A 57,671-nucleotide genomic window follows, 5' to 3' on the forward strand; every position below is an offset into this window, starting at 1 on the left:
TAAATGAATTTCAAGGATACATGTTTTAAAAACTTGTATTAATTCAAGGTTTGTTTCACTGTTCAGTTATCAATCTTCGCTTTGTTGTTGCTCTCAGCAGCAACTCGTTTATATTATCACGATGTCAGCTTTTTGTCAACAACTTTTTAATTATTTTTTCTTGACTTTCTTAGAAAATCAAGGGCTGATGCTCTCTCGAGTCAGCTTGTATATAGTATCAAGTGGATGGCTTTTTGTCAAGCACTTTTTACTAATTTCTTCAGCTGTTTTTGTAAGTTATTACTATCACTTTTTCAAGTGTTTCTCGCTCACGCGACAGCTTGTTTATAATAGCACCCAGCCCCTTATGTGTCAACAACTTTTTCGATATTTTTTTACTTTTTTCACAGAATGTTTTTCAGTGCATTTACAGCCTCATTTGTGGTTGCCCAACTAGTAGCAATTCGAATAACTGTATGGCTATCATCATACTTCTCCCAGAAGCCATAAGACACCTTTTCACCAAAGGATTTCAAGGCCTCATTCTCCATCACCACGAAGATCTGATTTGTAGGATTCTCCATGAAGAGGTGATATCCCTTAGCACGAAGATCCTCTCTTATTATAGAAGCCTGCTCAACAGCATGACGTCCCATCTCCATATATAGATCATCTGTAAACAACGCGCCGAACTGAACACCAAGGAGTCTGCCCTTTGCCAAAAGAGCACCGTGTTGTTTTATTTGTGTAATCATATGCTTAGGTGTATTTCCTTTTGTGAAAACAACCGCCTCTCCAAAGAGGGCACCAACCTTTGTTCCTCCTATATAAAATACATCTGCATAGGAAGCGATATCTGCCATTGTTAAATCATCCTGAGCCGCCAAGCCATAGGCAAGACGTGCTCCATCTATAAACAACGGAATATTATATTCCTTACATATAGAAGAAACAGCTTCAAGTTCACTACGAGAATATAGTGTTCCATACTCTGTTGGATAAGAGATATATACCATACCAGGATTAACCATATGCTCACAGCTGTCATCTGCGTAATGTGTCTCTAACATATCTTTTAGCTCAACGGGATCAATCTTACCCTCGTGAGCAGGTATAGTGATAACTTTGTGGCCGCTATACTCGATAGCACCTGCTTCATGACAGGCTACGTGACCAGTAGCTGCTGCAACAACGCCATCATAATTAGAAAGCATGGAATCAATTACCACCTGGTTAGTCTGTGTGCCTCCTACCAGAAAATAAATATCTGCACTTGGGCATTTAATATAATCACGAATCTTCTTCTTCGCCTCTTCGCAATATTTATCCTCACCATAACCTGGTGTTGAAACAAGATTCGATTCTATTAATGCTTCAAGAACTTTAGGGTGACAACCTTCTGCATAATCACATGAAAAATATAACATATCCTACCTCCTCTATAATCTCCAATTCTTACATTAACACTCCTATATAATCTTCGCTTAACTAGATGTATCGCTCAGAATATATAGAGATTGTTAATTAGAAGCTCAGTCTACATAATATCTTTTAAAAGAATATATACGTATATACGAAAAAAGGCAACCGCTTTCGCGATTGCCTTAACGCAGAGGGTGGGATTCGAACCCACGCGCCCTTGCGGACAAACGGTTTTCAAGACCGCCTCGTTATGACCACTTCGATACCTCTGCATCTGTATCTCTCGGACACGAATAGTATAATACCATCCGTCTACCCATATGTCAACAAAATATTTGAAGTTTTTTTATAAAATTTTGAATTCGGAATATTGCGACAATATCAGGTTTTTCCTAACTTTTATGGCATATATTTCAGAGCCTGAAAACCACTATATTTTACCCTGATTTTTAAGGATTGCTTCACCAAAAGCAATGTCCTCAGGAGTAGTTACTTTAATGTTCATATAAGAGCCTGGAATCATATGCACCTCATGATTAGTAGCGCGCTCCACAATCATAGCATCATCTGTAATAGATTTGTCAGCTGAAGCAATAACCTTATCGTAGGCTTCACGGATAAGATTGTATTCGAAACACTGAGGAGTCTGAACAATCCAGACGTTATTTCTATCCGGGGTATCAAGAACCTTTCTATGATCATCTGTAAGCTTGACTGTATCCTTTGTAGGCATGCCAACAACACATGACTCATAAAGCATAACTGCCGACATACATCTATGAATAACATCTATAGAAACAAAAGCTCTGGCACAGTCATGAATAAGTACATAGCCATCATTTATAGCCTGTAGACCTGCATAAACGGAGTTGTAGCGCTCTTCACCACCTTCTACAATGGCAACGCACTTTGTAATACCGTATCTCTCAACAATTTCCCTACGGCATTTTTCTACATCACCAGGAGCTACTACAAGAACAATCTGAGTAACCTTACTTTCCTGGAATGTACGTAAGCAATGTACCATAAGAGGTACATCACCCATCTTCATATATTGCTTTGGTATTTCCTGTTCCATTCGCTTGCCTGAGCCAGCGGCAAGAACTATTGCTGTGAATTTATTCATTATCTTTCACCTAACTTCAAATTTGGTATAGCATTAAGATCCCAGCCATCACGACGGCCTGCAAGATACTCGTAGTATGCTGCTGCACCAATCATAGCTGCGTTATCTGTACAAAGAATTGGGGATGGGTGATAGAATTCTACACCCTTCTCCTTACACATTTTTTCCATAGCTGCACGAAGAGTCTGGTTGGATGCAACACCTCCGGCTATTGCAAATTTGTCCATGCCAAATTCATCGATAGCAAGGGCTGCATGCTCACATAATGTGTCAATTACCGTCTGCTGGAAGGACGCAGCTACATCAGCCTCGTTTATAGTCTCGCCCTTCATCTGAGCACCGTTAATATAATTTAATACCTGAGATTTTAAACCACTGAAGGAGAAATCATATACTCCATCAGACACCTTAGGTCTAGTAAACTGAATAGCAAAAGGATCTCCCTCGTGGGCTGCCTTCTCAATCTTTGGTCCACCTGGGTAACCTAAGCCGATGGCACGGGCAACCTTATCAAAGGCTTCGCCTGCTGCATCATCTCTGGTGCGACCAAGAATTTCGTATTTACCATAATCTGCCACACGAACAAGATGTGTGTGACCACCTGAAACAACCAAGCAAAGGAATGGTGGCTTCAATTCTTTATTCTCGATGTAATTAGCGCTGATGTGGCCTTCGATGTGATGAACACCAATAAGAGGGAGCTGCTCCGCAAATGCGATAGCCTTTGCTTCAGCAACACCTACAAGAAGGGCGCCAACTAGCCCCGGACCATATGTAACCGCAATGGCGTCCATATCCTCCAGTCCCATGTCAGCCTCCTCAAGAGCCTGCTCTATAACCTGATTTATACGTTCTATATGTTTACGGGATGCAATCTCTGGAACAACACCGCCGTATAGTGTATGAAGTGGTATCTGTGTGGATATCACATTACTTCTAACATCTCTTCCGTTGATAACTACTGCTGCTGCAGTTTCATCGCAGGAGCTTTCAATTGCTAATATTTTAATTTCTTTAGTATCCATTTACTTTATCCTCTGAAGACAGCCTCCATGTAAGGATTTTCCAGTTACCGTTTTTGTCCTTCCTCAGACAAAAGTCCTCGTAGGTTCGATCGTAAGTGCTTCCCTCTCTCATAAAATAGTAGGTAGAAACAAAAGCGCACTCATATCCATTAACGGTTTTGTATTGAACTTCTTTAGAATCGCTGACCGTTGCAGACACAATAGTCCGCTTACGATTCTTGTAATCCTGTATTTCCAGATTCAGAGAAGCTATATATGTATCTCTAGGATTATATTTCAATAGCTCATCATCCATAAGGGCTCTGGCCTGGTCTGCCATTTTTTCTAATTGAGCCTGATCATAATCCTCTGCATAGTAGGCTGAAATAATTCGATTGTACCATTTTACTACTGCTCTAGGTGTGGCAGGATAATCATTCTTAAAATTCTTCGAAATGATAGTCTGCACTTCGGATAACTCTACATTTTCATCTGCTTTAGCCGTGGCATTACGGCGTGATAAGTAGGTATAGTAGCCCACAATTAGGCATGCCATACAGATAACCGCTATTCCTATTCGCAGTACCTTTTTCATATTACTCCTCCGCAAAATCCAATTCTAAGAACTTGCCATCTTCCCCGAGCTTAGCCTGTGGAAAAATATCACAGACAGCTTTCATATATCTTTTATGACCTGTCATGGATGGTGAGAAATGTGTAAGCCAAAGTTCGTTTACATTTGCATCCTTGGCAACCTGAGCCGCCTCATAGAAGGTCATATGCTTATTCTGTTTTGCTTTTGCTAATTTATCCTCCTCTGCATACATGCCCTCGCAGATAAGAAGATCAGCGTCCTTTGCCGCCTCCACAAGAGATTTGGTAGGACGGGTATCTGTACAATAGGTAACTTTTATACCCTTGCGGGCATCTCCCATTACCATTTCAGGAGTGAAAGTCTTTCCTTCGTGCTCCACTGTCTTGCCCTTTTGAAGTGGATTCCAAAGTGTAACAGGAAGTCCAAGAGATTTGGCTGCTTCTACATCAAATCGACCCTTTCTTGGAATATCTATCGTATATCCGTAGCAGAGAACATTATGGTTAACTCTGAATGCATGGATATGGTAGCCTAATAATTCGAAGCATTCATCTGCTTCTGTAATCTCGTGAAACTTAATCTCAAAGGGAAGCTCTGGAGCAATTACCCTGAGAGAATTAACCACCTTTTCAAGTCCCTTTGGGCCAACGATGGTAATTGGTTCTACTCTGTCTGAGTTGCCCATGGAAAGAAGCAATCCTGGCAGGCCGCTGATGTGATCAGCATGGTAATGTGTAATACATATAATTGAGATTGGGTTTGGAGAGAAGCCTGCTTCCCTTAGAGCAACCTGTGTGCCCTCTCCACAATCCACTAACAAGCCCTCTCCATTAAATCTAAATAAACATGAAGTGAGCCATCTATTAGGCAGCGGCATCATGCCTGCTGTGCCTAGTAAACAAACGTCTAACATTAAATAGTCCTTTCAAATTTCATGCAAATGGCATCTTCCACTGGATTGGAGTAGAAATACTTACGTACGCCAATTTCTTCGAAACCGAAGCTTTCATATAAGCGACGGGCTGGAGCGTTGCTGACACGAACCTCTAAGAAGATAGTGTCAACGCCACGTGCTTCAAGTTCCTCTATTGATTTGGCAAGAAGCTGACGGCCTAATCCCTGACCTCGATATTTTTCATCTACGACAATATCTGGAAGCTCTGACTCTGGCGGTGTGAGATAGTAAACGCTGAAGGCTGCTATCTGCCCATCATCTTCTGCCACCATTATAAAGGAGTGGTCTGAAGCAACCGCTTCTTCATAAGACTTCAAGGACCATGGACAGCTCATGGCTGCGTTTTCGATTTCTACTATCGATGGAAGGTCCTTTTCATTTGCAAATCTGTATGTAAAAGCCATTAAGCTTTTCCTTCCTTTTCCATACGCTCTCTTTCAGCCTGAGACAAACGAAGGTATTCTGGTCTGTGATCTGCTGCAATCTCACAATCTCCATTTGCATAGTAGATTGAACCGAGGCATGCCACTGCTGAAGCATGCTGACGATTGAGATGAGCTGGAGCGAATCTATATGGAACCTTAATAATTTCTTCAATCTTTTCTTTGAATACTGGAACTCCATCTCCAAGGAATGTGACTGGCTGACCAGCTTCATTTATCTTTTCTGCTATTTCAGCAAAATCAACTGCGCACTGAGCGTGTACTACTGTGAATTCACCGGACTGTTCGAACTTATAGAGGCCAGTGTATACCTGCCCACGTCTTGCATCTAAGATTGGGCAAATAATCCCATCATTTCCCCACATGTTATAAGCAAGGGCGTCTACTGTTGGCACTGACACAATTGGACAGCCAAGAGATAAACCCAATCCCTTTGCTGTGGCAGAAGCAATTCTAAGTCCTGTGAAAGAACCTGGACCCGCTGAAACTGCAATGGCATCTACTGAATTAAGATCCAGCTCTACCATCTTTTTGAGCTCATCAAGCATTGGAAGCAAGGTCTGTGAATGAGTCTTCTTGTAACCTGTGGTGTACTCGCCAATTAAATTATCATCTTCTACGATGGCAACTGAGGCAACCAGTCCTGAGCCATCTATTCCTAAAATCTTCATATTCTATATCTGTTCTACCGTAATTTTGCGATAGTCAAATCCCTTTTCTAAATCTTTTTCAATTGTAATCTGAGTGTAATGTTCTGGAAGAATATCTTCGATGAGGTTTGCCCACTCGATAAGTGAGACTCCATCGCCGTAAACATAATCCTCGTAACCAATCTCATCCATCTCTTCTACATCGCCTATACGATATACGTCGAAGTGATAGAAAGGCAATCTGCCTGTGTCATATACCTGCACAATAGTGAAGGTCGGACTGCAGATAGCTTCATCAATGTGAAGACCTGTGGCAAAGCCCTGAGTGAACACTGTCTTGCCAACACCCAAATCTCCAATAAGTGTAAATACCTGCCCTGGTGTAGCTGCTTCGCCAAGCTTTCTGCCAAGGGCATCTGTTTCTTCTGGTGAATTAGTTTCAAATATTTCTATCATTTTATTTGTATTTTGTAATCCTCTACGTGATTTTTAATATATTCAACAGCTGGCTCATACGCATCTCCAATATCCTCTTTAGGAATGATGTAAGCATTAACCCTGTTGCTGTAGATAAGAAGATATTTCTTCCAAGTAGCTACTTTGAACACATACTCCCATGGAAGCTCTGCTGGCTCCTCTGATGCTGGGGATGTGACAACAATGCCTGTATCCTTGAGCTGATATCTGATTGGGTGCTTGAACACCTCCTGCTGCATCTGAAGCTTGGCTCTTGTCTTCAAGGTGAAGGGCATATAAAAAATTATAATAGCCGCAAACAACACATAGGACATTCGCCAAAACACTGGTAGTGTATCAAATTTCAGCATTAATACAAGTAGTAAAAGTATTCCAAGTGCAAGGGACATAATACGCTGCCCCAAGGCGTGGTGCCAATTGAATTTGAATAAATCTTCTTCTTTAATTTGGGTTTCAAAGCTAATGTTATCCATAATGCACGTATTCTCCCTATTTTTCTATTAGTTTATCATATATTTGTGCATAAAAAAAGACGAGCCGAAACCCCTAACGACTCGTCAAAACCTTATCTCCTAAAAAGCAAACTCACTGTTACTTTTCTCGACTAAAGAAAGTATAGAATTACTAGTAATTAATGTCAACAGTTTGCCTCTTGGAGAGTATTATTTTGTAAAATTATGACAATTTCTGCCATCAATATCTGTGTATGATTACAACACTTAAACCTTTAAGCTTTCTTAGCCTTATTGAGCTTCATTGTGAGAGCGATTCTGCCCTTTTTCTCATCAACAGATAAAACCTCTACATCAACGATATCTCCGACTGAAACTACCTCAAGCGGATGCTTAATATAACGGTCTGTCATCTGAGAAATATGAACTAATCCATCCTGATGAACACCGATATCGATGAAGGCACCAAAATCGATTACATTACGAACAGTACCCTTAAGTTGCATGCCTGGTTTAAGATCTTTCATCTCAAGAACATCGCTCTTAAGGATAGGCTTTGGCATATCCTCACGAGGATCACGACCTGGCTTTTCAAGCTCTTTAACGATATCCTCCAAAGTCATCTCACCAACGCCAAGTTCTGTGGATAAAGCCTTAATATTAGAAATACTCTTGTGGATATCCTTAAGTGTTCCTGCTGCAATATCCTTTGTGTCGAAGCCAAGCTTCTCAAGAAGAGCCTTGGCTGCATCATAACTTTCTGGATGAACAGCTGTGGCATCAAGTGGATTCTTACCACCTGTGATACGCATGAAACCTGCGCACTGCTCAAATGCTTTTGGTCCAAGCTTTGGAACCTTCTTAAGCTCTGCACGTGAATTAAAACGACCATTTGTCTCACGATATTCAACAATGTTCTTTGCAAGAGTTTTGTTGATACCAGATACATACTCTAAAAGTGAAGCAGAGGCTGTATTAAGATCTACACCAACAGCGTTAACACAAGTCTCTACAACACCTGCAAGTGTCTCGTCAAGCTTCTTCTGATTCATGTCATGCTGATACTGGCCAACACCTACTGATTTTGGATCAATCTTTACAAGCTCAGCAAGTGGATCTTGGAGACGACGCGCCATAGATGTTGCACTACGCTGTCCTACATCGAAGTTTGGGAACTCCTCTGTGGCAAGCTTGCTGGCAGAATAAACAGAAGCACCTGCCTCATTAACGATAATGTACTCAACCTTCTCTGGAATCTCTTTAAGCATATCTACGATAATCTGCTCAGACTCACGGCTAGCAGTACCATTTCCAAGAGAGATAAGGGAAACGTTGTATTTCTTAATAAGGCCTTTGATAACCTTCTTTGTCTCCTCTACTTTGTTCTGAGGTGCAGTTGGATAAACAACAGTAGTATCGAGAACCTTTCCTGTTGCATCAACTACTGCAATCTTACAACCTGTTCTAAAAGCTGGGTCCCAACCCAGAACATTGCGACCAGCAATTGGAGGCTGCATGAGAAGCTGTGTAAGGTTCTTGCCAAATACCTTAATAGCTCCGTCTTCTGCCATCTCTGTAAGATTGTTTCTGATTTCATTTTCAATGGAAGGTGCAATTAGTCTTGTGTATGCATCCTCGATTGTATCGATGAGCGCCTGATTCGTATTTACGTTATCACGGCTGATAATTTTCTTCTGAAGGTAATTAAGAATATCCTCTACAGGAGATTCAATGCTAACCTTAAGAATCTTCTCTTTTTCACCACGATTGAGAGCAAGAATTCTATGACCTGGAAGCTTTGCGATAGCTTCATCATAATCATAGTAATTCTCATAAACAGATTCTGCTTCGGCATCCTTTGCCTTAGAAACGATACGACCATTCTTGAAAGTCTTTTCACGAATCCAGGTACGATAATCCGCATCATCAGAAATGCTTTCAGCGATTATATCGCAAGCTCCTGCGATAGCTTCCTCTGGTGTGTTTACTTCCTTCTCTGGATTGATGAACGCCTTTGCCTCGTCTGCAAGGGACTTATCTGTCATCTGAAGAATGATGATGTTTGCAAGTGGCTCCAAGCCCTTTTCCTTAGCGATAGTTGCACGAGTGCGGCGCTTTGGACGGTAAGGACGATATAAGTCATCTACAGCTACCTGTGTCTCTGCTTCAAGAATAGCTTTCTTAAGCTCCTCTGTAAGAAGTCCCTGCTCTTCGATAGAAGCAAGGCAAGTAGCTTTTTTATCTTCGAGGTTTCTTAAATATGTGAGGCGCTCTGCAAGTGCACGAAGCTGCTCATCATTAAGACCACCTGTAACTTCCTTTCTGTATCGTGAGATAAATGGAACAGTGTTGCCTTCATCTAATAATTTTATAGCAGCTTCAACCTGCTGTGGACGAACTTGAAGTTCAGTTGCTATCTTTTTAGTAATATCCATGATGTACTCCTATTTAAATATTTTTTTCACACGTGAAGAAAGATTACGTACGAGAATAGACGCTGACCAGGTGATGAAAATGCACGCTAAGAGCAACGCGAAAATTTCTCGATGGTTATATGCTTCTACTGATAAGTGTGAATAGAATAAAATCATTATTCTATGATGTAATAAAATTACATACCAGCTGATGCCGGAGATGTAAGTTATTATCGTATATACGGATTTTTCTGATGAGATTTCCACATCACGAAGTGCAACCAGCATAGTCATGCTTATTGCAAAGTAAATAAGTTCATTCTGCTCCTGTGTAAGCTTCATCCATTCGAAGGATGGAACGAAACCTATAAGGCAGAAGTAAATAAAGATAAGTGCCGATAAAATCGCACAAACTATTCTAAGCTTTGAATTAATCTTCTCGTCTCCAAGCTGTACCTGAAGAAGCATTCCAAGATAGAAATACACGATGATAAAAAGTGGATTCATCAACTGCGTAAATGGGAATGGATTGTAGATTAAAAGAGCAATTACATACCATACAAGCAATACTCCCAGTGTGATGAATTTGAATTTATTAAGTAGCTTGGCAAGAAGAGGGAATAGTGCATAGCAAACTACTATACATGACATAAACCACTCACCAATAAGGTAGAAGTCTGCCTTTATAAGCTGAGCCACTCCGTCTACACCAAGGATGGTAAATATAAATCTGCTGATTGGAAGATCGTGACCTACCACCTGATTATCCACCAAAAAGCAAACCACAAACATTATTGTGTAAGCTACATAAAATGGAATAAACAATCCCTTGAATCTTCTTAAATAATATTTCCCAAGTGGCAGCTCATCCTCATGATTATACATAAGGGCATAGCCTGAAATTACAAATAGGAAAAGGCTGGCTGGACGAGCCAAAATATTAAAGAAATAGTTATAGCCGTACATGGCACCATCTGTGCCCTGGGCTGTAACAATATACTCCACAAAGAAGTGGTAAAAGAATATAAAAATGACGCCGATATCGCGGAGGATATCAAGGCCTATGATTCGTTTTTTCATGTATACTCTCCTAGTTTTATTTTCTAGTTAAGTATATAAAAAAACAGCCGGCACCACAAGGTGCCAGCTGCTTCCTTTTATAATGTCTCTACATTTCTTGTTGCTACAACGTCTACGCCGGTTCCGCAAACATCCTTAACAACTACATCTCCGATATGTACTGGAGCTTTCATGACTGCTGCATCAATCTCCTTCATAACATCAGCGATTTTGTCCTTTGGAATGTTGGACTTTGTCTTAACTGAAACACGTGGCTTGTCGCCGCCTAAAATAACAGCTGTAGATGTAACTGTTCTCTCAGGATGTGTTACTTCGTTTTTAGCGTAATTCTCGCCGATTTTGCAAGTGTTACCTGTTACAGATAAAACCTCGCCATTTTCTAATTCTACTGTAATCTGGCAACCCATTGGGCAGCCGATACAAGTTAATTCTCTTTTTTCCATAATCTATCTGCCGCCTCCTTTTACTCTGCTTCAATCTTAACTGTGATTTTCTTTAATCCTGGCTTCTCAGCAAGCTTGTCCTTGAGAAGGATAACCTGTTCCATCTCGCCTGGTGCCATGATACGTTTCTTGTTGTGCATTACTCTCTCATCATCGAAGTAAACACTTACATATGAATCCTTGTAAACAGCACCAACACGGAAACGAACTGTGAGCTTGTCATCCATTCTGTCTACGTTAATTGTAGATGGAACTGTGTAACGAGCGCCTTCTGTTGCAACGATTTCGATATCAGCTGCACCATCAGTAAGCTCTCCCTTAACAAACTTGGCTGCGTTCTGGCCGGCTCTGTCTGCTTCCTCAGAAACGTAGTCAACAAGATCGTGTACATGAAGAACGTTACCACAAGCAAATACGCCAGGGATATTTGTCTCAAGAGACTCATTTACAACTGGGCCACTTGTGATTGGGCTCATCTCAACACCTGCTGTTCTTGAAAGCTCATTCTCTGGAATAAGGCCGCAAGAAAGAAGAAGGGTATCGCAAGTGTATCTTTCCTCTGTGCCAGGGATTGGCTTGCCCTTGTTATCAACTGCTGCAATTGTGACAGCTGTAAGGTGCTCCTTGCCCTCGATATCAACAACAGTGTGTGATAACTTAAGTGGAATACCAAAGTCATCAAGACACTGAACAATATTTCTCTTTAATCCGCCTGAGTATGGCATAAGCTCTGCTACAACCTTAACCTTAGCACCTTCAAGTGTCATACGACGTGCCATGATAAGTCCGATATCACCAGAACCGAGGATAACTACCTCTCGGCCTGGCATGTAGCCTTCGATATTTACAAGACGCTGAGCTGTACCTGCTGAGAAAATACCAGCTGGTCTATAGCCAGGAATGTTTAAAGCTCCTCTTGGACGCTCGCGGCATCCCATTGCAAGGATAACTGCGCCAGCCTTAATCTGGTACATACCATCCTCACGGCTCATAGCTGTAACAACTCTGTCGCCTGAAATATCCATTACCATTGTGTTGAGCTTGTATTCAATCTTAGCATCGAGAACCTTCTCGATGAAACGATAAGCATACTCTGGACCTGTAAGCTCCTCTTTAAAGGTGTGGAGACCGAAACCGTTGTGGATACACTGATTAAGGATACCACCAAGTTCTTTATCTCTCTCTAAAATAAGAATTTTATCTACACCAGCGTTTCTTGCTGCAACTGCAGCTGCAAGACCTGCTGGGCCACCGCCAACAATAACAATATCATAGTTCAACATTACTGCTCGCCTCCCTTCTGATTTTTGGTGCGCTCAATTACGATATTTGAACGTCCACCGCTCTTTGTGATTTCTTCATACTTAAGGCCGAGCTCTCTGTGAAGAATTTCCATTGTCTTTGGAGAACAGAAACCTGCCTGACATCTTCCCATTCCAGCACGTGTTCTTCTCTTAACTCCATCAAGAGAACGAGCACCAAGTGGTCTATGGATTGCATCAAGAATTTCTCCCTCTGAAATAGATTCGCAGCGGCAAATGATGTTACCATATGCTGGATTTTTCTTGATTAACTCATTTCTTTCTTCAACTGAAAGGTCTGCTGGGTTCATAACATCCTTACGTGTGCTAATCCAGTTAGCCTTTGGCTTGAGAGCCATCATATCTCTCAACATATTTCCTACCATCTCACCGATAGCTGGGCTTGATGTAAGACCTGGTGATTCTATAGCTGCACAGTCAATAAAGTGCTTAGCACCCTTAACCTCGCCAATGATAAACTCGTGACGAGCTTCGTGTGCACGAAGGCCTGCGAAGGATGTAATAACCTTTCTCATTGGAAGATTCTTTACGTGATCGTTTGCCTTTGCAATCAAATCGTTAATTCCATCTGCTGTGGTGTTGGTGCCTTCCTTATCCTCAATATCAATAGCTGTAGGACCAACGATAAGGTTGCCGTGAACTGTTGGAGAAACAAGAACACCTTTACCAAGATTTGTTGGCTGAGGGAAAATTGTGTGGCTAACATGTCCACCAACCTCTTTATCAAGGAGGCAATAATCACCTCGACGTGGGATGATTTCGATTTTGTCATCATCCTGAGATACCATATTGTGGATAACACCTGAGTAAACACCTGCAGCATTTACTACATATTTAGAAACATACTCACCATTGTTGGTGCGAATGTGCCATAATCCGTCTTCACCAGCTGTAATAGCTTCTACCTTTGTATTAAATCTAAAATCTACTCCGTTTACATTTGCGTTTTCTGCCATTGCAATGCAAAGCTTGAATGGGCAGATAATTCCGCCAGTTGGTGCATATAAAGCACCCTCAACATTATCTGAAAGGTTTGGCTCCATCTCGAGAGCCTCTTCGCGTGTAAGAATCTTTAATCCCTTTACGCCATTTTTAACACCTCTGTCATAGAGGTCCTGAAGTCCTGGAAGTGCTTCCTTGTGGATACAAACAACCATAGAACCATTTCTTTTGAACGGAATGTCCAAATCACGGCAAAGGTCGTCCATCATCTCATTTCCACGAACATTTAATTTAGCCATTAATGAACCGGCTGCAGCATCAAAACCTGCGTGAACAATTGCAGAATTTGCTTTTGATGTACCCTCACATACATCCTCACACTTTTCAAGAACACAGACGTTAGCTTCGAAACGTGAGAGTTCCCTTGCAATTGCGCTTCCTGAAACGCCTGCGCCTATGATTATGACATCATACAACATATTTTTTCTCCTTCTCAATAAAACTTATACAAAAAGGCGAGGGAAATAAACTACGTCCCCCGTAGTCTCATTATTCTCTCGCCTCATTAATACACTATTAAATTCTAATTAATATTTTAGCCAAACATCTGAGCAGCTGCAAGTGCATTGTAAAGAACTGATGCAACAATACCACCACAGATAGGTGCTACTGCTGGGATCCATCCATAGCTCCAGTTACCATCCTTCTTACCAAAGTTTGGTGCAAGGCAAAGGTAAGCAATACGAGGAGCTGTATCTCTTGCTGCGTTCATAGCGTATCCTGTAAGACCACCAAATGAAGCACCGCAAGCAACGATTACGCCATAAACAAGTACCCAAACTGTTCTGTCTGAGCCAGCTGGAATAAGTGCAAGTGTGAATACGAGCACGAATGTAGCTACGAACTCAGAAGCAAAGTTGAGAACCTGATTTGGAATAGAAGGTGCTGTACAGAAGCATCCACGTACTACTGCGTCATCAGCTGTTTCCTTAATGTGATCTCCATAAAGGAAGATAAGGATTGCTGCGCCTACGAAACCGCCAAGCATCTGTGCAACAATCTGTCCAGGTACTGTGCTCCAGTCACCTGTTCTGATAGCAAGACCGATTGTAACAGCAGGGTTGAACGCTGAAGGGCATCCTGTGAAGTTGCTCATTGCAAATGCAGGAACCATAACTGCCATTCCCCAACCGATGAGGATATGAACAGCTCCGCCGCCCTTGAAACCTGACTTGTTCAATGAAACGTTACAGCAAACACCATCTCCGAGTAATACAAGTAAAATAGTACCTATAAACTCGCCTACATAAACTGACATAAAAATTTCCCCCTTACTTAAAATATAATATTTATAAGCACCCAATAAATATAACATGCTCCCGCAGGCCACCTTCCATACTCGGGCAAGGGAACTCCCCTAAAGGGGCACCCTCCTTCCCCGGCATGGAGCCTTCCTGCTCGCGCTTGCCAACTTTCCGAAGGGTGCTTATTGTTCAATTTTTTAACGACTTATTCTTTAGCCCAACCACGTGTAGCTGCAACAGCCTTTGTCCAGCCCTTGAGAGCAGCTGTTCTGTCAGCGTTTGTCATCTCTGGCTTGAACTCGCGGTCAACTGACCAGTTCTTAATAACGTCTTCCTTGCTCTTCCAGTATCCAACTGCAAGACCTGCAAGGTAAGCAGCACCCATAGCTGTTGTCTCAACACAGCTTGGACGAAGAACGTCAGTGTTGATGATATCAGACTGGAACTGCATCAAGAAGTTGTTGTTTGATGCACCACCGTCAACCTTGAGAGCTGTAAGGTGCTTTCCAGAATCGAGCTCCATAGCATGAAGAACATCGTATGTCTGATAAGCAAGTGACTCAAGTGTTGCTCTGATAAGGTGATATTTATTTACACCACGTGTAAGACCTGTGATAGCTCCACGTGCGTATGGATCCCAGTAAGGAGCGCCGAGACCTGTGAAAGCAGGTACAACATAGCATCCGTTTGTATCCTTAACGCGAGTAGCGAAGTACTCTGAATCTGGTGAAGAATCTACAATCTTTAACTCGTCACGGAGCCACTGAATAGCAGCACCAGCAACGTATACAGAACCTTCAAGTGCGTATGTAACCTTTCCATCTAATCCCCAAGCGATGGTTGTAAGAAGGTCATTCTTAGAGAAGATTGGCTTCTCACCTGTGTTCATAAGCATGAAGCAACCTGTTCCGTATGTATTCTTTGCTTCACCCTCTTTGTAGCATGTCTGTCCGAAAAGAGCTGCCTGCTGATCACCAGCAGCACCAGCGATACGGATAGGACCACCGAAGAATTCTGGATCTGTCTCTCCATAGATGCAGCTTGAAGGCTTAGCTTCTGGAAGCATGCTCATAGGAATGTCAAGAATCTGGCAAAGCTCCTCATCCCACTCAAGAGTGTTGATGTTGAATAATAATGTACGTGAAGCATTTGAGTAATCTGTAACGTGTACTTTACCCTTTGTAAGCTTGTAGATTAACCAAGAATCTACAGTACCGAAGCAAAGCTCACCTTTCTCTGCTCTCTCACGAGCACCCTCTACATTATCAAGGATCCAACGGATCTTTGTTCCTGAGAAATATGGGTCAAACTTAAGACCTGTCTTCTGCTGGAACTTCTCAACGATACCAGGAATCTTTCCCTTCATCTGCTCAGCCCAGTCAGCTGTACGACGACACTGCCATACGATAGCGTGTGTGATAGGCTGTCCTGTTGCTCTATCCCAAACGATAACTGTCTCACGCTGGTTAGTGATACCGATTGCTGCGATATCCTCTGACTTAGCATTAACCTTTCTCATAGCCTCACGAGCTACAGAAAGCTGTGTCTGCCAAATTTCATTAGCATCATGCTCTACCCAGCCTGGCTGTGGGAAGTACTGTGTGAATTCCTTCTGTGCAACAGAGCACATCTCACCTTTCTCATTGAAAAGGATACATCTGTTACTAGTTGTTCCGGCATCGAGCGCCATTACGTATTTTGCCATTATTACTCCTCCTTCTTTTGCCTTGTGGCATTGGCTAATACTAAGGAGTGGCTGTTAACGAATCCCTTAAAGCTCCCATACCTCTTCATTCGTGGTAGATACGGCGAGCACCCCATTATTAAGTGCATTCATTACATCATCTTTGTCACCAATAAGTCCTCCTGCCAAAACAGGAACTCTGCTGGCTTTGTTAACTCTCTTGATAATCTTTGGTAAGACTATACCTGGGAGAATCTCGATGACATCTGGCTGAGATATTCCGTGCCGGTCTTGCTTTTCAATATTTACAAGAGCCATGCTGTCGATTACAAAATATCTGAGCACTGTATATAAGCCTAACTCCTTTGCCCTTCCGATAAGATTACCCTTGGTGGTAATTATTCCATCTGCCTGGGTGTTATTTTTGATGAAGTCTACTGAGATTTCTTTGGTGTTATTAAGACCTGTAATCAAATCTAAATGAACCATTGCGATTTTGTCTGCTGATTTTATTCTTTGCACGATACCTGGAATCGTACATACATCCCCATAAAGTATGAATATAATCTCGCATTCCGTTTTAATCGCTTTCTCAAGCCCCTTATCATCTTTTATGGCTGCGATAACTGGATTTGCTTCCAGCTTTTCGATGAAGTCTCTATGCATTGAAAATTTACTCCCTCTAATACCCTTATTGTTTTAGGCACAAAAAAAGAACATGCCTAAAGATACAAGAGCTCCAACTCTCGACACAGCCACATTCTCATCTTCTCACGGGCATTTATTAACTTTTATGTTTAAATGATACACGACATATGGGTAAAATTCAACATATATTTTTCACATAATTATCATTATCTGTTCATAATTGCTCAAAATTGTCATTGTTACTATATTAACAAACTGTAAATTATGTATAAATAGGCTTATTTTAAGGAAATAGTGTTTAGCGAAAATAGACAACTGTATTTGCGAGAAAGAATTTAAGTAAAATTAAAGCAAGTTTTGATAGTTGATACCAAAACTTGCTTTTTGTCTCAATGGGAAACCGTTTATTTCTGAACGTTTACTATAGCGTTGTATAAATCGTCATATTCTTCGAAGGCTGGATACTGTGGATAGTCCTTCTTGATTGCATCTGTTGTTCTAAATAAGAAGCCTGCCTTTGATGCTTCAATCATTGCGAGATCATTGAAGCTGTCGCCACTGGCAATAGTGTCAAAGCCACATGACTGCAATGCTCTTACTGTTGTAAGCTTACTCTTTTCGCAGCGCATCTTGTAGCCTGTGATTTCTCCATCATCTCCGACAATCAACTCGTTGCAGAAAATGGTAGGCATTCCAAGCTTTTCCATAAGAGGTCCAGCGAACTGTGAAAATGTATCGCTAATAATTATAACCTGTCCAAAGGCTCTGAGCTTATCCAAGAACTCCTTTGCACCTGGAAGTGGATCAATTGTAGCGATGGTGTCCTGAATCTCTTTAAGTCCAAGTCCATGCTCTTTTAAAATACCAATTCTATAATTCATGAGCTTGTCGTAATCAGGCTCATCTCTTGTTGTCTTTTTAAGCTCTGGGATCCCTGTTGCCTCGGCAAAAGCAATCCAAATCTCTGGAACCAGTACACCTTCTAAATCTAAGCAAGTAACATACATGTCTTATTCTCCTTATGCCAATCGAATTACTGAAATAATACCACCAAGCGCAGCCTTACGCTCGTTGAATTCACGCTCTGTCATCTCTGAAGTAATGAAACCCACTTCATCATCCAAGTCGAGATTTGAATATTCAACATTTTCAAAACCATTCTCAATATCTGACTGAGAAGCAGTGGTTCTAACAAAATATCTAAACTTCTCCTGAGTAGGATCTGAAAGCTGATACTTTTCATCAGTCCAGCCAAGCTTTATGTACTTATCAATATTCTTTGCGAGGAAAACCATATCTCCTACAACAGCTGATGCTGTAGGAAGGGCACCTGCGCCGGCGCCATAGTACATAGACTCGCCAAGCATATTTCCCTTTACAGAAACTGCATTCATAACTCCTGAGACATGATAAAGCATGTTCTCTGGCTTTACTAAATATGGTGCGACACGACATGCATATTTATCGCCAGCCTTCACGCTACGAGCGATAAGCTTAATGCTTCGTCCCATAGCCTTTGCATATTTAAAATCAGTAGCAGAAATCTTGCTGATTCCTTCTGTTGGAATATCATTGAAATCAACATTCTTTCCTGTGACAAGAGATGTAAGGATGGCAATCTTGCGGCAACTGTCGAAGCCTTCAACGTCTGCTGTAGGGTCCTTCTCAGCATAACCTAATGACTGTGCCTCTGCTAAAATCTCTGCATAGTCACTGCCAAACTGCTCCATGTTTGTAAGCATGTAGTTTGTAGTTCCATTGCAGATAGCATCGATTTCCTCTATAACATCACCAGTTAAGCAGGCGGTCAGGGTTCTAATGATAGGAATACCGCCACCTACAGCTGCTTCAAACACAAAGTTTACATTGTGCTTTTCTGCAATCTGCATCAGCTCAGCACCCTTATCGGCAACAAGTGCCTTGTTTGAGGTGGTAACTGATTTGCCAGCTTCCAACATTGCCTTCACAAAGGTAAATGCAGGCTCAACACCACCCATAGTCTCCACAACAATCTTAACCTCTTTGTCCTTGACTATTTCCTTATAGTCCTTAACAAAGCATTTCTCATGTGGATCTCCAGGGAAATCTCTTAGATCGAGAATATATTTAAGCTCAAGTGGCTCACCAATTCTCTCTGCCAAGACGTCTTTGTTTGTCTCAAGAACCTTTGCTACACCGGAACCAATTGTTCCGTATCCCATAATCGCTGCTTTCATCCTGTTGTCACTCCCTTGCTAAAATCTTTACATAATGAACACCATCAACGGCCTCTATCGCACTAACCAAATCAGAGAAATCCCCTGAATCTTCTAGTACATCCACCGATATAGTAAGGGTGGCAAAACCATTGACTGGAATACTTTGATGTATAGTCAAAATATTCACATGGAAGTGGGCCATCTCTTCCAAAACTCTGGATAGAATTCCTGGCTCATCCTCCAACTGGATAACCATATTAATTGTCTTTCCCTTTATATCCTCATGGAATGGGAAAATGTCATCCTTATACTTATAAAATGAGCTACGGCTTATGCCAACCTTTTCGGTAGCCTCCTGGACTGAATCGCATTTACCAGTATCAAGTAACTTTTTAGCGGCAACAACCTTTAGCAATACTTCTGGTACAGCTTTTTCTTTTAATACAAAATAGGTAGTCTTCTCTGCCATATCTCCTCCACAAGTGTCTTTTGTACAAATACATTTGTACACGCTTCAAAGATAATAACATTAAACACTACCTAAATTCAAGTACTTTATCATATTAAATTGTGAAAGTATTTTAAATACTTACGCATTCCAGATTTACTCTTTCAAAACTCCCGCAAGCCATCTCCCATCTCAGAACATTTGACTAGATGTCAAATAACCTGAGCGGGGCCCTCTTGCTCGCGCCTGCCAAGTCTTTCTATGGAATGCTTAATATCTAATCCGTATCTGATGTATTACGGTCTGGGCAACCTAATGATAACCATTTCAGGTACGCGTTCATGAACGGTGTGAGCTTTCCATCAAGGACTGCATCTGCATTTCCAGATTCTTCACCTGTACGAAGATCTTTGACCATGGTGTATGGCTGAAGGACGTAGGAACGAATTTGATTGCCCCAACCGATTTCTGAAACTTCGCCACGAATACCATTAGCTTTGGCTGCATTCTCCTCCTGCTTTAAAAGAAGAAGCTTTGTCTTTAACATCTGCATAGCCTTGTCTTTATTTTGGAACTGGCTTCGCTCGTTCTGACAGGTTACAACAATTCCTGTAGGGAAATGTGTGATTCTTATAGCCGAGCTTGTCTTGTTGATATGCTGGCCACCGGCACCTGAAGAACGATAGGTATCGATTCTGATGTCCTCGTCCTTAATCTCAACATCAACATCTTCTTCGATATCTGGCATTACATCACAGCTGGCAAAGGAAGTCTGTCGCTTGCCCTGTGCATTGAAAGGAGAAATACGCACCAAACGGTGGATACCTTTTTCTGATTTAAGATATCCATAGGCATTCTCACCATTCACCTGAAAGGTAACTGATTTGATTCCAGCTTCATCACCTTCCTGATAATCCAGCTCATCCACTGCATAGCCCATATCACCAGCCCAACGGCTGTACATTCTGTAAAGCATCTGTACCCAGTCACATGCCTCGACACCGCCTGCCCCTGAATGCAAAGTAACAATGGCACTATCGCCATCGTATTCTCCTGAAAGAAGTGTCTTCATTCTGAGAGTCTCTAAATCTGTCTCGAACTCTTCTATAAGAAGTGAAACAGTATCAACTATCTCCTGATCCTCTTCTTCATTTCCAAGCTCGATGTAATCTTCTATTTCTTTATATAAATCTTCAAGCTTATCTATGACTGCAACGTCATCCTTCATAGATTTAAGCTCTTTCATCTTGGCTGTAGATGTGGTAGCATCCGTCCAAAAATCTGGAGCCTCCATCTCGCGCTCAAGCTCTTCTATGCGAGCTTTCTTAGCTGCGACGTCAAAGTGAATCCCTCACTTCCGTCATAGAGTTTTTTTGCGACGTAAGTCGCTGCTTGAACTGATCAAGTTCTATCACGAAATCACCTCTTTCCTTATCTTAAGCTCGCTTGTTACGCTTACAATCCTGTGAATGCTCCGCTCATCTAACACGATTCGCTAAAGCATTTCACAGAGATTGTCAGCTACAAGCTATCTTATAATACTATTATTACTATTATTTTGCTAATACTTCTAAAGCTTTTTGAATCTGATTGTCTAGATCAACGGAATACTCGTCGTCTTCGCCACCCTGGAATTCGTATTCAAGCTCGATATCTGGAGCAATTCCTTTTCCATGGATGCACTCTCCGCTTGGAGTGTAATAAGTCTGAGTTGTAAGCTTTAAGGCTGAGCCATCGCTAAGTGGAATTGTAGACTGAACAATTCCCTTTCCAAAAGTATTTGTACCAATGATAGTTCCATACTCAAAGTCTCTGATGGCACCTGTAAAGATTTCTGCTGCTGAGGCTGTGTTACCATTTACAAGAACAACCATAGGAATATCCTTGGATGAACCCTCATCTGAAAGGAAATCTTCACGATGTCCAGCTTTATCCATTGTATAAACTACAGTACCCTTAGGGAGAAGATAATCAAGCATCTCAACTACTGAGTCAAGTAAACCGCCACCATTATTTCTCATATCGAAGACTACGGCTGTCATTCCCTGCTTTTCAAGATCCTTGTAAGCCTCGACAAAATCCTTGTAGGTATGCTCTGTAAATTGAGAAACTGCAATATATCCTACATTTCCCTCAAGCATCTGGTGTTCAACAGTAGGTGTAGCAATAGAAGCTCTAGTACATACAACTGTCTGCTCCTCACCATCTCTTGAAATCACAAGCTCAACATCTGTTCCTTCTTCGCCACGAATGTGCTGAACAAAGGAATCAAGCCCCTCATCTGTAGCAAGATAGCCATCAGCAGAAACAATATAATCGCCTTCCTTCAGTCCGGCTTTTTCAGCAGGTGTTTCCTTGTACACTTTTGTGATGGTTACAACACCAGTCTCTGCGTTCTTCTGAAGCAAAGCTCCGATTCCCGCATAATTTCCTGTAAGTGTAGTCATAAGGTCCTTGTACTCATCTGCTGTATAGTATTCTGAATATGGATCATCAAGACTCTCTACAACACCCTTGTAAACACCGTTTACAAGCTTATCATTATCTACATCCTGATAATAATAAGTTTCTATTATAGAAAGAATTGTGCTGAACTTTGAATCGCCAGATTTACCAGACTGCAAAGACTCAAGTACCTCTTCAGAGGATTCGTCCTTAAAGGAAATCTTCGAACCAATCACACTGATCCCTACAATAACCGTAGCGATACAACCTATCAGTAAGCAAATAAATCCCACCAAAAAGTAAGGCCATTTTTTAGCCTTCTTCTCTGTTTTTTCTTCGTAGTAGTAATTTACCACCCCTGGATCTACGACCTGCTTGTTCTGTTCATTCTGTTCTTCGTACATTATTATTCCTCCATTATATATAGGAGTGCCTCAGCATCCGCCAAGGCACTCCCTAAAACTAAACATTTTATACTAAACTCTTAAATGCTTGTGCAAAGTTACACGAGAACCGAACCAGCCGATTCCAATACCAAGAATAAGAGAAACCGGAACCAAAGTTCTAAAGATTTCTTCTACTGGTATGAAAGTAACCATATTACTGAGGAAATTGAATTCTGAACTAGCATACTCAATTACCTTTTCATATATGAAGAAAAGAAGCACCAATGGAATAATCGAACCAATCAAACCAATGAAAACACCTTCAACTACGAATGGCGCTCTGACGAAAGCATCCTTCGCACCAATAAGCTTCATAATTGCAATCTCTTCTCTTCTAACAGAGATACCAACCATAACTGTGTTGCTGATAAGGAAAACTGATACAGCAAGAAGTATGATGACAATGGCCATCGAAACGATTGTAATCGCTCTGTTGATATCTGTAAGCGTCTTTGCAGCAACTTCTGATTGATTTACCTGACGAACTCCATCAAGACCCTGAAGGAAGGAAACCAATGTAGGCTGCATTGAAACATCATTAAGATAAATCTCATAGTTTGCAGAATTAGCAAGTGGATTATCATCTGCAAAACCGGCAGCAAGCTGTTCATTGCCGCCAAAATATTCTTCCTGATAATCTGCCCAGGCTTGCTCGGCAGAAATATAATTGAAACTCTTTACCTCAACTCGCTTCTTAATCTCGTTTCCGATTTCATCTATACGAGACTGAGGAAGTCCTTCATCAAAGAAAACTGTAACTGCGACACCTTCCTCTGCAGTTCTCACCATAGACTGGAAGTTCGTTCCCAAAGCAAAGAAAATTCCAAAAAGAAAAATACATGCTGTCATGGTAGCTATTGAAGCAAGAGAGAACATCTTATTTCTCCAAATGTTCTTTAATCCCTGTCCAATGTTATAGATGTGAGTGCTAATCTTCATAGTCGTCACCTCCCACATCACTAACTACAACACCTTTTTTGATGGTGATGACGCGCTTATTCATAGCTCTGACGATTTCCATATTGTGAGTTACCACAACAACTGTGGTGCCTCTCTGATTAATCTCATCGAGAAGTCGCATGATTTCCCATGTATTATCACTATCGAGATTTCCGGTAGGCTCGTCTGCCAAAATAATCTTTGGCTCATTAACAAGAGCTCGAGCGATAGCTACACGCTGCTGCTCTCCACCTGAAAGCTGGCTTGGCTTTGACTTATATTTAGCTGCAAGTCCAACAAGTGAAAGTATTGTTGGAACCTTTTTCTTTATTTCTCTATTTGAACACTCAACTACCTTCATGGCAAATGCTACGTTCTCGTAAACATTTCTATCTGGAAGGAGTCGGAAGTTTTGGAATACTACACCAACATTCCTACGATACATAGGAACCTTTTTGTGAGTAACCTTTTTTAAATCCTGACCGTTAATGTAAATCTTGCCCTTTGTAGGCTCCAATTCTTTCAATAATAATCTGATAAGAGTAGACTTACCAGAACCACTATCTCCAACAACAAAAACAAATTCGCCTGGATCAATGTGAATAGTTACATCCTCGAGGGCAGGTTTGCCAGCCTCATAGGACTTACTAACATGATCTAATCGTATCAATTTTTTACCTCATTTCCATAACAATTACTATATTAGAACTTTTCGCTCTCCATATACTTCATATATTTTACTACCATTAATGCAATCTTGAAAGTAATGGCATCCTCGAATACGCGCAAATCAAGTCCTGTACTCTTCTCGAGCTTATCTAGTCTGTAAACAAGGGTATTTCTATGAATATAAAGCTGTCGTGATGTCTCAGATACATTTAAGCTGTTCTCAAAGAACTTGCTGATGGTTGTGAGAGTCTCCTCATCAAAATCATCAGGAGATTTGTTTTCAAAAATCTCTGAGATAAACATTCTACAAAGAGGAATAGGAAGCTGATAAATAAGTCGTCCGATTCCAAGCTGTGAGTATGCAATAACATTCTGGTCATTAAAGAAAATCTTGCCAACGTCCATAGCCATAGAAGCTTCTTTATAGGAACGTGAAACCTCTTTAATCTCACCAACAACTGTTCCGTAAGATACTCTAACCTTCTTTGTATCCTTATCATGGAAAGCATCGATAATAACCGCAGCTATCTTATCGATTTCAGCATTAGAATCATTCTCGCCCAATTCCTTAACAACGATGATGTTTCTCTCATCAACAGCTGTAACGAAATCCTTATTCTTGCCACCAAAGACAGAGCGAACTCTATCAAGCTCATCACCATCTTTTTCTGGGCCCACTTCAACAATCATAACTACTCTACGAGCATTTATATCAACATGAAGCTTCTTTGAACGATTATAGATATCTACCAAAAGGAGATTATCTAATAATAAATTCTTGATGAAATTATCCTTGTCAAAGCGCTCTTTATAAGCAATCATGAGCTCCTGTATCTGAAAAGCAGCAATCTTTCCAATTGTAGAAGACTCCTCACTATCACCCATTGCAAGTACAACAAACTCCAGCTGTTGATCGTCAAAGACCTTAAAGAAATGGCAACCTAACGCAACCTGACTTTCAGCCTCAGATGCCGCAAAAACAGCTACTGCATCAGAATACTGTGCAGTATCCCCAAATGTAGCTGCGCACATAACACCATCAGAATCCATAACGGCCAAGTCTATTTTTGTTAGCTGATGAAGTCCTTCTAGTGTATTTTGCATAATTTGATTCGAAATCATATCGAATACCTCCTGAGTATATATGCAATATCAACAATGTAAAACTCCCGTTTTGCATACAAATTCACATAACCTATCCATATTCTAATATAAATTACCAATAATGTGAATAGAAATATTATGATTATTTATGCAAATTTACAATTTTTACTATATATTTTTTATTGTGAGGTTTTACAAAAGTGTACAACAGAAGTTAAATTGTCAGATAATACTCAGATAAATCTGATAGAAGTTATTCTCTTCTAAAGTCAAGACTTTTAAGCAATTTCACAAGTTTTGTTGATTTAGGACAAAACAAATGTTTAGTGTCTTTGTGGATAACTTTTCAAACTAGTTCACAAATAATGTGGATAAAGTGGATAAGTCGTTAACAAGTCCGTTTTTTCATTTTGATTGTTTGAATTTTTGTTGATAAAATGTTGCATTTACACACAATGGAATATTATATGTATTTTTAACATTCAATTCTTTTGTGCAATATTATCTAAAATTTCTCCGGAATAGCAAATATAATTCTCTGACAATTCTACAAGTTTTTAGAATATATAACCATAATAAAAGGCATCACCTGGGTGATGCCTAAATATTTTAATTTCTAGATATTTAGAAGATTCTTCTGATAGCTAAAATCTTCTTATAGTTTACATTTGAGTATGTAATACCAGTTCTCTTATTTGATGCATGAAGAAGAGTACCGTTACCAGCGTAAATACCTACGTGACCTGAGTAACATACGATATCTCCTGGCTGCATATCATCATAAGATACCCCATATCCAACGCTACGCATTGAGCTTGATGAATGTGGAAGGCTTACACCAAATGCTGAATAACAACTCATTACGAAACCTGAGCAGTCAGTACCATTTGTAAGTGATGATCCACCATATACATATGGATTACCAACAAACTGTGATCCGTAATTAACAACTGATCCACCGCCTGAACCAGATGGTGCTGAATAGCTCTTTCCTGATGAAGACGATGAAGATGATGAAGACTTAGATGAAGATTTTGCTGCAGCTGCAGTAGCTTTCTTAGCTGCTTCCTCTGCTGCCTTTCTCTCTGCCTCTTCCTTTGCTAAACGAGCCTGCTCTGCTGCCTTAGATTCTGCAACTGTGAAGTCTGTAGAAATATCAACATAATCTGTGCTGACATATCCTTCACCTTCATTACATGTAACCTTAACCCAACCGCTATCAATATCTGACTCGTCGATAACTACAAGGTCATCTCCGATAGGAAGTAAATCAATAACTGCTGAATCAGTAGATGCTGACTCTCTAACGTGAAGTGTTGTAGTAGTAACTGTAGCAAGACGCTTTGAAACCTGCTTTGCAAGCTCTTCATTATTTTGTACTACATATTCACTCTTTACATAACCTGTTACATCACCAGAAGTGATAAGTAACCATGTACCATCTTCTGCTTCTACAGTATCTGAAACTGTAGCTGCTGAATTATTATAAAGCTTTCCAACGTACTCGCTCTCAGCTGAAGCTGTTTCGCGAATATATACGTAATTATCAACCTGTGCGATAGCTATGTTAGCATATGGATTCTCTGCTGCGGCAACCGCATCAGCTCCGTTATCTGCTAACTGTGTATCTGCTGCTATAACTGTTGCATTTGCAAGCATATCATTAACTGTAAGCTGTGCTCCTGCAAAAGCAGTATAATTAGTAGTCTCTAAAACGCCTGTAGCACTTGATAGTGCGCTAACACCCGATGTAGCACTAGCTGCATCTGAGGTAAGTGATATACTAGAAACAACGACGCAAGCAGCAATGGTGTAGCTAACGGCTCTTGTCAAATTTAATTTCATTTTCGTAAGAAATCCTCCAATATGTTACAACTTTATTACAACTTTGAACATTATATAATCTGTTTCCTATCCTGTCAAGTGAAGAATTTTCGAACTAATGCTCAACTTTATTGACATGTGTGTCTTTGTAATATTTTGTGATTATAAATAACGCTCTATAGAAGCAATAGAATTTGCTCCATCTGCAGTGGCTGTAATAACCTGCCTTAACTGCTTTGTTCTAACATCTCCGGCGGCATAAATTCCTTTAATGGATGTGGCACAGGTCTCATCTGCAATGATATATCCTGCATCATCCTGAGCTGGTAACCCCTCAATCGCCCCAGTATTTGGAACATTACCAACTGCAATAAACACACCATCAAGATTAATCTGCTGAACTTCATCAGTGTTTTTATTCTTTACACTAACAGCCTCAACCTTATCCTGTCCGATTATTTCCTCTACTGTAGAATCGAAAATAATCTGAATCTTGTCTGTAGCTTCTACCTGCTCCTGAAGAACTACTGCTCCTCGGAATTCATCTCTACGATGTATCAGGTATACCTTCTGACAAAATCTTGCAAGATAAAGAGCATCCTCCAAGGCAACGTCACCACCGCCAACTACAGCAACCACCTTATCTTTGAAAAAGGCACCGTCGCAGGTAGCACAATATGAAACTCCCATTCCTGAAAGCTCCTCCTCGCCTGGACAGCCAAGCTTCTTATTAGAAGCACCTGTAGCAATGACAACGGTTTTAGTCTCAAAGGTAGCTTTCTTAGTGATAAGCTCTTTTGTGTCGCCCTTATCTATAATAGAAGTAACTCTTCCTCGTGCGAACTCAACATTAAGCTTTTCACAGTGTGCTCTCATGGCTTCTGCCAAACCTTCACCTGAGACACCTGGCATTCCTGGATAATTATCAATCTCGTAAGTGCTAAGTATTTGTCCACCGCTGATAGAACTGGTATCTAAGACAAGAATGTTTCTTCCCGCTCTCTTGCCATAGATAGCCGCCGCAAGACCAGCTGGTCCTGCGCCAATAACAACTATGTCATAAATCATAACTTATTCTCCAAAATCCTAATTTTTAGTGGCAATAGCCTCTGCCTCTAAAAGAACATCTTTTGGGATTCTGGCAACTTCGATGCACGAACGTGCTGGGAATGGCTCTGGGAAGTACTTAGCGTACACCTCATTAATTGCTGCGAAGTCTTCCATGTTCTTGATGAACACAGTAGTCTTAACAACATTAGCCATAGATGTGCCTGCTGACTCTAAAAGAGCAGACATACTTTTGAATACTCTGTCGGCCTGAGCAGCTGCACCTTCTGGAATCACTCCTGTAGCTGGATCAACAGGAATAATACCGGATGTGTAGACCATACCATTCACTTCAATAGCCTGTGAATATGGGCCAATAGCTGCCGGAGCCTTTTCGGTAGAAATTACATTTTTCATACCAATATCCTCCTTTTCCTCTCCCCTTTTTTAACCGCTGATATTACTGGTTACATTATACCACGTAATTTAGTCGACGGCACGACGAATTTTGCCATCTGTTAAAGTTATTTTTCTTTCCTTATAAAGACGTCCTACTGCACGCTTAAAGGCAGCCTTTGAAAGACCAGTCTCTCTCTTGATAACTTCTGGAGAAGCCTTTTCTGAGAATGGTAATACTCCTGCGTAGCTGTCAATAAGCTCAAGAAGTGCCTCGGCATCATCCTCCATCTGGACATATGCCTTGTCTCTGATAGTGACATCACATTTACCATCTTCTTTGATTCCAGTGATGCGAACCATGATAACGTCACCGATACGATATTTTGAAACATCTTCATGACGAGGAATCATAGATGAATATTTGTCCTCAAGGGCAACGAAAGTACCAAAGTCATGACCGAACTCATAAATACGAGCCTCAACCTCATCGCCTACCTGATATGGTGGCTTTTTAGAAAGGAGCTCATAAATGCCCTTCATGCTGGCGCAAAGTCTCTCACTCTTATCAATGTATACTCTGACAAGAATCTCATCACCTTCTGATGGCTGACGTGTCATTTCTTTAAATGGAAGAAATAAATCTTTTTCAAGACCCCAATCCAAAAAGGCGCCCACCTTATTAACCTGGCTGACTGAAAGCACGCCGTACTGTCCAAGTGTTAACTTAGGCATATTGGTAGTGGCAATAAGTCTGTCCTTTGAATCCTTATATACGAAGGCAGTAACCTCATCTCCTATGCCAGATTCTTCTGGAACCTGCTTCTTAGGAAGAAGAACTCTATCTGTTCCGTCGGAAAGATATACTCCGAACTCTACCTTCTTTTCTATTTTAAGCTTCTGTATTTCTCCTAGCTTCATTATTTGTACTCCACAATTGTATAAATTTCATCGTCCTTTTTTAGAACGACCTGGTAACCTTGTTCTAATTCTACCAAATAAACCTGTAATTCATCAAATAGCAATGCTGCCTTTTTATAATTAACAGTGATGGTAGAGAAATCCTCCCTTGGAAGGAATCGTCTTGTCACATCTATATAGTAGGAATTATTCATGTGACTATTTGTATCAAGATGGAACTCACTGACAACAAATGTGCCCACCTGCTCACCTTCCGATGAGATTTTTAATTTGCTTCTATTGAAATCAAATTCTGGTCTGTCTGGATCTTCTGGATAAGCCTCAATCATTTTATCTGTAAGACGAGCTGGACGCTGACTCTCCAAATCCATTAATACCCAAAGCGAATCTGCATAAACCAGCAATTCGCCCTCTTCACTTTCTATAGTGTAGATACGTCTTGCCAGCATCCCCTTAACCTGATATGGATAAGTCTTAATAACAATCTTCTCCATATATTTAGGCATTCTGTTTATATGAATTTCGTATGCAGTGACAAACCAACCCATGTGATTAGGAGCAAGATAAAATACTCCAACTCCTACATCATCAGAATGAAAGCAACTGCAATCCTGCATGTAATTTACCAAATCAAAATAAGTAAGATTAAGATTAGCATCAACCTCGCTGTAACTTACTCTGCTATTATACTGATACATATCTACTCCTTTAGATACAAAAAAGACCTAAGCACTTTCGCTTAGGTCTTCGAAGCTGGCCCACAAGGATTCGAACCTTGAAATGACGGAGTCAGAGTCCGTTGCCTTACCATTTGGCGATGGGCCATTACTATTCGTTTCCGCTGTGTTTTTGTTTCTTTACCGCGTCAACGAATGCTATTATAGGACATAAATTTTAAAAGTGCAAGTACTTTTTTCAACTTTTTTTAAAATTTTAAAATTTGACCATCCAGTATGTCATATCGAATCTCGTCATCCCACGTAATTACGGCGTTTCCGGCAGTTTTGTCTGCAACAATTGTATTTAAATTTTCTACCATTTCTGATGGTGCAACGGATGAAATTACAACATCAGCTCCAAAATCCGTATTTAAAATTGGAAGATTTTTTTCTCTGAGAACATACTCAATTTTTCCATAGCCATTATAGTCAGTGGCAATGGAACATTCTCTTCCTGTTTTTGGAGAAAGAAGCTGACAATTTGCCAAGCCTTCCTGAACAGCTGCCTGATACGCACGGACAAGTCCGCCTGTACCAAGTAGTACTCCTCCAAAATAACGTGTAACAACCACAACACAATTATGGATATTCTCTCTGAGTAAAACATCAAGCATAGGACGACCTGCAGTCTGAGCTGGCTCGCCGTCATCATTACATCTTGTTATTTCATTATTCTGTCCAATCACAAAAGCAGAACAGTTGTGTCTGGCATCCCAGAATTCTTTCTTCTTTCCATTAATAAACTGTACAGCCTCTTCCTCGGAAGTAACTGGAGCTATATGGGCAATGAATCGAGATTTCTTTTCTTCTATCTCGCCTGTGCCACCTTTGTAAACTATTCTAAATTCCTTATCTGCCATGTCCCTTCCTTCCAATGCTTAGTTCTCTTTATTATAATCAAATTTTTTGCTATAATGAAGTCTAAATTTGGAGGTAAATATGAATTACGGAAAAGAAAATGCAGCTAAGCAATCCGCTCAGCTTACAGGACGAGGCAAGCGTAAACGCCATAGTGCCGGACTTGCTGTTATTCGTATCGCATTGATATGTATAGTTTCTGTAGTAATTGCATGCGGTGTTATTGCTTATCTCTATGCAAAAAATCTTATTGACCAGTTGCCAGATGTATCTACAATCGACATCTCACCTACTGGATATATGAGTACAGTTTATGATTCAAATGGAAATGAAATTGAGACTCTTGCTTCCACAGGTGCCAATAGAACTTATGTCAAACTAGATCAAATTCCTGAGCATTTACAACATGCTTTTGTTGCAATTGAGGATTCTCGTTTCTATGAACATAATGGAATTGACCCACAGGGTATTGTTAGAGCGGCTGTAACAGGCATAGCTAATGGCTTCCATTTTTCACAGGGTGCCAGCACAATCACTCAGCAGCTACTAAAAAATAACTATTTTACAACCTGGACTTCTGAACACACAAAAATAGACAGCATAAACCGAAAGATTCAGGAACAATACTTAGCAGTACAGCTTGAAAAAATCGTTAAGAAATCTGTTATCTTAGAGAACTATCTTAACAGTATAAATCTTGGGCAAAATACTTTAGGTGTTGAATCAGCTGCTGAAAGATATTTCAATAAATCTGTATCCGATTTGACACTTTCCGAAAGTGCAGTTATTGCAGGTATTACTCAGAACCCTTCAAGATATAACCCTATTACACATCCTGAAGAAAATGCAAAACGCCGTAAAAAAGTTCTCGGTGACATGCTAAATCAGGGTTACATTACTAATTCCGAATATGAAGCTGCTTTAGCTGATGATGTTTATGACAGAATTCAGGTTCTTAATACTGAATTATCATCATCTTCTACTTCATATTTTGTAGATGCTCTTACAGATGAAATTGTTACTGATTTAGAAGAAAAACTTGGATACTCTGAGTCTGAGGCATATTCATTATTATACTCAGGCGGTCTTTCAATTTATTCTACTCAGGATTCAAATATACAGAACATTGTAGAGGAAGAAATCAATAATACCGATAACTACAACAAGCTTGAAAAGGTTTCATTCTCTTACAGACTGACTATAACCAAAGCTGATGGTTCTACAAAGAATTATTCAGATATTACAATGCTTTCTTATTATCAGGCTGCAAAGAACAATAGTAATTACAATCTTGAGTTCGAATCAGAGGAAGCGGCAGCAGAAGCTATCGAAGCCTATAAAGCTGCTATTATGGAAGAAGGCGATGAAGTAGCCGGTGAATCAATCACTTACACACTTCAGCCTCAGGCAGCGATGACTATCATTAATCAATCCACTGGAGAAGTGGTTGCCATGGTTGGTGGACGCGGTGATAAAACAGCCGCTAAAACTTTGAATCGTGCTACAGGTATCAAGAGACAGCCTGGTTCTACTTTCAAGGTAATTGCCTGCTACGCAGCAGCACTTGATGCCGGTGGAATGACTCTTGCATCTGTTGAAAACGATATGCCTACTACCTATAGAAATGGTAAACCAGTTAAGAATTATAATAACTCTTACCTTGGATGGACCAACATCCGTACAGCGATTACCAATTCAATTAATGTAGTTACTATAGAAGTAATGGCAGATATTGGAACAAGTCTAGGCTTCCAATATGCAAAGGATTTAGGAATTACCACTCTTATTGACGGCGATAACAATCAGGCCCTTGCCTTAGGTGGTATCACTGATGGTGTTACAAATGTTGATTTGACATCTGCATATGCAACCATCGCAAATGGCGGCGAATACAACAAACCAATCTTCTACACTACAGTAGTTGATCATCAGGGAAATATAATTCTTGATAACAGAGAAAACACTCCTAAGAGAGTATTAAAAGAAACAACAGCATGGCTTCTTACAAGCGCTATGCAGGATGTTATGACTGCTGGAACTGGTAAGGTTGCCAACTTCGAAGGAATGGCTGTAGCAGGTAAATCTGGTACTACCACAAAGAATAAAGATACAGTATTTGCTGGTTTCACACCATACTATACAGGCGTTATCTGGGGCGGTTTTGATGACAATACACCTCAGAGCTACACTACTTATTCAAAGGTTATTTGGAAGGCTGTAATGAGCAGAATTCATAAGGAATTGCCCTACAAGAGCTTCACACAGCCATCAGGCATTGTAACAGCCACCGTATGTAAGAAATCCGGAAAGATTGCAGTACCAGGTGTATGTGATTGCGATCCTCGAGGTTCACAGGTTTACACCGAATACTTTGAGGAAGGCACAGAGCCTACAGAATACTGTGATAAGCATTATCTTGGTAATGTATGTACAGAATCTCACATGTTCGCAACATCAGGATGTCCACATTACTCAGGTGTATTCATAATTGGAGCAGGTGCCGGTTCACAGGATGAACCATTCGGCGTTGATCCAGCCACCTTCGGACAGTATTGTCCATATCATGGTGGCGAGCCATTACCTAACTCAGGTTCCTTCGGCGGAAGCGCCACAGGCACCACAGAGACCACCTCTGACGGAGTTAAGATTCAGGTTATAGGCGGAGAGTAAGCTTCGCTTTGGCAACCAAAAAAGAGCTTCAAATGAAGCTCTTTTTTTATATGCTTATTATTAAACTTCAAAGATCATATCGCCGTAGCTTGGCATTGGCCATACATCTTTGTCTACAATCATTTCAAGTGCATCTACTGGACGACGGAGGTCTTCCATAGCCTTTACAACATCTGAGTGGTAGAAGTTAGCTTTCTCACAGCTAGATGCCTTCATAGTATATGCTTTCTCGTTAGTTTCCTTAAGAGTGATAAGAGCATCCTTTGCCTCGCGAAGGTAATTAGATACCTTAAGAAGGAGCTCCTTCTGTGTGCTTACATCAGCCTCTGGACATGCATCTGTGATGGTGCCAATAGAAAGCCCAAGCTCTGTAGCATAGCTGATAACAGCTGGAATAATCTGCTTAGAAGCCATATCTATCATTGTACGAGCTTCGATGTTGATTGATTTAATATACTGCTCATATTCGATTTCTGCACGTGATTCAAGCTCTACCTTAGAGAATACTCCAAACTTCTCAAACATTGAAACAGTTGCATCTGTAGTAAGAGCTGGAATTGCTTCTACAAGGGAATTAATGCTAGGTAAGCCTCTCTTCTCTGCTTCTGCAATCCATTCCTCACCATATCCATTACCATTGAATACGATTCGCTGATGTTCTGTAGCAAGATCTTTAATCATATCATGAACAGCAGCATCAAAATCCTTTTCCTTTTCAAGAACATCACATGCCTCACAGAGAGCCTCTGCCATAATTGTATTTAAGACAACGTTTGGCTCACCTACGGAATCCTGTGAACCTGGCATTCTAAACTCGAATTTATTTCCTGTGAAGGCAAATGGTGATGTACGGTTTCTGTCAGTAGCGTCCTTTCTAAAATCAGGAAGAGTCTTAACACCTGTAGCAAGCTTCTCACCCTTCTTTGACTTTGTAGCTGTACCTGTGGAAATAAGCTGAGTAAGTACATCCTCAAGCTGCTCTCCAAGATATATAGAGATGATAACTGGAGGTGCCTCATTGCCTCCGAGACGCTGGTCATTACCAACATCTGCTGCAGACTCACGAAGAAGATCTGCATGCTTATCTACTGCCTTTAACACAAGGCAAAGAACAAGGAGGAACTGGATATTCTCATGTGGTGACTTACCTGGCTCAAAAAGGTTGATACCATCATCTGTTACAAGTGACCAGTTATTGTGCTTGCCTGAGCCGTTAACGCCGTTAAATGGCTTTTCATGAAGAAGGCACTGAAGGCCATGGCGGTTAGCCACCTTTCTAAGTGTCTCCATAATAATCTGGTTGTGATCAACAGCAACATTACACTGTGCATAGATAGGTGCAAGCTCATGCTGAGCTGGTGCAACCTCGTTGTGCTGTGTCTTTGAAGAAACACCAAGCTTCCAAAGCTCAATGTTTACATCGCGCATATATGCCTCAATACGCTCTGGAATAGAACCGAAGTAATGGTCGTCCATCTCCTGTCCCTTAGGCGGCATAGCGCCAAATAATGTACGTCCTGTGTACATTAAATCCTTGCGTGCAAGATACATTTCACGATCGATAAGGAAATATTCCTGCTCTGCACCAACTGATGGAGTAACACGCTGTGATGTGGTGTTACCAAATAATCTAAGAAGTCGAATTGCCTGCTCCGAAAGAATCTCCATTGAACGAAGAAGTGGAGTCTTCTGATCAAGTGCTTCGCCAGTATATGAGCAGAAAGCTGTAGGAATGCAAAGTGTAGCTCCAGCTGCATCCTGTCTTACGAAGGCAGGAGAAGTTGGATCCCAAGCAGTGTATCCTCTAGCCTCAAATGTGGCACGTAAACCACCTGAAGGGAAGGATGATGCATCTGGTTCACCCTTAATCAATTCCTTACCTGAAAAGCTCATGAGAACCTTTCCTGATGGTAGTGGAGCAGAAATGAAGGAATCATGTTTTTCTGCTGTAATACCAGTAAGTGGTTGGAACCAATGTGTATAGTGAGTCGCACCCTTCTCAATTGCCCATTCTTTCATCTCATGAGCAATTACATCTGCTGTCTCTAAATCAAGTTCTTTCCCCTCTGAGATAGTCTGCTTAAGCTTCTGATATGTCTTCTTTGGAAGGCGTTCCTGCATAACTGTATCGTTAAAAACGTTTTCTCCAAAGATGTCAGCCACATTAAAATATTGTTCCATTCTATATGTATCCTTTCACACAAAATAATAGAAAAGACAATCAGCATATAAAATATACCGATTGCCTTTTCCAAAGCTCATACTAGAGCCAAATAATCATAATGAATTAAGCCTTTCCTACTGAACCGAAAAGCTCCATCTTTTCTTTAACTGTAGCCTTGATAGCGTCTGTACCAGGAGCAAGAAGCTTACGTGGGTCAAATCCCTTACCCTCAAGATCCTTACCAGCCTCTACATACTTACGTGTAGCATCAGCGAATGAAAGCTGGCACTCTGTGTTAACGTTGATCTTAGAAACGCCAAGCTCGATTGCCTTCTTAATCATATCAGCTGGGATACCTGTACCACCGTGAAGAACGAGTGGCATAGCACCTGTCTTCTGCTGGATAGCATCAAGTGTCTCGAATGAAAGACCAGCCCAGTTCTCTGGGTACTTGCCGTGGATGTTACCAATACCAGCTGCAAGCATATCAACGCCAAGGTCAGCGATTGTCTTGCACTCTTCTGGATCAGCACACTCGCCCATACCTACAACACCGTCTTCCTCACCACCGATTGAACCAACTTCGCACTCGATAGAAAGACCAAGCTCATGAGCTACGTGAACGAGCTCTGTAGACTTAGCAAGGTTCTCCTCGAATGGATAGTGTGAACCATCAAACATGATAGAAGTGAAGCCAGCCTTAATGCACTTGTAGCATCCTTCGTATGTACCGTGATCAAGGTGAAGTGCTACAGGAACTGTGATTCCGAGCTCCTCGTCCATAGCCTTAACCATAGCTGCAACTGTCTTGAAGCCTGTCATGTACTTGCCAGCACCCTCAGAAACACCAAGAATTACAGGTGAGTTGAGCTCCTGTGCTGTAAGAAGAATGGCCTTTGTCCACTCAAGATTGTTAATGTTGAACTGACCAACTGCATAGTGGCCTGCTTTTGCCTTATCAAGCATTTCTTTTGCAGAAACTAACATAAAATTATTCCTCCATATTTTCGTTTTAGGCTTTTTAACCCTATCTAAACGAAATTTTAGCATAAGCTAAATTTCTATTCAATAGCAATTTCCACAGCGTGGCTCTCATCCTTTATGACAACCACGTCATGTTTTCCACCAAACTCTCCATCGAGAGTCCATGGAACTACATCAGAACTTAGAAATTTGATCTCCTCAGACTGGAAAGCATAAACCATATCTGAATCTGGAATGATACCAGTCATAAAACCGAGAATCTCATTAAGCTCAATAGGATTACGAGGCATTTTTATGAGGGTAACCTCAAATACACCATCATTTAAACCGATGTCACCACGGATAATACCCTGGAATCCTCCCACGGATTTTGAATTGGTAATCATTCCAAAAATGAACTCGTCATAAATGACATTTCCATCATATTCAACCTGCATCCTGAAAGATGGTATATCTCTGAGCTGCTTCGCTCCTTCTATAATATATGCTGCATGTCCTAGAATATTTTTCATGTCCTGTGGTGTAGCATAAGAAACCTCTGTAAAAAGACCAAATGCAGCCACATAAACGAATGAATCTGAATTAAAACGGCCTATATCGCATGGAAACAGGTTGTCAGAAACACTCATACGCGCTGCATTTAACATGTTCTTATCTATACCGAGAGAGTTTCCGAAATCGTTAGTAGAGCCTGCAGGAATGTATCCTATAGGCTTTCTCTGTTCTAATGGTAGCTTCATCATACCGGTAACAACCTCGTCCAAGGTACCATCACCACCAGAGCATACGATTCTATCGAAATTCTCTGCCTGTGCAATTGTTTGATCTGTAGCGTCACCACCAGCCTGAGTGATATGAACACTCACCTGATAGCCAGCCTTAATCATAATATCCAGGATGTCAGCCAGATGTTCTTTTATTTGCCCCTTGCCTGAGCGAGGGTTTGCTATAAATAATAATCTTTTTGACATATGTCCCTCTTAAGTATTACTTTATTTTGTAAGAAAATCAGAAAGCTCTGCTACTGCCTTTTCTTCATCATCTCCTGCTGCATCAATTACAACGTGCGAGCCAGAAGCTAATACCAAACTCATCATACCCATAATGCTCTTTGCATTGACCTTTTTCTCATCCATTTCAAAATAAATAGAACTAGAGAATCTATTTGCTAACTGAACTAAATGGGCTATAGGTGTAGCTTCCATTGAATTTGACATCTGAATAGTAACTTCTTTTTGCATGACGTCCTCCTGAATTTCTAATAAAACCTAATGCTGACTAATTATAATTCCTTTGCTATTGCAGCCAGCTTCTTAAACCGATGGTTAACTCCTGACTTTCCGATTGGTGGATCCAATAACTGCCCTAAATCAGCCAATGGCGTGTCTGGATATGCCAGTCTGATATTGGCTATTTCCTGCAACTGAACTGGTAAGTTTTCTAAACCCAGCTTTTCATTTATCAGATTAATTTCTTCAATCTGACGTACTGCCGCATTTACTGTCTTGCCAATATTTGCTGTTTCACAGTTTACCTTTCGGTTAATGGTGCCTCTTACTTCCTTTACAACCCTGATATTTTCCAAATCCATAACAGAATGCGCTGCCTCCATAACGCGGAGAATCTCTACAATCTGTGCACCATCTTTAATGTAAACAACATGTTTACCAGTGCGCTTAACAATTTTCGCCTCAACATCAAAGGCCTTCATGGCTTTCTGTAAAAGCTTAGCCTGCTGAGGAATGTTGCACACTATCTCAAAATGGTACCCCTTGTTAGGATCTGATATTGAACCCGCAACTAAAAATGCGCCTCTGATGAATGCTCTCTTACAACAGGTCTGCTGAATGACTATATCATCAACAATCTGTCCATCCTCAGAAAGTTTAAGCATTTTTTGCGTCTCAAAAAAAACATCGTCAGAAATAACGATGACATCTTTCCCTATATTACATACATTTTTTAATAAAGTAAAGACTTTTCTATTTAAATGGTCTTCTGTTTTTTTTCTGAAGCTGTCGAGCCCTTGTAACATAAAGACTCCAGCAAGCTCAGCGACGACACAATGTCGACTTTTTGGAACAACCAAAATAAGTTCTTCTTTTACATCTTTTGAAAATGACAATTATTTCCCTCTCAAAGCATCTTTTCCAATGTCTCGATGCTCAATTTTAAGTCCGTAAGACTCATCTCCATTTAATGCTTCAAAAATTTCATCTGCAAGACATACAGAACGGTGCTTGCCGCCTGTGCATCCCACCGCAATTACAAGCTGATTCTTTCCTTCATTAATATAGTTTGGAATCAGGAATTTGATAAGGTCTGTTGTCTTCTCTAGGAAGATTTTAGCCTCATCATATTTTAATACGAAATCCTTTATAGGCTGGTCGTTACCAGTAAAAGGACGAAGCTCTGTGTCATAATATGGATTTGGTAAGAAACGTACATCAAACACTAAATCCGCATCCTCTGGAATTCCATATTTAAATCCGAAGGATATTATTGTAACAAACAGGCTCTTGTATTCTGCGTCATCAACAAATATCTTCTCCAGCTCTGCCTTAAGCTCTCTGGTAAGAAGATGTGTTGTATCAATAACGTAATCTGCATCCTCTCTAAGGAAGCCAATGGACTCTCTCTCCTCTTTGATTCCTGCTGCAATTCTTTCACGACCTGAAAGTGGATGATTTCGTCTTGTCTCCTTATATCTTTTTATAAGGACATCATCCTCAGCATCGAGAAATAGTATCTTAAATTGCTTCTGATCATTGTCCATTTCCTGCAGGATATCAGGCAAAAGCTTCATCGCATTGCCACTACGTACATCAATTCCGACTACAATATTTTTATCAAAGGAGCCATTGTCAGCCAATTCCACTACACTCTTCAGTAATTGTACAGGCAAATTATCCATGCAATAATATCCCATATCCTCGAACATTTTAAACGCTGTGCTTTTACCTGCACCGGACATTCCAGTAAGAATTAGTAGCTTCAATTGACGTTCCTCCCGATAATTCTAACCTCTGGAGTAAGGTGTACTCCAAATTTTTCATATACCTTTTCGTCCACATCCTTCATAAGCTTTAATACATCTGAAGCTGTGGCATCTGATTTATTAACTACAAAGCCGCAGTGCTTCTCAGAAACCTGCGCACCTCCTACAGTATAGCCTCTAAGACCTGTATCATCAATAAGTTTTCCTGCAAAATATCCTTCAGGGCGCTTAAAAGTTGAACCCGCGCTAGGGAAATTAAGCGGCTGTTTCTCAATGCGTTTCTGGCGGATATCATCTATGGTTGCTTTTATATCTGCTACATTTCCAACCGTAAGCTGAAGCTTTGCACCAAGTACAATTCCAGGATTCTCCATAAGAGCTGAATGTCTATAGGATAAATCCAGCTTATCTACAGATACATCTTCCACCTGTCCGTCGGCTTTTAAAATCTGAACCGATGTAAGAACATCTTTCATTTCTCCACCGTAAGCGCCTGCATTCATATACACAGCACCCCCGATAGACCCTGGTATACCTGAAGCGAACTCAAGGCCTGTAAGTCCAGCATCTGCAGCACGATTAGCCACTGAGGAAAGCATAGCTCCTGCTTCTGCATAAATCTCGCCTTTTGCATCGTCAATAATTATTTCTGAGGAGCTCTTGCCCATAGAAATAACCACACCTTCGATTCCATCATCAGAAACAAGAAGGTTACTTCCATTTCCAATTACCATAAATGGTACATCAGACTCTTTTAAGAAAGCAATAAGAGGAACCACCTGAGAAACAGATGGCTCCACATAAATATCCGCAGGACCGCCAATCCTGAAGGTAGTGTGCTTCTTCATTGGTTCATCAAGAAGGAACTCTACCTCAGGAAAACGCTTCTGCAGTTCATTATAAAAATCTTTTTTAGAAAAACTATTATGCATACTTAATAAATGCCTCGTATCCTAATAAAGCTTCGTATAAATCTACCTTTGAAATAATCTCACATGGTGCATGCATAGAAAGAACTGCAACACCTGAATCAATTACCTGCATGTTGTAGTTGCCCATGATATAAGCGATTGTTCCGCCGCCACCCTGGTCTACTTTACCAAGCTCTGCTGTCTGCCAGCATACCTTGTCCTTATCCATGATTGCTCTAACCTCTCCAACATACTCTGCTGAAGCATCGTTTGAACCACTCTTTCCTCTTGCACCTGTGTACTTGTTAAATACAAGACCACGTCCAAGATAAGCTGAGTTATTCTTCTCAAATGCTGATGCATAGTTTGGATCGAAAGCTGCAGATACATCTGAAGAAAGTACCTTGCAGTTTGTAAGAGCTCTTCTAAGCTTAAGCTCTGAATAATCACCCATAAGGTTGAAGATTTCTGCAAGTGTGTTCTCGAAAAACTTAGACTGCATACCTGTTGCACCAACAGAACCAATCTCCTCCTTATCAACAAGAAGTGCACAAGCTGTCTTTGGAAGCTTCTTTGTTGTGTTGAGAAGAGCCATGAAGGATGGGTAAGCACATACTCTGTCATCGTGACCATATCCTAAAATCATAGAACGGTCGAAGCCAAAATCTCTTGCCTCACCAGCTGGAACAACTTCGATTTCTGCTGAAATGAAGTCTTCCTCTTCTACATCATACTTATCCTTGAGAAGCTTAAGGATGTTCTTCTTAACAGACTCCTTTTCCTTCTCACCCTTTTTATCAAAACCTGGAATGCTTCCTACGATAAGGTTGAGGTCTTCACCTTCTACAACCTTAGCACCCTTCTTGTCCATCTGATCTGCTGCAAGGTGGATAAGAAGATCTGAGATACCAAATACAGGATCTCCAGCGTCCTCACCAACGTTAACTTTAACAACCTCTCCTGTCTTCTTAACAAGAACACCGTGAAGAGCAAGTGGAATAGTAACCCACTGATATTTCTTGATACCACCATAGTAGTGTGTATCTAACATAGCAATATCTGAATCCTCGTATAATGGATTCTGCTTTAAATCCATTCTTGGGCTATCGATATGTGCACCAAGGATATTAAGACCGTTCTCAAGAGACTCAGAACCGATGTTAAATACAGCCATCATCTTGCCCTTGTTTACAGCATAAACCTTGTCGCCAGCCTTAAGCTTTGTATTCTTTGCAATGGCATCCTCAAGATTAATATATCCTGCTGCCTCTGCCTTCTCTACGAAGAAATCAATACATTCTCTTTCTGTCTTGCACTGTGAAAGGAACTTTCTGTAATCCTCTCCAAATGCCATTACCTTTTTCAAATCTTTTTCTGAAGTATACTTACTCCAAGCGTTAGTACGTTCCATTTCTTAAAAATAACTCCTACTTCTAATAAATATTTCTTAATATATCTCAATCACCCTTTAAAGGGCAATTGTTTTTTTTACTGCTCACCTGCAATATTGTTCTGAACTCTGCGGTAAAGCTCTTCTGCTGCATTATAGCCCATCTTCTTCTGACGATGGTTAACAGCTGCTGCCTCGCAGATAATTGCAAGATTTCGACCTGGTCTGATTGGAAGCGAATGACATGTAACATCAATACCAAGGATATTCATGTACTCATCTGTCATGCCAAGACGGTCATATTCCTTTTCCTTGCTCCAATCCTCAAGCTTAATTACAAGGTCGATTCTCTGCTCATCCTTAACAGCCTCAACACCGTAAAGAGATTTAACATCAATGATACCAATACCTCTAAGCTCGATTAAGTACTGAGTGATAGATGGTGCACGACCATATAATCTCTCGTTGTTAGGGCGACGAATCTCAACAACATCATCAGATACAAGTCTGTGACCACGTCTGATAAGCTCAAGAGCTGCCTCTGACTTACCGATACCAGACTCACCTGTGATAAGAAGGCCCTCGCCGTATACATCAACCAATACTCCGTGGATAGTGGTGTATGGAGCAAAGTCCTTGTTCAATGAGAAGATAAGTGCTGACATGAATTCTGATGTAGCACGGTCTGTTCCTAAAATAGGTACATTTGCCTTAACAGCCTCCTTTAAAAGAACGTCTGCTGGCTTCTCTCCTCTACAGAAGATGATACAAGGAATGTCGTATGAGAAAAGCTGTGTAAAGCTCTCGATCTTTTCCTCGTCAGTCTTCTTTGATATATATGCAGCCTCAACATTACCGATAACCTGAATACGGCTTGGCTCGAAATGCTCATAGAATCCGTGAAGCTGAAGAGCTGGTCTGTTGACGTCGGAGCAAGTAACCTTTACCTCCTCCAAGTTTAATTCAGGTGTGTAATTTGTAAGATTAAATCTTTCCTGGACAGTAGCTACTGTAACATATTTGTTTGCTGCCATAAAATTCCCTCCATTATAAATGCTTATCGCTTAGTATATGATATATCATTTTCTAATTAATTCATAGGGTGAAAGTAATTGAATACGTTGGCAGCTGCCTCCTGATTCATTCCATCTGTGGCAGCCAACTCTTCAAGGGTAGCTTCTGCCATTTTCTCAGCTGACACAAATCTCTTCATGAGAGCTTTTCTTCGCTTTGGGCCAATTCCCGGAATATCATCCAAGAAGCTGTGAACCTGCCCCTTGCTGCGGAGGCTTCTGTGATACTCAATGGCAAATCTGTGTGCCTCATCCTGAAGCCTTGTGATAAGCTTAAAGCCCTCTGAATGAGTGTCTATAGGCAATTCCTGATCTCTGAAATATAGCCCTCTGGTTCTGTGATGGTCGTCCTTTACCATGCCGGCGACAGGAATATGAAGTCCTAATTCAGCAAGCACCTGCTCTGCTATGTGCACCTGTCCCTTACCACCATCCATCATGATTACATCTGGATACTTGGTGAAACTGTCCTCGATCACTCCGCCATTCTCTTCTAATTCCTCTAATCCGTGCGAAAAACGGCGATTAAGGACTTCGTACATGGAAGCGTAATCATTTGGGCCCTCCACAGTTTTTATCTTGAATTTGCGGTAATCTGAGCGTTTAGGCTTACCTTTCTCAAAGACTACCATTGAACCTACTGACTGGAAGCCAGATATATTGGAAATATCAAAAGCCTCCATTCGGCTGGCATTTGGAAGACCAAGTAGCGTTGATATTTCTTTCATGGCACCAATAGTGCGGCCCTCTTCCTTTTTGATTTTCTCTCTGTCCTGATCAAGAACCATCTGAGCATTCTTGGCTGCCAGCTCCACAAGCTTTTCCTTAGCTCCTCGCTTAGGAGTTCTAAGATATACTCTGGCTCCCTTTTTATTGGTCAGCCATGTTTCAATCAACTCGGCTTCTTCCAAATCATACTGAACATAAATTTCTCTTGGAACGAATGGCGTTCCTGTATAGTAATCCTCAAGGAAATACTGCAATAATTCCTCATCTGTGTCATCCACTCTGACATTAATGAAGAAATGCTCACGGCCAATCATCTTGCCACCGCGGATAAAGAATACCTGAACAACAGCATCCTCTGTGGCTTTTGCCATAGCAATAATATCCCTATCCTCGCCATCAAGCTGTGTAGCCTTCTGTCTTCCTGCACATGCCTTGACAGATTCAATTAAATCACGATAAAGTGCTGCTTTTTCGAAATCCATTTCCTCTGAAGCGGCATACATTTTTGCTTCTAAATCCTTCAGAGTATCGTAATAATCTCCGTTAAGAAATTCGATCACTTTGTCTACGTTTTTACGATATTCATCCTTATCAACATTTCCCTGACAAGGGCCTAAGCACTGACCAATGTGATAATTCAAGCATGGTCTGTTCTTCCCAAAATTCTCAGGAAGCTTTTGCGCGCAAGTGCGTATCTTATATAATTTCTGAACTAAATCAATTGTGTCGTGAACTGCTCCCGCCGATGTGAATGGGCCAAAGAATTTGCTTCCATTCTTTTTGAGCTTACGGGAAAATAGAACCCTCGGATAAGCCTCTGTGAGGGTAACTTCGATGTAAGGATAGGTCTTATCGTCTCGAAGCATTGTGTTGTATTTCGGACGATATTCCTTTATTAGATTGCACTCTAAAATGAGGGCTTCCATCTCGGAATCAGTAACGATGAATTCAAAATAATCAATATTCTGAACCATCTGCTTTTTCTTAAGGCCCTCATCGTGACTAGGCTGAAAGTATTGACGGACTCTATTGCGCAAAGACAGCGCCTTGCCTACATAGATAATCTCATCATTTTTCCCATGCATTAGATAAACTCCCGGTTGGTCCGGGAGTTTACTTAAGTCTTGTTCTGTTACCATAAATTACTCATCAAAAATACTATCTGTAACTACGTTATTAGGATCATCTTCAAAGATGCTCTTAAACTGTGATGTTTCTTCCTTCTCTTTTTCTGCATCTGGATCAGGAATACCCTTAATCTCTCTGAAAATCTTCATGAATTCCTTACCAGTAATTGTCTCGTTTTCAAAGAGATACTCAGAAATCTTATCAAGGCTTTCCATGTTATCTGAGAGAAGCTCCTTAGCCTTTGCATAGGCATCGGTAATCATCTTGAGAACTTCATCATCAATCTGAGCTGCAGTATTCTCACCGCAGATAAGAGATGCACGGCCATCCAGGTACTGGCTCTCAACTGTAGCTAGTCCCATCATGCCAAACTTCTCTGACATACCAAAACGAGTAACCATCGCTCTGGCAATCTTGGTAGCCTGCTCGATATCATTTGCTGCGCCTGATGTAAATGAACCAAACTTGATATCCTCAGCTGCTCTACCACCCATGTATGTAACAATCTTTGCAATGAGCTCGTCCTTTGTCTCAAGGAACTTCTCCTCCTCTGGAGTCTGAAGTGTGTAACCAAGAGCACCCATAGTACGTGGTACGATTGTAATCTTCTGAACTGGCTCAGCATCCTTCTGGAGTGCTGATACAAGTGCATGACCAACCTCGTGATAAGATACGATTCTACGTTCCTTCTCACTCATTGCTCTATCCTTCTTCTCCTTGCCACCTACAGCAACAAGCTCGAAGGCCTCAAATAAGTCTTTCTGATTAACGAACTTTCTCTTGTCCTTAACTGCAAGGATTGCAGCCTCGTTGATAATGTTAGCCAAATCTGAACCAACAAGTCCAACGGATGCAAGAGCAAGTGCATCCAAATCAACTGATTCGTCCATCTTAACATCCTTGGCATGAACCTTAAGGATTTCAAGACGTCCCTTCTGATCTGGACGGTCTACGATAATACGTCTGTCAAAACGTCCTGGACGAAGTAATGCTTTATCAAGTACCTCTGGACGGTTTGTAGCTGCAAGGATAAGAAGACCCTTGTTAGAATCAAATCCATCCATTTCTGAAAGGAGCTGATTAAGTGTCTGCTCACGCTCATCATTACCACCGCCATAATGAGCATCACGGCTCTTACCGATGGCATCAATCTCATCGATAAATACGATACAAGGTGCTACCTTCTGCGCCTCCTTGAAAAGATCACGCACACGTGATGCACCTACACCAACGAACATCTCTACGAAATCAGAACCTGCAAGTGAGAAGAATGGAACTCCCGCCTCACCAGCAACTGCCTTTGCAAGAAGAGTCTTACCTGTTCCAGGAGGGCCAACAAGAAGTGCACCCTTTGGAAGCTTGGCACCGATTTCTGTATATTTCTTAGGATTGTGGAGGAAATCAACCATTTCCTGAACTGATTCCTTAGCCTCATCCTGTCCAGCAACATCCTTGAAGGTGATGCCTGTAGCTTTTTCCATGTTATAAAGCTTGGCATTTGACTTGCCAACACCCATTGGGCCTGCACCCATTTTCTTCATAAGGTAGCCAAGGATTACCCAAAGCAATACCAATGGAAGAATAAAGGATAAGATATTGTAGATGATAGCTGCTGTGGAATCAGCAATTGTACCATCGATTTCAACATTATGCTTTTTTAAAAGTGGAAGAAGCTCATCATCCTTAATATAGGCTGTGTATAAGCTTGCCTTTGCGCTCTGGCCTGTAGCCTCGTAAAGCTGCTGAAGCTTTGCTGCATCTTCCTCTGAAACGCCGTAGGTCTCGCCCTTTTTAAGCTCAATGTTAATAACATCATCCTTAAAAGTGACGCTATCTACCTTATCGTCCTCAACCAGTGTCAAGAACTCTGTGTAAGTGATTTCCTGATTACCACCGGAACTTGAGCCCTTATACATCATGCTTGTAAAGAAAAGCGCTATAAGTACAAGAATTCCTAATGTATAAAAAGGCTGACGATTATTCTTTTTATCCCCACCATTTTGGTTGTTATTATTTTCGTTCACATCTGCCTCCGTGTCGTAATTAAATTTTGTACGATATTAATTTATCATATCTTGTGGCAAAAGTATCGAATTTAATACTTTTTTAATAGAATTAAAATAAAAAGCCCCCAGTTTAGACATAAACTGGAGGTCTCTAAGTCTTATTATCTTATTTCGAAAGGATTTCTGTATCATTAGTAAACTCTGTACCTGATACTTCTTCAAATTTATGAAGAAGATCTTCAATTGTAAGGTTCTTCTTTTCCTCACCGCTGATGTTGAGGATTACTCGACCTTCATTCATCATGATAAGTCGATTTCCGTAATTAATAGCATCACGCATGTTGTGTGTGACCATCATTGCTGTAAGGCCATGCTCTTTAATAAGCATATCAGTGATTTCAAGAACCTTTGATGCAGTTTTTGGATCAAGAGCTGCGGTGTGCTCATCAAGAAGTAGCACCTTTGGCTTTTGAAGTGTAGCCATCAAGAGTGTAAGAGCCTGACGCTGTCCGCCTGAAAGAAGTCCTACCTTTGCTGTAAGTCTATCCTCAAGGCCTAAGTCTAATTCCTTAAGCATTTCATGATAACGAGCACGCTCTGCACGTGTAACGCCCCAGCCAAGGCCTCTGCCTTTTCCACGGCGGGCTGCAAGAGCCATATTCTCGTCAATCTGCATGTTGGCTGCAGTTCCTGTCATTGGATCCTGGAAAACTCTTCCAAGATATTTTGCACGCTTATGTTCTGGAAGTCCTGTAACATCAATTCCATCAATAGTGATGCTTCCGCCATCTACAGGCCAAACGCCTGCAACTGCATTAAGGAATGTAGATTTTCCTGCACCATTACCACCGATTACAGTACAGAACTCTCCCTCCTCAAGATTAAGTGTGGCACCAGCCAATGCTATCTTTTCATTTATAGTGCCAGGATTGAAGGTCTTTTGTAAGTTAAAAGCATTAAGCATTTCCTTTACCTCCTCTTCTGGCAGCCTTTCTGAATGAGCTGTTCGCCTTATTTTTTAAATATGGTACTGCAAGGAATACCGCAACGATAATTGCTGTAAAGAGCTTCATATCGTTCGCTGGCATCTTGAGCCAAAGTACAATTGCAATAAATAAATAGTAGAGAATTCCACCAACAATAACGAATGCAAGCGTCAGTGCAAAATTAGACTTCTTTCTAAACAGCGCTGTACACAAAACGTCACCAATGATGATTGATGCAAGTCCGATAACGATAGCACCACGTCCCATGTTTACGTCAGCATTTCCGTTAAACTGTGCAAAAAGCGCTCCAGCGAATGCAACTAATGCATTCGAAATGATAAGTCCCAATGCTTTCATTACATTAACATTAATTCCCTGCGCCTTTGCCATGGCTGGATTTGTTCCTGTTGCTCGAAGAGCTGAACCCATCTCTGTACCGAAGAACCAGTACATGAGAGCAATGATAAAGGCAGCCATTACAATTACTGTAATAAGCGCGTCTGTCTTGTATCGAAGTGATACTGCTAAATTATATTTATCTACAGAAATAGGAGTGTTAGGCTGATTGTTAGCTATGCGAAGATTGATAGAATACAATGCAAGCTGTGTTAATATTCCCGCCAAAATATCCGGTATTCCAAGTACTGTATGAAGCACTCCGGTGATAAGACCTGCTGCTGCGCCTGCGATAAAGGCAAGCACAAGTGCAAGTACCCATGAGTGACCTGAAAGAATTACCATAGCAGCTACTGCGCCGCCCGTTGCAAATGAGCCATCCACTGACAAATCCGCAAAATTTAATAATTTGAATGTGATGAAGATACCAAGTGCCATAATTCCATAGATGATACCCTGAGCTACGGTACCTGGCATTCCTGCTATTAATGTTTCAATTCCCATTTTAAACTCCAAAGAGCAAGGCCAAAACTTCTGGCCTTGCCCGTATTAATAAATTTTATATTTTTAATACTTCTCTTTATTCCATTTCAATTTCTACATAGTCATCTGGAATTTCGATGCCAAGCTTATCAGCGATATTCTTGTTATATTCCTTTGTAAACTCTGTAGCATACTCAATATCATATGTGGCTGGATCTTTTCCGTTTGCTAAAATCTCGTAAGCCATGAGACCTGCATTATATCCGATGTCATAATATGAAATTGAAAGTGTAGCAATACCACAACCTTTACAGATTCCCTCCTCACCTGCGATGATAGGAATACCTGCTGTCAAAGCTACATTATTGATTGTCTCTGCTGCGTTTGCTGCTACGTTGTCTGTAGGAACATATAAAACGTCGCTTGAACCACATGCTGACTGTACAACTGTTGCAACGTCTGCAGAATCAGCAAAAGTGTAATCTGTTACGTTGTAACCGTACTCCTCTAAGTACTTTGTGATTTCCTTTGCCTGATATAAAGAGTTTTTCTCACCTGAGCAATAGATAAGACCAACTTCTTTTGCGTCTGGGAAAAGTGCATTTAACATCTCTGCCTGGCCATCAAGTGGTGCAAGATCAGATGTACCTGTTACGTTTACTCCAGTAGCGCCGCTCCAATTCTCGATATCAAGTGCTGAAGCATAATCTGTGATAGATGTGGCTACGATTGGAATAGAATTTGTAGCTGTAGCTGCAGCCTGTAACGCTGGTGTAGCATTTGCCATTATCAAATCTACATTATCAGATACAAAGGTATTGGCAATTGTAGCGCATGTAGCGTTATCTCCTGATGCGTTCTCGATTGTGACTGTTACCTTGTCACCTAACTTCTCAACTAAAGCATCCTGGAAGCCCTGAGTAGCTGCATCTAAAGCTGGATGCTGAACAAGCTGAATAACCCCTACATTATAAGTCTTTGAATCGTCTGTCGAATCAGCTGCTGCCTCTGTAGCAGCTTCTGCTGATGCGCTCTCAGCTTCTTTCTGAGCAGCAGAATCAGTTCCACAGGCCACCAAAGAAAGTGTCATTGTCATTACTGCAATCAGACTAACAATCTTCTTCATATTTTTCTCCTCCTTAGTATTCAATGTGTACACTTTAGCACTTTTAACGGCTAAAGTCAATTAGTCAAATTAAGGCTTTTGGAGGAAAATTATTTCTGTATTTAATACATCTTATCAAGCTTTTTACAGCACCAGTAGAATCCTGGGATAAGAAAGATATCTGCAAATAGCCATGCAATAGGGCTGGCCCATATTGCACCTGCATAACCTATCATTGGCACGAAAGTAAAGGCTACTAGAATTCTTGCAATCATTTCCATTACTCCAGAATATATAGCAAAGGTGGAGAATCCCATACCTTGAATTGCAAATCTAAATATATTAACTACGGCTAGTAAAGTGTAGGTAATGGCATTTGCTAACAGGAACATCATTGCCTGCTCAATTACTATATCTGTTGCCGTAAATAATCTAAGGATATATCTTCCTGAGAAGAATAAAATCACGAATATAATAACAGCATATATTGTTCCAAGAAGCTGTGCTGTCCAAACACCCCTTTTTACACGTTGTATATTCTTTGCGCCTACGTTCTGACCTGCATATGTGGCCATAGTACCGCCTAAAGCATCAAACGGACATACTACAAACATAGATACTTTTACACCTGCTGTCATGGATGCTACAGCAATTGTGCCAAGTCCGTTAACAGCTGTCTGAAGAATTACAGATCCAATGGCTGTAATGGAATATTGAAGTCCAAAGGGAATTCCCATGGAAATTAAAACCTGAGTATGATGCTTGCCAAGCACCATATCAGTTTTAGCCATCTTTAAAATAGGGAACTTCTTTCTCATATAGATAAGACAGCTTAGACCTGCAATAAGCTGTGATATAACTGTAGCCAAGGCTGGACCTTCCACATTCATTTTAAGGCCTAAAATAAAGGCAATATCAAGTACGATATTGATGCCTGCCGCCATAATAAGGAAATATGTAGGTGTCTTACTATCTCCTAATGAGCGCATTATACCTGCTGTTAAATTGTAAAGAAAAGTTACTGGAATACCAAAGAATATTATTGAAATATATGAATACGCTAAATCGATAATGTCATCAGGAGTCTGCATTATCGCTAATATTTGATAACAAAAGATTGAGACAATTATGGTGAGCATAAGAGAAAATATTACTGAAAGAATTATAGAATTACCTACAAACTTTCTCATAGAATCATAAGACTCTGCTCCAAAGCGCTGTGCAACTGGAATAGCAAAACCTGAACATACACCTATGCAGAATCCATTTATAAGAAAATTGATAGAGCCAGTGGAACCAACAGCAGCCAGTGCGCTATCGCCTAAGGTCTGTCCAACAATGATTGTGTCAACCAAGCTATACATTTGTTGAAATAATAAACCTGCCAACATAGGGATAGAAAATCCCAATATAAGAGTTAATGGATTTCCCTCAGTTAACTTTTTTGTAGAATCAGCTGCCATAGCATTCCCTCTTTTATCTATAGATTAATTAAATTTTGAAGACTATATGTGTTTTGCTCCATTTAATTGTTTATGCCTTCATAATACAATATCTAATTTTTATTTGATATGAATTTTTCCTAAAAAATGTGCAAAAAAATCCCAGAACAATATCTGTTCTGGGATTAATGAAAGTCTCAAATTATACTAACTCAAGAACAACTTCCATAGCTGCATCGCCCTTACGTGGTCCGATCTTAACGATACGTGTGTAACCACCCTTACGATCAACGTACTTTGGAGCGATCTCATCGAATACGAAGTTAGCCATGTCAACCTTGTGTGACTCTGACTTCTTAGCACCCTTAGCTGTTGGAGTGTAAAGAACCTGCATCATCTGACGACGAGCGTGAAGTCTTGAAGCTGAATCCTTCTTGATCTTCTTGTCTACTGTATCGTATACAGTAACCTTCTTGCCATCAACAACTTCCTTTACTCTCTTACCATCTTTATCCTTGCGAGCCACCTTAGCCTGAACTGTAACCTCTTCGAAGTTATCCTTTTCCTTGATACCAAGTGTAATGATGTGCTCTGCAATCTTCTTTACTTCCTTAGCCTTAGCCTCAGTTGTAACGATCTTTCCGTGATAAAGAAGCTCAGTTACCTGATTTCTTAAAAGTGCTTTTCTCTGTGAAGATGTTCTGCTTAACTTTCTGTACTTTGCCATTTCTTTTCTCCTTAAAACTGGCGTCACAGGTGCTCATCGGTCTTACCCCGTAACTCGATTAATGGAAAGGCATGCGCGAAAATGCTCATCGGTCTTATATTTCACGTATTATTTCCTGTTACTTAAATATCACTAAGCGAATTAGTCTTCAATTAATCTAAGTGAAAGACCAAGCTCGCTAAGCTTCTGCTCTACTTCTTCCATAGACTTGCGACCAAGGTTACGTACCTTCATCATATCATCAGGTGACTTGTCGCAAAGCTCTGCTACTGTGTTGATACCAGCTCTCTTTAAGCAGTTGTATGAACGAACTGAAAGCTCAAGTTCATCAATGCTCATCTCAAGAGTCTTACCTGTTGTATCATCAGGCTTGTCAGCGATAACACTGAGATCCTGAGCAGCCTCTGAAAGATTAACGAATAAGTTAAGGTGCTCACTGAGTACCTTTGCAGCCATAGATACGGCCTCATCAGGACCCATAGTACCATTTGTGTATACATCAAGTGTAAGCTTGTCATAATCTGTAACCTGGCCTACACGAGTGTCTTCAACTGTCATATTTACACGCTCTACTGGTGTGTAAATTGAGTCAACTGCAATCTTGCCGATTGGAGTATCTGGAGTCTTGTTCTTATCTGCTGAAATATAACCACGGTTCTTTGTAATTGTAAGCTCCATATAAAGCTTGCAATCATTGCCACCATTAAGGTGAGCAATTACAAGATCAGGGTTAATAATCTCGATATCAGAGTCAACCTGGATATCAGCAGCTGTTACTACTCCTTCTCCCTCGAACTCGATATATGCTGTCTTTGGCTCATCTGAACTACTATTATTTCTAATAGCAAGCTCCTTGATATTCATAACGATTTCTGTAACGTCTTCCTTAACGCCTGGGATGGCACTAAACTCATGAAGAACGCCCTCAATCTTAATCTGGCTAACTGCAGCTCCTGGCAGAGATGAAAGCATAATTCTACGAAGAGAATTGCCAAGTGTTATACCATAACCTCTCTCAAGAGGCTCTACAACGAATCTGCCGTATTTTTTGTCCTCAGAAATCTCAGCGATTTCAATATTTGGGTTTTCAAAATTTAACACTACATTGCCTCCTTAATATAGTTTGCTAGACTCTAAAAAACAGAATATTTTAAAAATATTCTGAATCTGCTTATGCCGTATAGAAAAATTTTAACAAATCGCACTTATACAAGCAAGCTTGTATAAGTGCTTTTTGTAATAATTTACTAAAATTTATTATTTTGAATATAACTCGACGATAAGCATCTCGTCTACAGGAACATCGATCTGCTCTCTGTTAGGAAGCTCCTTAACTGTACCCTTAAGGTTCTCAGCGTCAACGTCAACCCACTCAGGAACTGTTCTACCAGCTGTTACCTCAGTGATATCCTTGAATCTCTGAATGCTCTTTGACTTCTCGCGAACTTCGATAACATCTCCAGCCTTTACAAGGTATGAAGGGATGTTAACTGGCTTTCCGTTTACAAGGAACATCTTGTGATCAACAACCTGACGAGCTTCCTTTCTTGTACGTGCGAATCCCATACGGAATACTACGTTATCAAGACGGCTCTCAAGCATTGTCATAAGGTTCTCACCTGTCATGCCCTTCTGACGGTCTGCCTTCTCATAATAATTACGGAAAGGCTTCTCAAGTACGCCATAGATGAACTTAGCCTTCTGCTTCTCCTGAAGCTGAAGAGCGTACTCAGACTTCTTACCTCTTCCTCTATTCTTCTGTCTACGTGACTTTTTATCATATCCTAAAAATGTAGGATCTAAATCAAGAGATCTACATCTTTTAAGAACTGGTGTCTTATTAACTGCCATTAGATTTTCCTCCTAATTAGACTCTTCTACGCTTTGGTGGACGACATCCGTTGTGTGGAACTGGAGTAACATCCTTGATTGTAAGAACCTGAACGCCATTTGCATCGATTGCTCTGATTGCAGCTTCACGTCCTGAACCTGGTCCCTTAACGAATACATCTACACTCTTTAAACCGTGAACTAATGCAGCCTTAACTGCTGTCTCTGCTGCCATCTGTGCAGCATATGGAGTAGATTTTCTTGAACCTCTAAATCCTAGACCACCAGCACTTGCCCATGAAAGAGCGTTACCCTGAGCATCTGTAATAGTAACGATAGTGTTATTGAAAGATGCCTGAACATGTACCTGTCCGTGTTCAACGTTTTTCTTTACACGCTTTTTTGTTGTCTTCTTTGCAACTTTAGCCATAATTAAACTAACCTACTTTCTTTCTATTAAAATAATTACTTCTTCTTATTTGCTACTGTACGCTTTGGACCCTTACGAGTACGAGCGTTTGTCTTAGTCTTCTGTCCACGAACAGGAAGACCCTTTCTATGACGGATTCCTCTATAGCATCCGATTTCCTGAAGTCTCTTGATATCAAGGGCAACTTCTCTTCTAAGATCACCTTCTACAGTTAATGTCTCATCGATAACTGTGCTGATCTTCTTAACTTCTTCATCAGTTAAATCCTTAACACGTGTGTTAGGATCTACGCCAGCTGCCTCAAGAACTTTGTTTGAGCTTACTCTACCAATTCCGTAAATGTAAGTTAAACCAATTTCAATTCTCTTGTCTCTTGGTAAATCTACACCTGCAATACGAGCCATGTGTGTTTACACCTCCATAAATATTTCTACAATTAATAAGCGATATAAAATAATGCAGCTCCGAAAAATCGGCCTGAAATGTGTGCATATCCCATATCTTGTCCAAAGTGGCCCCGGTATGATGGGCCGTTTTATTATGAACAGCCTAAATTAGATACTCTTTAGGCTGCAGCCGCACATAATAAATGCATTACATAAACTAATCAGGAATTAACCCTGACGCTGCTTATGCTTTGGGTTTTCACAAATGATGCGAATGCTACCCTTTCTTTTGATGACCTTGCACTTCTCGCACATAGGCTTTACAGAAGATCTTACTTTCACGATTTTCCTCCTTTCCATGCCCTTTTTTCAAAGGTTGTGGTCAACTTTTATTTGAACATTCTAAAAACGTCCGCTTAATAGTATAGCGACCGTTTGTCAGTATGTCAATAACTTTTTTCAATAACTATTTGTTACTTATCTCTCCAAATAATTCTTCCTTTTGAAAGATCGTATGGACTCATTTCGATTGTAACCTTATCACCTGGTAAGATACGAATGTAATTCTGTCTTAACTTACCACTGATGTGAGCAAGAATCTGGTGACCATTCTCAAGCTCTACCTTAAACATAGCGTTTGGAAGTTTTTCAACAACAACTCCCTCTACTTCAATAACATCTGCCTTAGACATCTTGGTTCCTCCTATTATAAACCTTAAGAATTCTTTTAATAGTTATATCATCCAGCGCTTCTTTATCCTGGATTTCATCCAACACTTCTGATGGAATATTTTTTATAAGTTGTAAATGAATCTTTTTCTTTTTCTTAGGCTTTGCAATTGGCTTTGTTGTACCATTTGCAATCAAGTAAAAATCATCTGTTTCTTCAATAATAACAAACACCTGATTTCTATCATGACCTGCCTTTGATGTTGCAAGCATTAAATCCATTTATTTCCCTCCGGATTTGAAAGCTCTGTTGGAGTAAGTGTAAGAATCTCTGGAGCTCCATCTGTTATAACAATTGTATTTTCATAATGAGCTGATAAAGACTCATCCATTGTAACAACTGTCCACTCATCATCCATCCAAGCTACATCAGGACCACCTGCATTAATCATTGGTTCAACTGCAAGAGTCATACCCTTTAAAAGCTTAGGTCCTTTTCTAAATCTACGACGGAAGTTTGGAATCTCTGGAGCCTCATGTAAGGAACGACCAATACCATGGCCAACCAAATCTCTGACAACTCCATATCCAAAGCTCTCGGCATAATCGCCAATCGCTCCGGAAATATCATAAAGATGATTTCCAGCTGTAGCAAATTTCATTCCCTGAAAGAAAGACTGTCGTGTTCTTTCTATAAGAAGTCTTGCTTCTTCGCTAATCTCTCCGACACCAACTGTACGAGCTGCATCTGAGTGATAGCCTTTATACAAAACTCCTGTGTCCAAACTAACAATATCACCATTTACTAAAATGTGATCTGCTGTTGGTATGCCATGAACCACTTCATCATTAACAGAAACACAAACGCTTCCTGGATAGCCATATAAGCCCTTGAAGTTTGGCTCGCAGCCATAACTTCTAATGACTTCCTCACCCAGTCTATCTACATCTAAAGTAGACATACCTTCATGAATCTCTTTTGCAAGAGTCTCATGAACCTGAGCAAGAATCTTTCCAGCTTCTCTCATTAATTGAATTTCTTCTTCAGTTTTAATAGTTATAACTTCCGACATCTTAAGCTCCTAAAATAGCTGTGATATCCTCAAAAACTTTTTCCATTGGCTGTGTACCATCAACAGACTTAAGAATACCCTTACCATTATAGTAATCAATAAGTGGCTGTGTCTGATCATGATATACATCAAGTCTCTTCTTAACTGTCTCAGGCTTGTCATCTTCTCTAAGTACAAGCTCGTTACCACAAGTATCGCAAATTCCTTCCTTCTTAGGTGGAATAGAAACGATGTGATATGTAGCACCACAGTTAAGGCAAGCTCTACGCCCTGACATTCTGTTGATGATGTTCTCATCTGGAACGTCTACATCGATTGCGAAGTCCATTGACTGGCCAATCTTTGTAAGAGCTGCGTCAAGAGCCTCTGCCTGAGGAATTGTTCTTGGGAATCCATCTAATACAAATCCATTTTTTGCATCATCCTGTGCAATACGGTCCATAACAAGATCACATGTAAGTTCATCTGGAACAAGCAAACCCTGATCCATGTATTCCTTTGCCTTCTTGCCAAGTTCTGTACCGTTTTTAATGTTAGCACGGAATATATCACCTGTCGAAATGTGAGGAATAGAATACTTAGAGGCAATCTGCTTTGCCTGTGTTCCTTTGCCTGCACCAGGTGCACCTAACATAATAATCTTCATTTTTATAAAAACCTCCTGCATAGTAGATTGTCATATAAATTTTTCTCTTAAAAACACCTTAAGAGATACGTGAAAATCACGTATCTCCCTCGGTATCTTAATGACGATTAGTCATTTAAAAATCCTTTGTAATTACGAACCATCATCTGTGATTCAACCTGCTTAAGTGTCTCAACGATAACACCAACAATAATGATGATTGATGTTCCACCAAATGAAACGCTAGCGCCAAGTAAACCATTAAAGATGAGTGGTAGGATAGCTACGATTGAAAGGCCAATAGCACCAATGAAAATGATGTGCTTCAGAATGCTTGTTAAGTAATCTGAAGTTGGCTTTCCTGGTCTAATACCAGGGATAAATCCGCCTGAACGCTTAAGATTCTCAGCAATCTCAAGTGGATTGAATGTAATCTCTGTGTAGAAATAAGCAAATCCAATGATGAGAAGTACATAAACAACTGCACCAATTGTATTTACCCAATTTCCTGG

General features: G+C 40.6%; 58 protein-coding genes and 2 tRNA genes (1 of these 60 running past the window's edge). 1 reads left to right on the forward strand and 59 read right to left on the reverse strand.

Annotated elements, in window-relative coordinates; translation table 11 throughout:
* Positions 1-383 precede the first annotated feature (383 nt).
* The 33 genes from BMZ41_RS11025 to BMZ41_RS11185 all read right to left on the reverse strand — a co-directional run bounded on the left by BMZ41_RS11025 (position 384) and on the right by BMZ41_RS11185 (position 30,956).
* Positions 384-1,406, reverse strand: a complete 1,023-nt coding sequence (locus BMZ41_RS11025) for a threonine aldolase family protein (RefSeq protein ID WP_090529648.1) — start codon at positions 1,404-1,406, stop codon at positions 384-386.
* Positions 1,407-1,587: 181 nt separating this feature from the next.
* Positions 1,588-1,673 (reverse strand) — tRNA-Ser (locus BMZ41_RS11030).
* Positions 1,674-1,831: 158 nt separating this feature from the next.
* Entirely contained in the window at positions 1,832-2,527 is a 696-nt protein-coding gene (gene ispD / locus BMZ41_RS11035; RefSeq protein WP_090529651.1) for a 2-C-methyl-D-erythritol 4-phosphate cytidylyltransferase, read from the reverse strand.
* Positions 2,527-3,552: a tRNA (adenosine(37)-N6)-threonylcarbamoyltransferase complex transferase subunit TsaD gene (gene tsaD, locus BMZ41_RS11040; protein WP_090169316.1), complete on the reverse strand. Its 1,026-nt coding sequence runs from the start codon at positions 3,550-3,552 to the stop codon at positions 2,527-2,529. The genes ispD and tsaD overlap by 1 nt, the downstream gene beginning before the upstream one ends.
* The gene (locus BMZ41_RS11045) at positions 3,542-4,126 is read right to left on the reverse strand and encodes a DUF6715 family protein (RefSeq protein WP_090529654.1); all 585 of its coding nucleotides are present in this window, start codon (positions 4,124-4,126) and stop codon (positions 3,542-3,544) included. Before BMZ41_RS11045 ends, tsaD begins: the two co-directional genes overlap by 11 nt.
* 1 nt (position 4,127) lies before the next feature.
* The gene (locus BMZ41_RS11050; RefSeq protein ID WP_090529657.1) at positions 4,128-5,039 is read right to left on the reverse strand and encodes a ribonuclease Z; all 912 of its coding nucleotides are present in this window, start codon (positions 5,037-5,039) and stop codon (positions 4,128-4,130) included.
* Complete coding sequence (gene rimI / locus BMZ41_RS11055) at positions 5,039-5,485, reverse strand: ribosomal protein S18-alanine N-acetyltransferase (protein WP_090529659.1); 447 nt, start codon at positions 5,483-5,485, stop codon at positions 5,039-5,041. The genes BMZ41_RS11050 and rimI overlap by 1 nt, the downstream gene beginning before the upstream one ends.
* Positions 5,485-6,195 carry a tRNA (adenosine(37)-N6)-threonylcarbamoyltransferase complex dimerization subunit type 1 TsaB gene (gene tsaB / locus BMZ41_RS11060; RefSeq protein ID WP_090529662.1) on the reverse strand — a complete coding sequence of 237 codons (711 nt, stop codon included), beginning with the start codon at positions 6,193-6,195 and terminating at the stop codon, positions 5,485-5,487. Before tsaB ends, rimI begins: the two co-directional genes overlap by 1 nt.
* A 3-nt stretch (positions 6,196-6,198) precedes the next feature.
* Positions 6,199-6,630, reverse strand: a complete 432-nt coding sequence (gene tsaE, locus BMZ41_RS11065) for a tRNA (adenosine(37)-N6)-threonylcarbamoyltransferase complex ATPase subunit type 1 TsaE (RefSeq protein ID WP_090169306.1) — start codon at positions 6,628-6,630, stop codon at positions 6,199-6,201.
* Positions 6,627-7,124 (reverse strand): YcxB family protein, encoded by a 498-nt coding sequence (locus tag BMZ41_RS11070; RefSeq protein WP_090169304.1) that lies wholly within the window; start codon positions 7,122-7,124, stop codon positions 6,627-6,629. Before BMZ41_RS11070 ends, tsaE begins: the two co-directional genes overlap by 4 nt.
* A gap of 254 nt (positions 7,125-7,378) precedes the next feature.
* The gene (locus BMZ41_RS11075) at positions 7,379-9,538 is read right to left on the reverse strand and encodes a Tex family protein (protein WP_090529665.1); all 2,160 of its coding nucleotides are present in this window, start codon (positions 9,536-9,538) and stop codon (positions 7,379-7,381) included.
* Between the two features lie 9 nt (positions 9,539-9,547).
* The gene (locus BMZ41_RS11080) at positions 9,548-10,597 is read right to left on the reverse strand and encodes an acyltransferase family protein (protein WP_090529668.1); all 1,050 of its coding nucleotides are present in this window, start codon (positions 10,595-10,597) and stop codon (positions 9,548-9,550) included.
* A gap of 77 nt (positions 10,598-10,674) precedes the next feature.
* Positions 10,675-11,040 (reverse strand): DUF1667 domain-containing protein, encoded by a 366-nt coding sequence (locus tag BMZ41_RS11085; RefSeq protein WP_090169298.1) that lies wholly within the window; start codon positions 11,038-11,040, stop codon positions 10,675-10,677.
* A 20-nt stretch (positions 11,041-11,060) separates the two neighbouring features.
* Positions 11,061-12,323, reverse strand: a complete 1,263-nt coding sequence (locus BMZ41_RS11090; protein WP_090529670.1) for an NAD(P)/FAD-dependent oxidoreductase — start codon at positions 12,321-12,323, stop codon at positions 11,061-11,063.
* Positions 12,323-13,780, reverse strand: coding sequence for an NAD(P)/FAD-dependent oxidoreductase (locus tag BMZ41_RS11095; RefSeq protein WP_090529780.1), 1,458 nt, complete (start codon positions 13,778-13,780; stop codon positions 12,323-12,325). The genes BMZ41_RS11090 and BMZ41_RS11095 overlap by 1 nt, the downstream gene beginning before the upstream one ends.
* 119 nt (positions 13,781-13,899) lie before the next feature.
* A complete protein-coding gene (locus BMZ41_RS11100; RefSeq protein ID WP_090169297.1) occupies positions 13,900-14,622 on the reverse strand; it encodes an MIP/aquaporin family protein in 723 nt (240 codons plus the stop codon).
* A gap of 191 nt (positions 14,623-14,813) precedes the next feature.
* Complete coding sequence (gene glpK, locus BMZ41_RS11105) at positions 14,814-16,313, reverse strand: glycerol kinase GlpK (RefSeq protein WP_090169294.1); 1,500 nt, start codon at positions 16,311-16,313, stop codon at positions 14,814-14,816.
* A gap of 66 nt (positions 16,314-16,379) precedes the next feature.
* Positions 16,380-16,958 carry a glycerol-3-phosphate responsive antiterminator gene (locus BMZ41_RS11110; RefSeq protein ID WP_090169292.1) on the reverse strand — a complete coding sequence of 193 codons (579 nt, stop codon included), beginning with the start codon at positions 16,956-16,958 and terminating at the stop codon, positions 16,380-16,382.
* A 386-nt stretch (positions 16,959-17,344) separates the two neighbouring features.
* On the reverse strand, positions 17,345-17,947 hold the full coding sequence (gene thrH / locus BMZ41_RS11115) for a bifunctional phosphoserine phosphatase/homoserine phosphotransferase ThrH (protein ID WP_090529673.1): 603 nt from the start codon (positions 17,945-17,947) through the stop codon (positions 17,345-17,347).
* 12 nt (positions 17,948-17,959) lie between these two features.
* On the reverse strand, positions 17,960-19,156 hold the full coding sequence (locus BMZ41_RS11120; protein WP_090169288.1) for a homoserine dehydrogenase: 1,197 nt from the start codon (positions 19,154-19,156) through the stop codon (positions 17,960-17,962).
* 7 nt (positions 19,157-19,163) lie between these two features.
* Positions 19,164-19,607: an ACT domain-containing protein gene (locus tag BMZ41_RS11125; RefSeq protein ID WP_090169285.1), complete on the reverse strand. Its 444-nt coding sequence runs from the start codon at positions 19,605-19,607 to the stop codon at positions 19,164-19,166.
* A gap of 256 nt (positions 19,608-19,863) precedes the next feature.
* A protein-coding gene (gene prfB, locus BMZ41_RS11130) for a peptide chain release factor 2 (protein ID WP_143071344.1) occupies positions 19,864-21,001 on the reverse strand; the annotation gives its coding sequence in 2 pieces (ribosomal slippage) (positions 19,864-20,925 and positions 20,927-21,001; 1,137 coding nt in all).
* A 138-nt stretch (positions 21,002-21,139) separates the two neighbouring features.
* A complete protein-coding gene (locus BMZ41_RS11135) occupies positions 21,140-22,435 on the reverse strand; it encodes a S41 family peptidase (RefSeq protein ID WP_090529678.1) in 1,296 nt (431 codons plus the stop codon).
* Positions 22,436-22,507: 72 nt separating this feature from the next.
* A complete protein-coding gene (ftsX, locus tag BMZ41_RS11140; protein ID WP_090529681.1) occupies positions 22,508-23,416 on the reverse strand; it encodes a permease-like cell division protein FtsX in 909 nt (302 codons plus the stop codon).
* On the reverse strand, positions 23,406-24,086 hold the full coding sequence (gene ftsE, locus BMZ41_RS11145; protein WP_090169277.1) for a cell division ATP-binding protein FtsE: 681 nt from the start codon (positions 24,084-24,086) through the stop codon (positions 23,406-23,408). The genes ftsX and ftsE overlap by 11 nt, the downstream gene beginning before the upstream one ends.
* 32 nt (positions 24,087-24,118) lie before the next feature.
* Positions 24,119-25,207 (reverse strand): PucR family transcriptional regulator, encoded by a 1,089-nt coding sequence (locus BMZ41_RS11150; protein ID WP_090529684.1) that lies wholly within the window; start codon positions 25,205-25,207, stop codon positions 24,119-24,121.
* 606 nt (positions 25,208-25,813) lie between these two features.
* Positions 25,814-27,034, reverse strand: a complete 1,221-nt coding sequence (locus BMZ41_RS11155; protein ID WP_090169271.1) for a C40 family peptidase — start codon at positions 27,032-27,034, stop codon at positions 25,814-25,816.
* A gap of 141 nt (positions 27,035-27,175) precedes the next feature.
* A complete protein-coding gene (gene trxB / locus BMZ41_RS11160) occupies positions 27,176-28,081 on the reverse strand; it encodes a thioredoxin-disulfide reductase (RefSeq protein ID WP_090529687.1) in 906 nt (301 codons plus the stop codon).
* 18 nt (positions 28,082-28,099) lie between these two features.
* On the reverse strand, positions 28,100-28,477 hold the full coding sequence (locus tag BMZ41_RS11165) for a RidA family protein (RefSeq protein ID WP_090169266.1): 378 nt from the start codon (positions 28,475-28,477) through the stop codon (positions 28,100-28,102).
* A 69-nt stretch (positions 28,478-28,546) separates the two neighbouring features.
* A complete protein-coding gene (locus tag BMZ41_RS11170; RefSeq protein WP_090529689.1) occupies positions 28,547-29,377 on the reverse strand; it encodes a CvfB family protein in 831 nt (276 codons plus the stop codon).
* Positions 29,377-30,075: an acyl-[acyl-carrier-protein] thioesterase gene (locus BMZ41_RS11175; protein WP_090169262.1), complete on the reverse strand. Its 699-nt coding sequence runs from the start codon at positions 30,073-30,075 to the stop codon at positions 29,377-29,379. The genes BMZ41_RS11170 and BMZ41_RS11175 overlap by 1 nt, the downstream gene beginning before the upstream one ends.
* Positions 30,076-30,130: 55 nt before the next feature.
* A tRNA-Gln gene (locus tag BMZ41_RS11180) sits at positions 30,131-30,202 on the reverse strand.
* A 100-nt stretch (positions 30,203-30,302) separates the two neighbouring features.
* Positions 30,303-30,956: a YigZ family protein gene (locus BMZ41_RS11185; RefSeq protein ID WP_090529693.1), complete on the reverse strand. Its 654-nt coding sequence runs from the start codon at positions 30,954-30,956 to the stop codon at positions 30,303-30,305.
* Between the two features lie 79 nt (positions 30,957-31,035).
* Here BMZ41_RS11185 and BMZ41_RS11190 point away from each other — a divergent pair, with 79 nt between their 5' ends.
* Positions 31,036-33,624 (forward strand): transglycosylase domain-containing protein, encoded by a 2,589-nt coding sequence (locus BMZ41_RS11190; protein ID WP_090529695.1) that lies wholly within the window; start codon positions 31,036-31,038, stop codon positions 33,622-33,624.
* Between the two features lie 60 nt (positions 33,625-33,684).
* Here BMZ41_RS11190 and BMZ41_RS11195 read toward each other — a convergent pair whose 3' ends face one another.
* The 26 genes from BMZ41_RS11195 to secY all read right to left on the reverse strand — a co-directional run.
* Complete coding sequence (locus tag BMZ41_RS11195) at positions 33,685-35,805, reverse strand: glutamine synthetase III family protein (protein ID WP_090529698.1); 2,121 nt, start codon at positions 35,803-35,805, stop codon at positions 33,685-33,687.
* Positions 35,806-35,911: 106 nt separating this feature from the next.
* Positions 35,912-36,775: a class II fructose-1,6-bisphosphate aldolase gene (fba, locus tag BMZ41_RS11200; RefSeq protein WP_072914879.1), complete on the reverse strand. Its 864-nt coding sequence runs from the start codon at positions 36,773-36,775 to the stop codon at positions 35,912-35,914.
* Positions 36,776-36,849: 74 nt separating this feature from the next.
* Positions 36,850-37,743, reverse strand: coding sequence for a diacylglycerol/lipid kinase family protein (locus BMZ41_RS11205; RefSeq protein ID WP_090169253.1), 894 nt, complete (start codon positions 37,741-37,743; stop codon positions 36,850-36,852).
* A 21-nt stretch (positions 37,744-37,764) separates the two neighbouring features.
* Positions 37,765-38,013: an HPr family phosphocarrier protein gene (locus tag BMZ41_RS11210; protein ID WP_072914887.1), complete on the reverse strand. Its 249-nt coding sequence runs from the start codon at positions 38,011-38,013 to the stop codon at positions 37,765-37,767.
* 41 nt (positions 38,014-38,054) lie between these two features.
* Positions 38,055-38,897: a DNA-binding protein WhiA gene (gene whiA, locus BMZ41_RS11215; RefSeq protein WP_090529701.1), complete on the reverse strand. Its 843-nt coding sequence runs from the start codon at positions 38,895-38,897 to the stop codon at positions 38,055-38,057.
* Entirely contained in the window at positions 38,898-39,770 is an 873-nt protein-coding gene (rapZ, locus tag BMZ41_RS11220; RefSeq protein ID WP_090169250.1) for an RNase adapter RapZ, read from the reverse strand.
* Complete coding sequence (gene murB / locus BMZ41_RS11225) at positions 39,767-40,702, reverse strand: UDP-N-acetylmuramate dehydrogenase (RefSeq protein ID WP_090169248.1); 936 nt, start codon at positions 40,700-40,702, stop codon at positions 39,767-39,769. The genes rapZ and murB overlap by 4 nt, the downstream gene beginning before the upstream one ends.
* Entirely contained in the window at positions 40,695-42,092 is a 1,398-nt protein-coding gene (locus BMZ41_RS11230) for an aminopeptidase (RefSeq protein WP_090169246.1), read from the reverse strand. The genes murB and BMZ41_RS11230 overlap by 8 nt, the downstream gene beginning before the upstream one ends.
* 77 nt (positions 42,093-42,169) lie before the next feature.
* Positions 42,170-43,105 (reverse strand): HPr(Ser) kinase/phosphatase, encoded by a 936-nt coding sequence (gene hprK / locus BMZ41_RS11235; protein ID WP_090169244.1) that lies wholly within the window; start codon positions 43,103-43,105, stop codon positions 42,170-42,172.
* A 56-nt stretch (positions 43,106-43,161) separates the two neighbouring features.
* Entirely contained in the window at positions 43,162-45,012 is a 1,851-nt protein-coding gene (gene uvrC / locus BMZ41_RS11240) for an excinuclease ABC subunit UvrC (protein WP_090529704.1), read from the reverse strand.
* A gap of 3 nt (positions 45,013-45,015) precedes the next feature.
* The gene (gene ftsH / locus BMZ41_RS11245; RefSeq protein WP_090169240.1) at positions 45,016-47,025 is read right to left on the reverse strand and encodes an ATP-dependent zinc metalloprotease FtsH; all 2,010 of its coding nucleotides are present in this window, start codon (positions 47,023-47,025) and stop codon (positions 45,016-45,018) included.
* A 148-nt stretch (positions 47,026-47,173) separates the two neighbouring features.
* On the reverse strand, positions 47,174-47,971 hold the full coding sequence (locus tag BMZ41_RS11250; protein WP_090169238.1) for an ABC transporter ATP-binding protein: 798 nt from the start codon (positions 47,969-47,971) through the stop codon (positions 47,174-47,176).
* The gene (locus BMZ41_RS11255; RefSeq protein ID WP_090169236.1) at positions 47,964-48,893 is read right to left on the reverse strand and encodes an ABC transporter permease; all 930 of its coding nucleotides are present in this window, start codon (positions 48,891-48,893) and stop codon (positions 47,964-47,966) included. The genes BMZ41_RS11250 and BMZ41_RS11255 overlap by 8 nt, the downstream gene beginning before the upstream one ends.
* A 76-nt stretch (positions 48,894-48,969) precedes the next feature.
* Positions 48,970-49,998, reverse strand: a complete 1,029-nt coding sequence (locus BMZ41_RS11260) for an ABC transporter substrate-binding protein (protein WP_090529707.1) — start codon at positions 49,996-49,998, stop codon at positions 48,970-48,972.
* A 101-nt stretch (positions 49,999-50,099) separates the two neighbouring features.
* Positions 50,100-51,440, reverse strand: a complete 1,341-nt coding sequence (locus tag BMZ41_RS11265; RefSeq protein WP_090529711.1) for an MATE family efflux transporter — start codon at positions 51,438-51,440, stop codon at positions 50,100-50,102.
* A 181-nt stretch (positions 51,441-51,621) separates the two neighbouring features.
* On the reverse strand, positions 51,622-52,146 hold the full coding sequence (locus tag BMZ41_RS11270; protein WP_090169231.1) for a bL17 family ribosomal protein: 525 nt from the start codon (positions 52,144-52,146) through the stop codon (positions 51,622-51,624).
* Positions 52,147-52,287: 141 nt separating this feature from the next.
* Complete coding sequence (locus tag BMZ41_RS11275; protein WP_072914929.1) at positions 52,288-53,247, reverse strand: DNA-directed RNA polymerase subunit alpha; 960 nt, start codon at positions 53,245-53,247, stop codon at positions 52,288-52,290.
* Positions 53,248-53,403: 156 nt separating this feature from the next.
* The gene (gene rpsD, locus BMZ41_RS11280) at positions 53,404-53,997 is read right to left on the reverse strand and encodes a 30S ribosomal protein S4 (protein WP_028248319.1); all 594 of its coding nucleotides are present in this window, start codon (positions 53,995-53,997) and stop codon (positions 53,404-53,406) included.
* 16 nt (positions 53,998-54,013) lie between these two features.
* On the reverse strand, positions 54,014-54,406 hold the full coding sequence (rpsK, locus tag BMZ41_RS11285) for a 30S ribosomal protein S11 (RefSeq protein WP_015548335.1): 393 nt from the start codon (positions 54,404-54,406) through the stop codon (positions 54,014-54,016).
* 35 nt (positions 54,407-54,441) lie between these two features.
* Positions 54,442-54,810, reverse strand: a complete 369-nt coding sequence (gene rpsM / locus BMZ41_RS11290; RefSeq protein ID WP_028234412.1) for a 30S ribosomal protein S13 — start codon at positions 54,808-54,810, stop codon at positions 54,442-54,444.
* A 210-nt stretch (positions 54,811-55,020) separates the two neighbouring features.
* Positions 55,021-55,134 (reverse strand): 50S ribosomal protein L36, encoded by a 114-nt coding sequence (gene rpmJ / locus BMZ41_RS11295; RefSeq protein ID WP_004604068.1) that lies wholly within the window; start codon positions 55,132-55,134, stop codon positions 55,021-55,023.
* 131 nt (positions 55,135-55,265) lie between these two features.
* Positions 55,266-55,484, reverse strand: coding sequence for a translation initiation factor IF-1 (gene infA, locus BMZ41_RS11300; protein WP_015548337.1), 219 nt, complete (start codon positions 55,482-55,484; stop codon positions 55,266-55,268).
* On the reverse strand, positions 55,477-55,743 hold the full coding sequence (locus tag BMZ41_RS11305) for a KOW domain-containing RNA-binding protein (protein ID WP_090169229.1): 267 nt from the start codon (positions 55,741-55,743) through the stop codon (positions 55,477-55,479). Before BMZ41_RS11305 ends, infA begins: the two co-directional genes overlap by 8 nt.
* Positions 55,734-56,534, reverse strand: a complete 801-nt coding sequence (gene map, locus BMZ41_RS11310; protein ID WP_090169227.1) for a type I methionyl aminopeptidase — start codon at positions 56,532-56,534, stop codon at positions 55,734-55,736. The genes BMZ41_RS11305 and map overlap by 10 nt, the downstream gene beginning before the upstream one ends.
* Position 56,535: 1 nt before the next feature.
* Positions 56,536-57,180 carry an adenylate kinase gene (locus BMZ41_RS11315; protein ID WP_090169224.1) on the reverse strand — a complete coding sequence of 215 codons (645 nt, stop codon included), beginning with the start codon at positions 57,178-57,180 and terminating at the stop codon, positions 56,536-56,538.
* Positions 57,181-57,287: 107 nt separating this feature from the next.
* A protein-coding gene (gene secY / locus BMZ41_RS11320; RefSeq protein WP_090169221.1) for a preprotein translocase subunit SecY crosses the window boundary here: on the reverse strand, positions 57,288-57,671 show its 3' portion. 930 nt of this gene lie beyond the right edge of the window; only the last 384 of its 1,314 coding nucleotides appear in the window; the start codon falls outside the window, past its right edge; it ends in the stop codon at positions 57,288-57,290.

This window comes from Pseudobutyrivibrio sp. UC1225 (assembly GCF_900115215.1).
Taxonomy (GTDB): Bacteria; Bacillota; Clostridia; order Lachnospirales; family Lachnospiraceae; genus Pseudobutyrivibrio.

Bases quoted from the DNA above. Each gene is read 5' to 3' on its own strand.
- BMZ41_RS11185 (WP_090529693.1), bottom strand. From the start codon at position 30,956: ATGGCAGATAAGGAATTTAGAATAGTTTACAAAGGTGGCACAGGCGAG.
- BMZ41_RS11230 (WP_090169246.1), bottom strand. From the start codon at position 42,092: ATGGAACGTACTAACGCTTGGAGTAAGTATACTTCAGAAAAAGATTTG.
- BMZ41_RS11085 (WP_090169298.1), bottom strand. From the start codon at position 11,040: ATGGAAAAAAGAGAATTAACTTGTATCGGCTGCCCAATGGGTTGCCAG.
- ftsX (WP_090529681.1), bottom strand. From the start codon at position 23,416: ATGAAGATTAGCACTCACATCTATAACATTGGACAGGGATTAAAGAAC.
- BMZ41_RS11195 (WP_090529698.1), bottom strand. From the start codon at position 35,805: ATGGAACAATATTTTAATGTGGCTGACATCTTTGGAGAAAACGTTTTT.
- BMZ41_RS11255 (WP_090169236.1), bottom strand. From the start codon at position 48,893: ATGGGAATTGAAACATTAATAGCAGGAATGCCAGGTACCGTAGCTCAG.
- BMZ41_RS11190 (WP_090529695.1), top strand. From the start codon at position 31,036: ATGAATTACGGAAAAGAAAATGCAGCTAAGCAATCCGCTCAGCTTACA.
- BMZ41_RS11100 (WP_090169297.1), bottom strand. From the start codon at position 14,622: ATGTCAGTTTATGTAGGCGAGTTTATAGGTACTATTTTACTTGTATTA.
- BMZ41_RS11315 (WP_090169224.1), bottom strand. From the start codon at position 57,180: ATGAAGATTATTATGTTAGGTGCACCTGGTGCAGGCAAAGGAACACAG.
- BMZ41_RS11135 (WP_090529678.1), bottom strand. From the start codon at position 22,435: ATGTACGAAGAACAGAATGAACAGAACAAGCAGGTCGTAGATCCAGGG.
- hprK (WP_090169244.1), bottom strand. From the start codon at position 43,105: ATGGCAGCAAACAAATATGTTACAGTAGCTACTGTCCAGGAAAGATTT.
- BMZ41_RS11150 (WP_090529684.1), bottom strand. From the start codon at position 25,207: ATGATTTCGAATCAAATTATGCAAAATACACTAGAAGGACTTCATCAG.
- murB (WP_090169248.1), bottom strand. From the start codon at position 40,702: ATGCATAATAGTTTTTCTAAAAAAGATTTTTATAATGAACTGCAGAAG.
- BMZ41_RS11165 (WP_090169266.1), bottom strand. From the start codon at position 28,477: ATGAAAAATGTAATTTCTACCGAAAAGGCTCCGGCAGCTATTGGCCCA.
- BMZ41_RS11170 (WP_090529689.1), bottom strand. From the start codon at position 29,377: ATGAAGCTAGGAGAAATACAGAAGCTTAAAATAGAAAAGAAGGTAGAG.
- infA (WP_015548337.1), bottom strand. From the start codon at position 55,484: ATGTCTAAGGCAGATGTTATTGAAGTAGAGGGAGTTGTTGTTGAAAAA.
- BMZ41_RS11205 (WP_090169253.1), bottom strand. From the start codon at position 37,743: ATGTCAAAAAGATTATTATTTATAGCAAACCCTCGCTCAGGCAAGGGG.
- rpsD (WP_028248319.1), bottom strand. From the start codon at position 53,997: ATGGCAGTTAATAAGACACCAGTTCTTAAAAGATGTAGATCTCTTGAT.
- BMZ41_RS11075 (WP_090529665.1), bottom strand. From the start codon at position 9,538: ATGGATATTACTAAAAAGATAGCAACTGAACTTCAAGTTCGTCCACAG.
- BMZ41_RS11120 (WP_090169288.1), bottom strand. From the start codon at position 19,156: ATGAAAGCAGCGATTATGGGATACGGAACAATTGGTTCCGGTGTAGCA.
- tsaD (WP_090169316.1), bottom strand. From the start codon at position 3,552: ATGGATACTAAAGAAATTAAAATATTAGCAATTGAAAGCTCCTGCGAT.
- BMZ41_RS11025 (WP_090529648.1), bottom strand. From the start codon at position 1,406: ATGTTATATTTTTCATGTGATTATGCAGAAGGTTGTCACCCTAAAGTT.
- BMZ41_RS11265 (WP_090529711.1), bottom strand. From the start codon at position 51,440: ATGGCAGCTGATTCTACAAAAAAGTTAACTGAGGGAAATCCATTAACT.
- BMZ41_RS11250 (WP_090169238.1), bottom strand. From the start codon at position 47,971: ATGCTTAATGCTTTTAACTTACAAAAGACCTTCAATCCTGGCACTATA.
- tsaE (WP_090169306.1), bottom strand. From the start codon at position 6,630: ATGATAGAAATATTTGAAACTAATTCACCAGAAGAAACAGATGCCCTT.
- trxB (WP_090529687.1), bottom strand. From the start codon at position 28,081: ATGATTTATGACATAGTTGTTATTGGCGCAGGACCAGCTGGTCTTGCG.
- BMZ41_RS11175 (WP_090169262.1), bottom strand. From the start codon at position 30,075: ATGTATCAGTATAATAGCAGAGTAAGTTACAGCGAGGTTGATGCTAAT.
- ispD (WP_090529651.1), bottom strand. From the start codon at position 2,527: ATGAATAAATTCACAGCAATAGTTCTTGCCGCTGGCTCAGGCAAGCGA.
- glpK (WP_090169294.1), bottom strand. From the start codon at position 16,313: ATGGCAAAATACGTAATGGCGCTCGATGCCGGAACAACTAGTAACAGA.
- BMZ41_RS11210 (WP_072914887.1), bottom strand. From the start codon at position 38,013: ATGCAAAAAGAAGTTACTATTCAGATGTCAAATTCAATGGAAGCTACA.
- BMZ41_RS11110 (WP_090169292.1), bottom strand. From the start codon at position 16,958: ATGCATAGAGACTTCATCGAAAAGCTGGAAGCAAATCCAGTTATCGCA.
- BMZ41_RS11070 (WP_090169304.1), bottom strand. From the start codon at position 7,124: ATGGATAACATTAGCTTTGAAACCCAAATTAAAGAAGAAGATTTATTC.
- BMZ41_RS11260 (WP_090529707.1), bottom strand. From the start codon at position 49,998: ATGAAGAAGATTGTTAGTCTGATTGCAGTAATGACAATGACACTTTCT.
- BMZ41_RS11305 (WP_090169229.1), bottom strand. From the start codon at position 55,743: ATGGATTTAATGCTTGCAACATCAAAGGCAGGTCATGATAGAAATCAG.
- BMZ41_RS11090 (WP_090529670.1), bottom strand. From the start codon at position 12,323: ATGTTGAACTATGATATTGTTATTGTTGGCGGTGGCCCAGCAGGTCTT.
- BMZ41_RS11080 (WP_090529668.1), bottom strand. From the start codon at position 10,597: ATGAAAAAACGAATCATAGGCCTTGATATCCTCCGCGATATCGGCGTC.
- BMZ41_RS11045 (WP_090529654.1), bottom strand. From the start codon at position 4,126: ATGAAAAAGGTACTGCGAATAGGAATAGCGGTTATCTGTATGGCATGC.
- BMZ41_RS11050 (WP_090529657.1), bottom strand. From the start codon at position 5,039: ATGTTAGACGTTTGTTTACTAGGCACAGCAGGCATGATGCCGCTGCCT.
- fba (WP_072914879.1), bottom strand. From the start codon at position 36,775: ATGTTAGTTTCTGCAAAAGAAATGCTTGATAAGGCAAAAGCAGGCCAC.
- tsaB (WP_090529662.1), bottom strand. From the start codon at position 6,195: ATGAAGATTTTAGGAATAGATGGCTCAGGACTGGTTGCCTCAGTTGCC.
- BMZ41_RS11125 (WP_090169285.1), bottom strand. From the start codon at position 19,607: ATGGCAGAGAAGACTACCTATTTTGTATTAAAAGAAAAAGCTGTACCA.
- BMZ41_RS11270 (WP_090169231.1), bottom strand. From the start codon at position 52,146: ATGGCAAAGTACAGAAAGTTAAGCAGAACATCTTCACAGAGAAAAGCA.
- uvrC (WP_090529704.1), bottom strand. From the start codon at position 45,012: ATGGTAACAGAACAAGACTTAAGTAAACTCCCGGACCAACCGGGAGTT.
- thrH (WP_090529673.1), bottom strand. From the start codon at position 17,947: ATGTATGTTACTTGCTTAGATTTAGAAGGTGTACTGGTTCCAGAGATT.
- rimI (WP_090529659.1), bottom strand. From the start codon at position 5,485: ATGGCTTTTACATACAGATTTGCAAATGAAAAGGACCTTCCATCGATA.
- map (WP_090169227.1), bottom strand. From the start codon at position 56,534: ATGTCGGAAGTTATAACTATTAAAACTGAAGAAGAAATTCAATTAATG.
- rpsK (WP_015548335.1), bottom strand. From the start codon at position 54,406: ATGGCTAAAGTTGCAAAGAAGACAACAAAAAAGCGTGTAAAGAAAAAC.
- BMZ41_RS11155 (WP_090169271.1), bottom strand. From the start codon at position 27,034: ATGAAATTAAATTTGACAAGAGCCGTTAGCTACACCATTGCTGCTTGC.
- rpsM (WP_028234412.1), bottom strand. From the start codon at position 54,810: ATGGCTCGTATTGCAGGTGTAGATTTACCAAGAGACAAGAGAATTGAA.